43 protein-coding genes and 2 pseudogenes are annotated in these 55320 nt (G+C 61.1%); 38 read left to right on the top strand and 7 right to left on the bottom strand.

Annotated elements, in window-relative coordinates; genetic code table 11:
- On the bottom strand, positions 1 to 961 hold a 961-nt coding region (locus tag B3349_RS20620), incomplete at its 3' end, for a ParB/RepB/Spo0J family partition protein (RefSeq protein ID WP_291591607.1).
- Between the two features lie 231 nt (positions 962 to 1192).
- On the opposite strand from B3349_RS20620, the gene B3349_RS20615 reads away from it, so the two are divergent.
- The 25 genes and pseudogenes from B3349_RS20615 (at position 1193) to B3349_RS20505 (ending at position 30439) form a co-directional block, all read left to right on the top strand.
- Positions 1193 to 2863, top strand: coding sequence for an AAA family ATPase (locus B3349_RS20615; protein WP_291591605.1), 1671 nt, complete (start codon positions 1193 to 1195; stop codon positions 2861 to 2863).
- Positions 2864 to 3159: 296 nt separating this feature from the next.
- Positions 3160 to 3954, top strand: coding sequence for a Rha family transcriptional regulator (locus B3349_RS20610; RefSeq protein ID WP_291591603.1), 795 nt, complete (start codon positions 3160 to 3162; stop codon positions 3952 to 3954).
- 197 nt (positions 3955 to 4151) lie between these two features.
- Positions 4152 to 4394 (top strand): hypothetical protein, encoded by a 243-nt coding sequence (locus tag B3349_RS20605; RefSeq protein ID WP_291591601.1) that lies wholly within the window; start codon positions 4152 to 4154, stop codon positions 4392 to 4394.
- Positions 4395 to 4465: 71 nt separating this feature from the next.
- Positions 4466 to 6034, top strand: coding sequence for a phage portal protein (locus tag B3349_RS20600; RefSeq protein ID WP_291591598.1), 1569 nt, complete (start codon positions 4466 to 4468; stop codon positions 6032 to 6034).
- A gap of 8 nt (positions 6035 to 6042) precedes the next feature.
- Positions 6043 to 7455, top strand: coding sequence for a S49 family peptidase (locus tag B3349_RS20595; RefSeq protein ID WP_291591596.1), 1413 nt, complete (start codon positions 6043 to 6045; stop codon positions 7453 to 7455).
- 29 nt (positions 7456 to 7484) lie between these two features.
- On the top strand, positions 7485 to 7844 hold the full coding sequence (locus B3349_RS20590) for a head decoration protein (protein WP_291591593.1): 360 nt from the start codon (positions 7485 to 7487) through the stop codon (positions 7842 to 7844).
- Between the two features lie 28 nt (positions 7845 to 7872).
- A complete protein-coding gene (locus B3349_RS20585; RefSeq protein ID WP_291591592.1) occupies positions 7873 to 8913 on the top strand; it encodes a major capsid protein in 1041 nt (346 codons plus the stop codon).
- A 14-nt stretch (positions 8914 to 8927) separates the two neighbouring features.
- Entirely contained in the window at positions 8928 to 9287 is a 360-nt protein-coding gene (locus tag B3349_RS20580; protein WP_291591591.1) for a head-tail joining protein, read from the top strand.
- Positions 9280 to 9750 carry a hypothetical protein gene (locus B3349_RS20575; RefSeq protein WP_291591589.1) on the top strand — a complete coding sequence of 157 codons (471 nt, stop codon included), beginning with the start codon at positions 9280 to 9282 and terminating at the stop codon, positions 9748 to 9750. Before B3349_RS20580 ends, B3349_RS20575 begins: the two co-directional genes overlap by 8 nt.
- Before the next feature lie 17 nt (positions 9751 to 9767).
- Positions 9768 to 10439, top strand: coding sequence for an InlB B-repeat-containing protein (locus B3349_RS20570; RefSeq protein WP_291591587.1), 672 nt, complete (start codon positions 9768 to 9770; stop codon positions 10437 to 10439).
- A gap of 96 nt (positions 10440 to 10535) precedes the next feature.
- On the top strand, positions 10536 to 10973 hold the full coding sequence (locus B3349_RS20565) for a hypothetical protein (protein ID WP_291591586.1): 438 nt from the start codon (positions 10536 to 10538) through the stop codon (positions 10971 to 10973).
- A gap of 17 nt (positions 10974 to 10990) precedes the next feature.
- A complete protein-coding gene (locus tag B3349_RS20560) occupies positions 10991 to 11452 on the top strand; it encodes a hypothetical protein (RefSeq protein WP_291591585.1) in 462 nt (153 codons plus the stop codon).
- Positions 11453 to 11470: 18 nt separating this feature from the next.
- On the top strand, positions 11471 to 14455 hold the full coding sequence (locus tag B3349_RS20555) for a phage tail tape measure protein (protein WP_291591583.1): 2985 nt from the start codon (positions 11471 to 11473) through the stop codon (positions 14453 to 14455).
- A 2-nt stretch (positions 14456 to 14457) separates the two neighbouring features.
- Positions 14458 to 14814 (top strand): hypothetical protein, encoded by a 357-nt coding sequence (locus tag B3349_RS20550; protein WP_291591581.1) that lies wholly within the window; start codon positions 14458 to 14460, stop codon positions 14812 to 14814.
- Positions 14811 to 15272 carry a DUF1833 family protein gene (locus tag B3349_RS20545; protein ID WP_272970640.1) on the top strand — a complete coding sequence of 154 codons (462 nt, stop codon included), beginning with the start codon at positions 14811 to 14813 and terminating at the stop codon, positions 15270 to 15272. Before B3349_RS20550 ends, B3349_RS20545 begins: the two co-directional genes overlap by 4 nt.
- Positions 15272 to 15673, top strand: a complete 402-nt coding sequence (locus B3349_RS20540) for a hypothetical protein (RefSeq protein WP_291591576.1) — start codon at positions 15272 to 15274, stop codon at positions 15671 to 15673. Before B3349_RS20545 ends, B3349_RS20540 begins: the two co-directional genes overlap by 1 nt.
- The gene (locus B3349_RS20535) at positions 15670 to 20916 is read left to right on the top strand and encodes a host specificity factor TipJ family phage tail protein (protein ID WP_291591574.1); all 5247 of its coding nucleotides are present in this window, start codon (positions 15670 to 15672) and stop codon (positions 20914 to 20916) included. Before B3349_RS20540 ends, B3349_RS20535 begins: the two co-directional genes overlap by 4 nt.
- Positions 20917 to 20929: 13 nt before the next feature.
- Positions 20930 to 21598 carry a DUF4376 domain-containing protein gene (locus B3349_RS20530; protein WP_291591572.1) on the top strand — a complete coding sequence of 223 codons (669 nt, stop codon included), beginning with the start codon at positions 20930 to 20932 and terminating at the stop codon, positions 21596 to 21598.
- Between the two features lie 19 nt (positions 21599 to 21617).
- A complete protein-coding gene (locus B3349_RS20525) occupies positions 21618 to 21833 on the top strand; it encodes a hypothetical protein (RefSeq protein WP_291591570.1) in 216 nt (71 codons plus the stop codon).
- Between the two features lie 162 nt (positions 21834 to 21995).
- Entirely contained in the window at positions 21996 to 22238 is a 243-nt protein-coding gene (locus B3349_RS20520; protein WP_291591568.1) for a hypothetical protein, read from the top strand.
- Complete coding sequence (locus tag B3349_RS20515) at positions 22235 to 22705, top strand: lysozyme (RefSeq protein ID WP_291591565.1); 471 nt, start codon at positions 22235 to 22237, stop codon at positions 22703 to 22705. Before B3349_RS20520 ends, B3349_RS20515 begins: the two co-directional genes overlap by 4 nt.
- Positions 22702 to 23232 carry a lysis system i-spanin subunit Rz gene (locus B3349_RS20510; RefSeq protein ID WP_291591563.1) on the top strand — a complete coding sequence of 177 codons (531 nt, stop codon included), beginning with the start codon at positions 22702 to 22704 and terminating at the stop codon, positions 23230 to 23232. Before B3349_RS20515 ends, B3349_RS20510 begins: the two co-directional genes overlap by 4 nt.
- Before the next feature lie 190 nt (positions 23233 to 23422).
- Positions 23423 to 23521: pseudogene (locus B3349_RS20680) on the top strand (ESPR-type extended signal peptide-containing protein); the annotation flags it as partial.
- Between the two features lie 42 nt (positions 23522 to 23563).
- Positions 23564 to 24256, top strand: a pseudogene (locus B3349_RS20690) (autotransporter domain-containing protein); the annotation flags it as partial.
- 360 nt (positions 24257 to 24616) lie between these two features.
- Positions 24617 to 30439 carry an autotransporter-associated beta strand repeat-containing protein gene (locus B3349_RS20505; protein WP_291591561.1) on the top strand — a complete coding sequence of 1941 codons (5823 nt, stop codon included), beginning with the start codon at positions 24617 to 24619 and terminating at the stop codon, positions 30437 to 30439.
- A gap of 436 nt (positions 30440 to 30875) precedes the next feature.
- Here the strand turns inward: B3349_RS20505 and gloA are convergent, their stop codons facing one another.
- On the bottom strand, positions 30876 to 31331 hold the full coding sequence (gene gloA, locus B3349_RS20500) for a lactoylglutathione lyase (protein ID WP_272971194.1): 456 nt from the start codon (positions 31329 to 31331) through the stop codon (positions 30876 to 30878).
- Between the two features lie 316 nt (positions 31332 to 31647).
- Between gloA and B3349_RS20495 the strand changes: the two genes are divergently transcribed.
- Positions 31648 to 32103 (top strand): Lrp/AsnC family transcriptional regulator, encoded by a 456-nt coding sequence (locus B3349_RS20495; RefSeq protein WP_066534222.1) that lies wholly within the window; start codon positions 31648 to 31650, stop codon positions 32101 to 32103.
- Between the two features lie 183 nt (positions 32104 to 32286).
- On the top strand, positions 32287 to 32559 hold the full coding sequence (locus B3349_RS20490; RefSeq protein ID WP_291591557.1) for a PsiF family protein: 273 nt from the start codon (positions 32287 to 32289) through the stop codon (positions 32557 to 32559).
- A gap of 58 nt (positions 32560 to 32617) precedes the next feature.
- Here the strand turns inward: B3349_RS20490 and B3349_RS20485 are convergent, their stop codons facing one another.
- A complete protein-coding gene (locus B3349_RS20485) occupies positions 32618 to 34663 on the bottom strand; it encodes a sensor domain-containing diguanylate cyclase (RefSeq protein WP_291591554.1) in 2046 nt (681 codons plus the stop codon).
- Between the two features lie 267 nt (positions 34664 to 34930).
- Positions 34931 to 35572, bottom strand: a complete 642-nt coding sequence (locus B3349_RS20480; protein WP_291591552.1) for a GntR family transcriptional regulator — start codon at positions 35570 to 35572, stop codon at positions 34931 to 34933.
- Between the two features lie 120 nt (positions 35573 to 35692).
- Between B3349_RS20480 and scpA the strand changes: the two genes are divergently transcribed.
- From scpA to B3349_RS20445, 7 genes are all read left to right on the top strand, one after another.
- The gene (gene scpA, locus B3349_RS20475) at positions 35693 to 37879 is read left to right on the top strand and encodes a methylmalonyl-CoA mutase (RefSeq protein WP_291591550.1); all 2187 of its coding nucleotides are present in this window, start codon (positions 35693 to 35695) and stop codon (positions 37877 to 37879) included.
- Positions 37880 to 37918: 39 nt separating this feature from the next.
- Complete coding sequence (gene meaB, locus B3349_RS20470) at positions 37919 to 38929, top strand: methylmalonyl Co-A mutase-associated GTPase MeaB (protein WP_066534211.1); 1011 nt, start codon at positions 37919 to 37921, stop codon at positions 38927 to 38929.
- Positions 38930 to 39005: 76 nt separating this feature from the next.
- On the top strand, positions 39006 to 40541 hold the full coding sequence (locus tag B3349_RS20465) for an acyl-CoA carboxylase subunit beta (protein WP_066534210.1): 1536 nt from the start codon (positions 39006 to 39008) through the stop codon (positions 40539 to 40541).
- Positions 40542 to 40571: 30 nt separating this feature from the next.
- The gene (locus tag B3349_RS20460; protein ID WP_291591546.1) at positions 40572 to 42620 is read left to right on the top strand and encodes an acetyl-CoA carboxylase biotin carboxylase subunit; all 2049 of its coding nucleotides are present in this window, start codon (positions 40572 to 40574) and stop codon (positions 42618 to 42620) included.
- A gap of 207 nt (positions 42621 to 42827) precedes the next feature.
- Complete coding sequence (locus B3349_RS20455) at positions 42828 to 43646, top strand: YdcF family protein (protein WP_291591544.1); 819 nt, start codon at positions 42828 to 42830, stop codon at positions 43644 to 43646.
- A gap of 92 nt (positions 43647 to 43738) precedes the next feature.
- Positions 43739 to 44209 carry a VOC family protein gene (locus B3349_RS20450; RefSeq protein ID WP_291591542.1) on the top strand — a complete coding sequence of 157 codons (471 nt, stop codon included), beginning with the start codon at positions 43739 to 43741 and terminating at the stop codon, positions 44207 to 44209.
- Between the two features lie 32 nt (positions 44210 to 44241).
- Positions 44242 to 44535, top strand: coding sequence for a YciI family protein (locus tag B3349_RS20445; protein WP_291591539.1), 294 nt, complete (start codon positions 44242 to 44244; stop codon positions 44533 to 44535).
- A gap of 116 nt (positions 44536 to 44651) precedes the next feature.
- On the opposite strand, the gene B3349_RS20440 is transcribed toward B3349_RS20445, so the two are convergent.
- Together B3349_RS20440 and B3349_RS20435 are read right to left on the bottom strand one after the other, a co-directional pair.
- Positions 44652 to 45623, bottom strand: coding sequence for a Bug family tripartite tricarboxylate transporter substrate binding protein (locus tag B3349_RS20440; RefSeq protein WP_291591538.1), 972 nt, complete (start codon positions 45621 to 45623; stop codon positions 44652 to 44654).
- A gap of 248 nt (positions 45624 to 45871) precedes the next feature.
- Complete coding sequence (locus tag B3349_RS20435; protein WP_414646953.1) at positions 45872 to 46942, bottom strand: site-specific integrase; 1071 nt, start codon at positions 46940 to 46942, stop codon at positions 45872 to 45874.
- Positions 46943 to 47057: 115 nt separating this feature from the next.
- On the opposite strand from B3349_RS20435, the gene B3349_RS20430 reads away from it, so the two are divergent.
- A complete protein-coding gene (locus B3349_RS20430) occupies positions 47058 to 48053 on the top strand; it encodes a DNA-binding protein (protein ID WP_291591534.1) in 996 nt (331 codons plus the stop codon).
- A 108-nt stretch (positions 48054 to 48161) separates the two neighbouring features.
- Here the strand turns inward: B3349_RS20430 and B3349_RS20425 are convergent, their stop codons facing one another.
- Complete coding sequence (locus B3349_RS20425) at positions 48162 to 48971, bottom strand: SprT-like domain-containing protein (protein ID WP_291591532.1); 810 nt, start codon at positions 48969 to 48971, stop codon at positions 48162 to 48164.
- A 272-nt stretch (positions 48972 to 49243) separates the two neighbouring features.
- Between B3349_RS20425 and B3349_RS20420 the strand changes: the two genes are divergently transcribed.
- The 3 genes from B3349_RS20420 to B3349_RS20410 all read left to right on the top strand — a co-directional run bounded on the left by B3349_RS20420 (position 49244) and on the right by B3349_RS20410 (position 54564).
- Positions 49244 to 50386: a porin gene (locus B3349_RS20420; protein WP_291591530.1), complete on the top strand. Its 1143-nt coding sequence runs from the start codon at positions 49244 to 49246 to the stop codon at positions 50384 to 50386.
- 103 nt (positions 50387 to 50489) lie between these two features.
- A complete protein-coding gene (locus B3349_RS20415) occupies positions 50490 to 52070 on the top strand; it encodes an esterase-like activity of phytase family protein (RefSeq protein WP_291591529.1) in 1581 nt (526 codons plus the stop codon).
- A 133-nt stretch (positions 52071 to 52203) separates the two neighbouring features.
- Positions 52204 to 54564 carry a TonB-dependent siderophore receptor gene (locus tag B3349_RS20410; RefSeq protein ID WP_291591527.1) on the top strand — a complete coding sequence of 787 codons (2361 nt, stop codon included), beginning with the start codon at positions 52204 to 52206 and terminating at the stop codon, positions 54562 to 54564.
- The last annotated feature ends 756 nt before the right edge of the window (positions 54565 to 55320 follow it).

The raw sequence follows: 55320 nt of genomic DNA, 5'->3' as shown, positions 1-55320 counted from the left end.
CAGAGCCAGAGCCAGAGCCAGAGCCAGAGCCAGAGCCAGAGCCAGAGCCAGAGCCAGAGCCAGAGCCAGAGCCAGAGCCAGAGCCAGAGCCAGAGCCAGGCCGGGAGGGGTCAGATGCCGGAGGAATTGGGTTTGCGGGGTCTGTTCCTTCTGCTTGACCGGCGTTATTGCTTAGGCCTACCCGAGCTCTTACAGAATTAATATAATCTCCGGCTTTTTCTGTTGTGCGCACATCATCAACTTTAATATCACCACTAAAATCGCTAAGCACAATTTGAGCCATTCTTTTTACTAAATGCTCAGGCAGGACAAGTGTGAGATTGTCACTATCGCTGTCAATATTAAACCCCAGTTTTTCTAAATTATCAGTTGTAAAAAATCGCTGAAGCGATGTGATGGGGAAATCCTCATCGACGACAATTCCGTTTTTTTCAGCCCATAGCGCATATTGACCGGGACGTTTATAGTCCACCGGATGGCCATTGTTCATTTGGAAGACTGTACGCATGTAGGCATTCCAGTTGAGCTGGCCTACACCTCCCTGTGCACCAGAATGTCGTGCTAAAACCTCGCGTGCAATCGCATCATCACTGGTGGAATATAAGACATCTATTGTCTTCACAATATTGTCTTTGTGCTTTTCTCTCAAAGATTCAATAAAAGGCTTTAAGCTTTCTATCGGACAAAGACTAGGATCGTTTAGTAGTTTTAGAGAAGTAATACGCCGATTTCCATCCATTACTACCCATTTGTCGCCATTGGGTTTCACTAAAATAGGCATAGTAGTTAGGCCATTTTCAGCAATATCTTTCATCAGAGCTTTTAGCTGTTCTTCTTTGCGCAAAATTCGTGCAATGCAGTCCGCTTGATCGCTTCCATCTCGAATTCTCGGATTTCGAATATCTAATAATATGTCCGCAATAGGGATTCCCATTTTTGCGTGAAAATCATTTCTGCTCATAATATAAATCCTCTAAAGAAGTTGATGACGTTTTTTTGTATTGGTGATTTCTTCATAATTTGATGAAAGAAGTTGGCGCTTGCGAGTCTGTTTGTTGTTTTTTTGCCTTCTGTGCCGAGCTTGTGTGTGGTCGCTTCTTATGTTGTAGCGGATTGGGTATGGAACGCCTTGGCTTGCTGCTCTTTGTTACACTATAGTTCGTAAGTTCTAAAAACTCAATGCGAGGGCGAAGTGAGTGCAGTAATTATGAAGCGTAGAAGCGATTATGGTTATGTAGAGAATAAAGACATTCCAATTAAAAAAGTTATTGGATTGAATATATCAAAATTCCGTACATTTAATAATCAATCTCTTTCTCTGGGCAGTCATGTGACTGTTTTTTCCGGCAGAAATGGAAGCATGAAAACATCCTTGATGGGGTTAGTTGCTCATGTTTTCACTAGTTCCTCCAAAGATGCCTTTGGAAAAGATTTAAAAACTTCATTGAAGGAAGTTTTCAAGCTGTCAGATAAATTTGATAAAGATAAATATATTTATGATATTGAGATTGAAACGACTAAAGATGAAAAAATAAGCGAACCAGTTTCAATATATTTCACCGAGGGTAAGACGCAGCGACATCGTGTCGTTCTTTCTGGTAGTGAAAAGGGAGATGGGAATTTTCAATACAATACTTCATTTTTGAATATGAAGCGTCTGTATCCATTGGTTGATACAAACGCCAGCGAGGATTTAAGCTTTAAATTGACTGCACAAGAAGCAGAAGATTTGAAAAAATTTTACGAGCGTATTTTTCCTAGCTCTACTTATTCTAGCTTTTCACCAGTCCATCAAAAAAATCTAAAAACAACTTTTGGGCCGCAAGGTGAGAATTCTCTATATGATTGGAGTTCAATTTCATCTGGAGAAGATAATTTAGGAGCTATATTTAATAGATTATTGGGTTTTCAGCGTTCGTTTGTGAAAGGAAATAGTGAAGGTAATGGAATATTATGCATAGATGAATTTGAAAGCAGCTTGCATCCCGTTGCTCAGCTTAAGCTTTTTGATTATCTTTATGAGTGGTCAAGATTATATAGAGTACAAATTGTAATTTCTACTCATTCTTTGCACTTGCTGCAGCATATTTATCTTAAACATCAGCCAAATTTAGATGCCAGCAGAGTTGTAATTAATTTTGTTAGTAAATCTACAGCGTCAGATGGAAATCACCCTATAATAAAAAATCCTCCATATGACAAAGCCTATAAGGAACTAACTTTTAAGAGTCCCGAGCAAATAGCTGAGCAAAGAAAGATTAAAGTTTTTTGCGAAGATGAAGTTGCAATTAATTTTGCAAAAAGACTTGTTAAGAACAGAGATATTCTTAAACTAGTTGAATTCAGTTCTACAGTAAATAAGGACGATAAAAATAACAAGGGAACTTCATACAGCGCATTAAAAACTTTATGCGGTTTCCCTGTATTGCTTGAAAGTTCAATTGTTATTTTTGATGCAGATGTTGCTGAGACAGTTACAGAAAACATAAAAAATAAAGATTTTTTTATGCGGCTGCCCGATCAAGATAATTTGGCACTAGAGAGAAGAATTATATGCTTCATTATTGGGTTGAATAATGGGCATGACTTTTTTGTTAAATTTGATAGAGAGAGAGATATCTTCTTAAGCTCTATGGCAGATTATGAAATTCCATTGACTATTGAAGATGTGAAAAATGAGAAAAAAGTACCTATATCGAAATGTAAAAACTGGGTAGCTTCAGAAAAAGGTGATTTTAATAAATATGTGACCTACTATGTCTCTCATATTGAAGAAGCTGCAACTGAGTTTAGATCGGAATTCTTGAAGAGAATTAATTCTGTAAATATAGGATTAGGGATGCCTGTTGTTGCTATCAAGTGATAGTGCGAGTGGGATGGGGTATTTGCTGTATGATTGCTATATCACGCCCGTAAGCGTGATCTGGGCTTGGCAGCCCTGAACAACAGGCGCAGCAGCCGCGCCATACAAGATGGTCTGCGGCTTTTTGCTTTCTAGAGCATGTCTGCGTGCACATGGTTACCGTTTACGGTGGGCCGTGTGGGGACACCCGCGAGGGTGTGCCGGTGCCTGTTGCCGGTCTGCCAACCCTGCACGGTCCACCACCTTCTCTTGGCAGGGGAGGTGATGGCTCAAAGTCCATCAACAGGAGCCTCGCCATGGCTGACATCTTTCTCGGTTCTTCTGCATCCGCTGTCTCTGCTCGCCCTGAGCTTTCGATTCACGACGGCGCTGTCACCACCACCAGCCTTCAAGTTGCACAGTTCTTTGGCAAGCGCCATCGTGACGTAATGCGCGCCATCAAAAACTTGGTCGCTGAATTGCCCGAATCAGATGCGCGCAATTTTGCGCACACCTGTGTTGATGTCCGAATCGAAGGCGCTGCCAACATGCAGGGTGCAACACGACAGGACTCTGCCTTCCGCATGACCCGCGAAGGCTTCATGTTGCTGGCCATGGGCTTTACCGGCAAAGAGGCACTGCGGTGGAAGCTGGCCTATATCGCTGCGTTCAACCGCATGGAGGCCGAGCTGCAAAAGCCCGCGCATGACCCACAGCGCATTCAACTGGCCCACCGCCTGGCCGCCCAGGCAGCAGCCCAGGTGACCCAGACCGTGTTTGATGCCGTGATGGCGGCGGACGCCGCAGGCTGGCAGCATGGCCGCTATCTGCTGAGCCTGGGCTACGACCGTGAAGGGCAGGCTACCGTGCCTGTTGCCAAAGCCATTTCGCACGACCAGATGGTGTTTTCACTGCCCAGTCTGTCCGAGTACATAGCCAGTGGCGAATCCATGAGCAGCGACGCCCAACTTGCCACCCTGGCATCCGCCTGCACCCAGCGCCTTGCTGCACACGCCCAGCACCGTGAAAAGCAGATGACTTTGCCAGGGCGCCAAGACAAATCATCCGGAACGACCAGTACCCCAGATACAGCGCAAGCGACCCTCAGTTAGGCATGTGTGAGTGCGAGGTAGCGAGTTGTGTAGTCAGCACTGTGCTGCGCAGAACTCGCTGTGTGCCGTTGGTGGAGAGAATAGATGACGGGCTTGCTATCTGTCAGTGATGGCTGAAGAAGTTCGCAGTAGGGCGGAAGTAATTTAGAGAAGTACTTCCTCTGGATTGTTCCTGGCTACCCACCGACCATCGGTGCATGGGTTTCTACAGCCACCTCACCACCGACCAGCTAACTGCCAAGCGCGACAGCTATATGGCTGCGCTGGATGCGCGTCTTACTGGCCCCACGCAGGCCAGCAGCAGTGCGGACGGCGTGGGGGGCCGCGCTGTGCAGTTCAATGCGGACACCACGCAACTGCGCCGCCAGATTGGTGAGATCAATGCAGAGCTGCAGCGCCGTACAGGCCAGCAGCCGCGCCGACCCATCTACTTGGTGTAGTCATGGGCCGCAAAACGCATCTTCACCGCCAAAGCCGTGCTCGTGCATCTGTTGCGCAGAGCGGGGCAGCCATGTCTGCCTACCAGGGCGCATCGCACACCGATTTGGCGCTGCGTGATTGGCAGCCCTTTGCTGGCAGCGCGGATGCGGATCTGCTTCCCGAACTGTCCACCCTGACCAGCCGCAGCCGCGACCTGGCCCGCAATGACGGGTTGATGGCTGGCGGCATTCAGACCCACCGCGACAACATTGTGGGCGCGGTGCTGCGCTTGTCTGCCATACCGGATTACCGCCTGCTGGGTTGGGCGCCTGAGAAGGCCCGGGAGTGGGGGAACAAGGTGGAGGCGCATTTCCGCAGCTGGGCGGAGACCACCGACTGTGATGCCGCACGCACGCTGGATTTGTTGGGGCTTACGGTGCTGGCCCTGGGCGGGGAAATGGTGAACGGCGATGCAGTGGCAATCCCCAAATGGTTGCCCCGGCCGGATAGCCCGTGGAGCACGCGCATCAGCGTGATTGAGTCTGACCGGCTGGAGACGCCGCCCCACATGATGGGCGCGGCCCGCATCCGCCATGGGGTGGAGTTTGACCGCGAAGGCGCGCCGGTGGCTTACCACTTTCGAGGTGCGCACCCTGGCGATGCGCTGCACTTGAGGGGTGACGAAGCGCAAGACCTGCACCGCTGGGAGCGGGTGCCTGCCTTTACCCCCTGGGGCCGCCGCCGTGTGGTGCACCTGCACGCCAAAGAGCGCACGGGCCAAAGCCGTGGCAAACCCATTGTGAGCGCGGTGATGCGCGAATTCCACATGGCTGGCCGCTACGCGCAGAACGAGTTGCAGGCCAGCCTGGCCAATTCCCTGGTGGCGGCGTTTCTGGAATCCGACCTGGACCAGGAATCTGCGGGTGCGTTGTTTGGGGAAGATCCGCGCGGGCAGTGGGCTCAGTCCGTGAAACAGGCGCAAAGCATTGGCAAGCTGCAGGGCGCTGCGGTGATACCGCTGCCTGTGGGCGCCAAGATGACCAGCTTTACCCCTGGTCGCCCCAATGTGGCGTTTGAGGCTTTCATGCTGGCGGTGGAGCGGCGCATTGCCGCTGGCATGAACCTGCCGTATGAGCTGTTTGCCAAGGATTTCAGCCGGGTGAACTACAGCAGCGCCCGCGCTGCGTTGCTGGAGGCCTGGCGCTACTTTCATGGCCGCCGCCGGTGGCTGACCACCACATGGCTCAAGCCTATTTATGAGCTGTGGCTGGAAGAGGCCGTGAACGCGGGCGTGATTGAAGCGCCTGACTTTTACGCCAACCGCTACGCCTACACCCGCTGCCGCTTTGTGTTTGGCGGCAAAGGCTGGGTGGACCCGGTCAAGGAAATCACAGCCGCCAAGCTGCGGCTGGAGATTGGTGTATCCACCCTGGAGCAAGAGTGTGCCGAGCAGGGCCTGGACTGGGAAGAGGTGATGCACCAGCAGCGCCTGGAGGCCCAGTGCCGCCGTGACCATGGCCTGCCTGAACCCGGCGCTACCACCTGGATGGTGAACACCGCGAACCAGGATGGTGAGGGCGTTGATGGCGACGGTGCCGAAGACCGCCGCAATGGTGACGGCGCTGGAGCCGACCGCGACCGCAAAGGGGCAGGGCAATGAGCCAGTGGATGCAACCCTATCCCCATCTGGCGGGCCGGCTGTTCAACACGCCGCTGCTGGTGCACCCGCAGAAGCTGGATGCCATTCTTGCCGGCCTGGGCCAGCGCCTGCTGGGGGCCGATAGCCTGCAGATAGAGGCTGCTGCGCTTGGCCCTGCTGCGGCGCTACCCGCTGAGATGTTCACCACCCGAAAGGGTGAGCGCACAGAGCGCGGCTACCGCGTGAGCGAGGGTGTGGCCGTGATCAGTGCCATGGGCGGACTGGTGCACCGCACCCGCCTGGATGCCGACAGCAGCCTGCTGATTGGCTACAACGACCTGGCTGCTGATGTGGAGGATGCGCTGGGCAAGAGCGATGTGCACGCCATTGCCCTGGTGATGGACAGCCCAGGGGGCGAGGTGTCTGGCGCGTTTGAGCTGGCGGAGCGCATTTTTGCAGCGCGTGGTGCCAAGCCCATGGTGGCCGTCGCTGACGGCATGGCCGCCAGCGCCGCCTACCTGGCAGCCAGTGCAGCTGATGAGGTGGTGCTGACCAACACCAGCTATGTGGGTTCCATAGGCGTGGTGATGCGCCATGTGGACTTTAGCCGTGCGCTGGCCAATGAGGGTATCAGCGTGAGCCACATCTATGCCGGTGAGCACAAGGTGGACGGCAACCCCTACCAGCCTTTGCCTGATGCCGTGCGTGCCCACCTGCAGGCCGACATTGAAGGCCTGTACCAAATGTTTGTTTCTGCCGTGGCCCAGCACCGGGGTATGGCCGAACAGGCTGTGCGCGACACGCGTGCAGCCGTGTACCGGGGCGGGGCCGCTGTGGCTGCGCACCTGGCTGATCGCATTGGCACTGCCGATGCCGTGGTGGCTGAGCTGGCCAGCCGTCGCGCCCGCAGTTACCCGGCAGGGCCGGGCCTGTCTTTTCAATCTTCAGGAGCTTCTATGACACAAGCCACCCATTCCACGGCGGCAGCCCCGGCTGCGCCTGCCAATACTGTTGCACCTGGTGCGGCAGCCACTGCTGGTGCCGGTGCAGATACAGCGGCCGCCGCTACTGCTGCCGCCATACCCGCTGCCCCCGGCGCGCAAGCCGCCATTGACCAGGCGCGTGCAGATGGCGCCGCAGGTGAGCGTGCCCGTGTGGCCGCCATCCTGGGCCTCGCCAATGCGGCAGCCAACCCGGCCATCACCCAGCAATGCATCAGCACCGGGCTGAGTGCAGAGCAGGCCAAGGGCTTTCTGGACGTGGCACCTGCTGCCGCCAAGGTGCAGGCCGCGGCCCCTGCCAACCAGTTTGCGCAGGCCATGGCTGCCATGGGCAACCCCAATGTTTCTGGTGTGGAAGCCGCCGCACCTGACAGCGAGGCCGCGGCAACTGCCCAGGCTGAAGCGGGCTGGGGCTTTGCCTTTGGCTACGGCAAACGCTGATTCACCCCATCCCAATCAGGAGAGTACCCATGGAACAACTTGCTCCCGGCACTGCCAGCTATTTGGTCAGCGAGGCCAATGGCACCCGTTCGCGCGAAGTGGTCACTGTGGCCAAAGGCCACCAACTGCAGCCCGGTGCGGTGCTGGGCGCCGTTGAGGCGACTGGTCAGTTTGTGCCGGTGGACCCTGCCGCCACCGATGGCAGCGAAACCGCGGTTGCCGTGCTGTTTGCCGAGGTGGACAGCACCGATGCCGAGCGCGCTGCCGTGGTGACTGCGCGAGATGCAGAGGTGGCTGCCCACGCCTTGGGCTGGCCCGCAGGCATGACCGAACCCCAGAAATCCACCGCCCTGGCCAAGCTGGCCGCCCGCGGAATCGTTGCGCGCTAAGGCGTGCGGAAAGAACAGAGGTAACCACATGGCAGACCTGAATATCTTCAACCACGGCGCTTTCCACATGACGGCGCTGAGCGCTGCCATCCAGCAGGCGCCGTATGTGCCCCAGCTGCTGGGTCAGCTGGGCATCTTTACGCCGGACCGCGTGCGTGTGACGACTGTGGCGGTGGAAGAAAAGGGCGGCGTGCTGTCCCTGATCAAGACCAGCGAGCGCGGTGCGCCCCTGGAGGAGGCCAAGGGCGAAGAGCGCCGTATGCGCCACTTCAACACGTCGCGCATTGCGCGTGGCAAGACGCTGTATGCGGCCGAGGTGCAGAACATTCGCGCCTTTGGCACCACCAGCGAGCTGCAGGCCGTGCAGAACGAGGTGGCTTCCATCATGGACGGCCGCGTGGGCTTGCGCGCTGCGGTGGAGTTGACCCACGAAAACATGCGCCTGGGCGCTGTGCAAGGCAAGGTGCTGGATTCTGACGGCAAGACCATCTACGACTGGTTTGAAGAGTTTGACATCAGCCGTCCCAGCACCATCAATTTCGACTTTGCCAGCGCCACGGCGGAAGAAGGCAAGGTGCGCACCAAGTGCAATGACGTGATCCGCACCATGATGCGCGCCAGCGCGGGTGCCTGGCTGCCGGGGCAGACCTATGCGGTGGGCCTGTGCGGTGATGACTTCTTTGATGACCTGACGGGCAATGCCGAAACGCGCAGCACCTACCTGAACCAGCAGGAAGCAAGTGATTTGCGCAATGACGTGGGCCAGGCCTTTGGCACCTTCCGCTACGGGAACATTCTGTTCATCAACTACCGGGGCACTGACGACAAGAGCACCGTGGCCATCAAGACCGATGAGTGCCAGTTTTTCCCGGTGGGGGCGCCTGATGCATTCCGCGCGGGCTTCTCGCCGGCGGAGTTTCTGCCCTTTGTGAACACCCCTGGCCAGGAGGTGTACGCCATGGTGGTGCCCGATTTGCAGCGCCAGGCCTGGGTGCGGCCCGAGGTGTACAGCTACCCGCTGTTCATGTGCACCCGTCCCGGCATGCTGCTGCGCGCCAAGCGTAAGTAAGGGTGGGGCACTTTATGCAGGCAATTCCATCCGCAGCCGATGCAGCACATGCAGCGCTTGCGCCTTTTGCGCAGGTGGACGCGCTGCTCAACATCGGCGTGCAGTCGGTGCTGGCCAACGCCGTCGCTACATGGCAGGGCGGGGAGCCCTTTGGAGTGATCTTCGCCTGCGGGCAACACAACTCGTTTGGCGAGGTGGCCGTGGGTGAAGTTGTCTGCAGCCTGCCCCTGGCGTGCGCCCCAGGCCTTGCACGGGGCGATGAGCTGGTGATTGACGGCGTGCCCTACGAGGTAGCGGCACCCGTGCAGCCAGACGCATCGGGCTGGGTTGCCCTGCAGCTGCGCAAGCTGGAAGTGGGGGCAAGCCATGGCTGAGCACATGCAGCAGCAGATCGTGCAGGCGCTGCAGACCACGCTGAAGCTGGCCGGCACTGCAGCACAGGACCGCGTGCGGGTGGATGGCCTGGATCTGCTGCCCGTGGGCGACTGCCCCGCGCTGGAGCTGACTGTGGGCGATGAGTCTGTGGCGCCCATCACCAACGGCAAGGCCGGCGCCGCAACCCAGCAGCGCGAGCTGCAGATTGAGGTTGCTTGCCTGGTGGCGGGTAGCCGCGACTACCGGCCCCGCGCCGCGGAGCTGTTGGCACAGGTGGAAGAGGCGCTGGGCAGCCGCCAGCCCACCGTGCTGGACGGCTTGCTGGCCCGGCGCCCGCGCTTGCTGGGCACGCGCCCGCAGCTTGACGGGCAGGGGGCGCAGGCCGTGTATGCCATCCGCAGCATGTGGATGTTCCGTTACTTCACCGCCGAAGGCGCCCCGCGCGGCCCGGTAAGTGTTTGATTTTTGAGGATATTGCCATGAGCACTTCTGACGTTCGCACCTCTGCCGGCAGCAAGCTGCTGGTGTGTGCTGCTTTGCCGGCCAACTACACCATTGCCGCCTTCCAGGCGCTGGCCTGGGTGGAGGTGGCTGAAATCACCGACTTGGGTGAGTTTGGCCGCGAGTACAGCCAGGTCACGCATTCGCCGCTGTCCAGCCGCCGTGTTGTCAAGCGCAAGGGCAGCTTCAACGAAGGGTCCATGACCGTGCCCATGGCACGCGATGCGACGGATGACGGCCAGGCGCTGATGACGGCGGCCAGTTTGACCGATGACAGCTACAGCTTCTGCATTGAGCTGCAGGACCACAGCCGCTTTTACTTCTCTGCCCAGTGCATGTCCTACAAGACCAATGTGGGCGGAGTGGACTCCATCACCGGCCGCACGGCACAGCTGGAAGTGGACAACGCCATTCTGGAGGCTGCGGCTACCAGCTTTGCGCTGAGCTATTCCGCACCGGCTGCCGAGGGCGACATCGTGGGCCAGCCGCAGCAGACCGTGCTTCGTGGCAGTACCGGCAAGCCGGTGTTTGCCCAGGCCGAGGCGGGGTTTGAGTTTGTGCAGTGGAGCGATGGCGTGACCGAAAACCCCCGATCCGACGCCAATGTGCAGGCTGCCGTTACGGCTGCCGCTGAATTCAAGGTGGCCTGACGCCTGCGAACCGATATCCCCGCTGTTGCACGCTGAAGCTGCAATGGCGGGGCCGTTGTCCAAGCCCTTCTCTTACTTCATCCATACCTATTTGTCATGCTGACTATCAACGACCTTCGTGTTTCGGACACCGCCGAATTGCATCTCAAGGATGCAGCAGGGGCGCCTATGTTCTATCTGCCTGCTGGCGGCGATCCGGAGAAAGACAAGAAGCCGGTGCTTGTGGAGCTTTATGGACCCGGATCTGACCAGTACCGCCAGGCACAGCACGCAGCCCAACGTCGCGTGATGCACCTTGCCAAGAGCGGGCGCAAGTCTTTGGCGGATCGGACGGTGGACGAGCTCAAGGCCGATGCCGCGAAGTTGCTGGTCACCCTGACTGTGCGCTTTGACGGCTTGGATCTGCAGGGGCGGCCGATGCCGGAAGTGCTGCAGGCGCTGTACGCAGATCCGAGCGTTGGCTACATCACCGAGCAGATCGACTCTTTCTGCGCGGCCTGGGCAAATTTTTCTCCCAGTGCGCTGCAGAGCTGACTCTCTACGTGCGCACTGTGGCGTGGCTGAACGCTACGCCAAAGGCCAAGCCCGATAACACCGTCCGTAACAAGAGCTCCAAGAAAGATGATGCAGCACCACCAACCCGCCGCGAAAAGCTCATGGCCGAAGGCCGTGAGCATGCGCTGCCCGATCCAGGGCCTGCGGGGTATTTGCTGCGCGTGCTCTTCGATGTGGGGCCGCTGCAGCCTGGTGGTATGGGGGCTGTCCCGCTGGATTATGTGCAGCTGCAAGCGTGGCAGCAATGCCACGGCATGCCGCTTTCATCCTGGGAGTCAGAGCAGCTGCGGGTGCTTTCCTGTGAGTACTTCCGAGAGCAGCACCGCGCAGAGGATCCGAGCGCTGCAGCACCCGGCAGCGTGGATGAAACGCCGGAGCAGCAACAGGACCGCCGCCAACGCGTCAGCCAAGGCCTGGGTGAGCAGCTGCGCGCCTTTGCAGCCGGAAGGAAGCCTTGATATCAGCGAGGCTAGGGCATGAGCGGGCCGGTCAATTACCTGAAGTTTCTGCTGACTGCTGACGGGAAGCAGTTGCGCGAGGAAGTCGAGAAGTCACGCAAGACCGTCACTGATTTTGTGGATGGCTTCTCCAGCGGCCTGGGGGGCTTGCGTGGTGTGCTGGCGGGTGTGGGTGCGCTGCTGGCAACCAAGCAGATCCTTGAATATGCAGATGCTTGGGGGCAGATCAGCAGCCGGGTGGTGATTGCCACGGGCAGCACCCAGGCCGGTACCGCCGCATTGGAGCGGTTGATGGGCATGAGCTCGCGGGTGTACAAGCCAATCGCTGACACGGCAGAGCTGTTCATTCGCACTTCCAACAGCCTTGAGCAGCTTGGTTTCAGCACTGATGAGGCTTTGACCATGGTCGAAGCGCTGAGCTATGGCCTGGTGGTTTCTTCCGCCAATGGAGAAAAGACGAAATCCGTCATTGATGCCTGGTCGAAATCGATCATGCAGGGAAAGATGGGTTTGGGTGAGTTCCAGACGGTCATCAGCGGCGCGCCTCGGCTGTTGAAGGCGATGGCCGATTCGATGGGGATGAGCGAGCGGGAGCTGCTGAAGTTTGTGGCCAGCGGCCAGATGACGGCAGACAAGTTGCTGCTGATCTCCAAAGAGGTGGAGAAGCTTGGCGCCGAGGCCGACAAGATGCCAACCACCATGGCTGATGCGGGAACGCGCCTTGGGAATGAGCTGACGGGCTGGGCGGGCAAGTTCAACGAAGTCACCGGTGCCAGTGACATGGTGACAGGTGGGATCAACTCTGTCAGTGCAGCAGTCAAGGCATCTGGCCAGGTGATGGCAGAGAACAAGGGTGTCATCGTGGCAACCCTGGGGGCGTTGACTGGGGCGGGCGTGGCGGCAGGCGCGCTGGCTGTTGGATCCGCCATCATGGGAGCTGGCGGGCCGATTGCCGCGATTGCTGCGGTGCGTGCTGCATTCATTGCCCTGACCGCTGTTATGGCTGCGAATCCTGTCGGCTTGGTGCTGCTGGGCATTGGCGCTGCGACGGGGTTGGCGATTGCCTCGAATTCAATGTCTCCACAGGGCGAAATGCTCAGTAAGGAGATAGCCGCGCAAGAGAAGCGGCTTGCGGATGCGGAGGCATTGCTGGAGCGTGCTGGTGGCCCCAACGGCGGCATGACTGCGAAGCTGGAAGCGCGCATCGCTGGCCTTAAGACTTACGTTGCGGAGCTGAAAACGCAGCGTGATGTGGAGCTGGGGGTGGAGACAAAGGCCACCGATGGCATGGCAAAGCTGACCCGGGAAGAGGTGCAGGCGGCCGAAGCAGCAGATGAGTTGGCGGACATCCGTCGTGGCCTTTCCGGCGTGAGCAAAGACTATCTCCCCACTCTGGAAAAGCTGAACAAGCATTACCGTGAAGGGCGCCTGTCCGAGAAAGAGTACGTTGATATCGTCAACGACCTTGCCAAAGCCAATTACAAAGCGGATGACTCTTCCAAGGCCAAGGCTTCTGCTGCGAAGGCTGAGAAGTCGGCATTTGACACGCTGATTTCGTCCATCCGCACCAAGCGTGACCAGATGCGGCAAGAGCTGCAGGACGATGAAAAGCTGACCGAGTCGCAGAAGCTACGCATCAAGCTGGATCAGGATCTGGCGCAAGGCAAGCTCAAGCTGTCTGCGACCAGCCAGGCTGCTGTGCGTGCTGATCTTGAGCAGCTGGCTATCGAAGAGAGGCGCATGGAGGCCCGCAAGGGCAACAAGCTCACCGATGAGCTGCTGTCTGCCAATGCGCCACTGGCTACCGACTTCGCTGAAAAGTGGAAGCTGCTTTCTGCGGCCTACGACGGGACAGAGGCAAGCATGGAGCGCTTGATCAAGGCGCAGGCCGTGCTGCTGGCCCAGCAGCCTTTTGCCCAGCAGGCCGCGGCGCTGGTGCAGGCCAGGGCGGAGGCGGAGCAGTATCTGGCCGTGATGCAGCGTGCCCAGGCCCGTGAGGTGGCTTCCGTCGGCATGGGAGGGCGCCGCAGCGAGTATGTGGCTGGCCTGAACCAGATTGAAGATGCATACGCAGGGCGCCGCTATGACCTGGGCCGTGACCAGCAGCAGGCGCGTGTGCGCAATGGTGGTTCTATGTCGGCCGAGCTGGAGGAGTACTACCGCCAGCAGTTCGCGCTGATCGATGAATTTGAGCGTAAGGCCAAAGCCAGCTACGAGAGCACTTTCCAAGCCATTGGCGAAGCGCAGGCTAACTGGGTCAACGGCGCGCAGCGTGCATTTGATGACTATGCGGCTTCTGCTGCCAATGTGGCGGAGCAGACTGCAAGCCTTTTCTCGCGCGCATTCAGTGGCATGGAGGATGCGCTGGTGAGCTTTGTCATGACCGGGAAGATGGATTTCAAGAGCCTGGCCGAATCCATCATTGCTGACCTGATCCGCATCCAGATCCGCGCCAGCATGGTCCAGTTGCTGGGCGGCGCAAGCGGTGGCGGTGGTCTGTTTGGCGCACTGGTGAGCGGCGTTTCCTCGTTCTTCGGGGGCGGCGCATCTGCATCCGCACCTGCGAGTGCCGTCGCCGCGGATGTGCCTGGCTGGATGGATGGAGGTGCAAGCCTGAGCTTTGGCGGTGGCCGTGAGCGCGGCGGCAGCGTGGCGGCCGGGACTATGTACGAAGTCAACGAAGCCGGGGACCCTGAGCTGCTGAATATCGGCCAGCGGCAGTACCTGATGATGGGCCACCAGTCGGGCAGTGTGGTGCCCTTGTCGGGCTACAGCGGCGGCGCTGTGGCAAATGCCGGTGTCAGCCAGGCTGCTGCACCCATGCAGATCGATGTGCAGGTGATCAACCAAGGCCAGCCGGCCCAGGCGCAGGCGACCGTGGAGCGCCAGCCTGACGGGCGTGCCTTGGTGAAGGTGATCCTGAAAGAGGTGGCCGGCGATATGGCGGCTGGTGGTGTTACCGCGCGGGCTGTCAAGCAGCGCTTTGCTCTGCAGGAGGCCTGACCATGGCGCAGCTACCTGATTACGTGACCATGCTGCTGGATGAGGCCGGCGAAGAATTTGATCCGGGCGTGGTCAAAAGCGAGATGGAACGCGGCTTGCCAAAGATGCGGATTGGCACCAGCCGCGTGGTGGTGAGCGTCAGTGCAGCGCTGCTGTTTGACAGCGCGGAAGACGCGGGCAGGTTTGAGACTTGGTATTTCAACGATATCCGGCGCATTGGCTTTTTTGACTGGGTGGACCCGCGCACTGGCACTGTGCGCACCGGCCGCTTCAAGGATGGCGCCATCGGCAAGCTGGTGCCCACGATTGCCGGGTACGCCCAGAGCAAGCGCTCCGTCACCCTGGAGTACCTGCGATGACCGACTTCCGCACGCGCAACCAGCGCATCACCGATGACGTTGGGTTCATCCAGCTGCTGGAGGTGAGCAACCCCAGCTTTTCCGAGCCGATGCTGATCTGCAACGACGTGCAGGACTTTGTGAGCCAGGGCAAGTCCTACATCGGCCTGCCTTTTGGCTTCGATCTGCCTGACGACGTGAGCGGCAGCGCGCCGCGCATGCAGCTGGCAATGGACAACGTGGGCCGCGGCGTCAGCGATGAGCTGGAGCGCCGCCAGCCCGGCACCACCACCATGGCCAAGCTGATCGTGGTGGGCCGCGATACGCCTGACCGGCATGAGCATGTGTTCTGGCTGCCCATGTCCAGCGTCAGCATCAGCGGCGCAAGTGCCCAGGCCAGTTGCAGTGTGGACGAGGTCACCCGCCAGTCGGCCTGCAAGCAGATGGCTACGCCTTTCACCTTGCCGGGGATTTTCTGATGCTCGAACGCATTGAAGCCCTGGTGGGCATTGCTTATGACCCGCGCCGTATGGATTGCGCCGACCTGGCCATGCAGGTGCAGCAGCAGGTGTTTGGCCGTGCGGTGCTGTTGCCAGGCCGCCGGCCACGCCCGCTGGACAGCGCTGCCCAGGCCCGGGAGATCGCCGCCATGGCTGCCCAGCTGGCCGACCCGGTGCAGCGCCCGCAAGACGGCGATGCCGTATTGATGCGCGAAGTGGGCGGTACGCATGCAGGCCATATTGGCACTTACTTTTTTCTGAACTACACGCCGTACGTGTTGCACGTGGCCGCCTGGATGCAGGGGGGCAGCACGTTGCACCGGCTGCAAGAGCTGTCGGGTCTGGGCCTGACGGTCGAGGGGTACTACCGATGGAAATGACCCGCGCTGAAGCCGCTGCTGTGGCGGCCGTGGATGGCATGCCGGCCGAGCTGCTGGACGCCATGGGCCGCCTGGTGGTGACACCGCATGCACTGACGCAGGAGGGGCAGCGCAATGTGCCGGCGGATCTGCAGCCCGGCGAGAGCCTGGCCGTGTTCCTGGGCCGGCACGTGCCCGGCATCGAATCGGGCGCCTGGGTGGTGAGCATTGGTGGGGCCATGGTGCCGCGCGCCATGTGGGCCCACGTCTACCCCAAGCACGGCATGCACATTGCCTGCCGTGCCGTGGTGGCCAAGCAGGCCGTGGCGTTGGTGGCCATTGCGGCGCTAACGTACTTCTCTGGTGGTCTTGCCGCTGGGCTGTACGGCGCCATGGGTGGCACCTACGTGGCTGCCTCTGCCGGGTTTGCGCTGGCAGCGATCCAGGCCGGCATTGTCATTGCCGGCTCCATGCTGATCAACAAGGTGCTGGGCCCCAAGGTGCCCAAAGTCGGCGATGTGGCCGCTGCGCGCCAGGTCTACAGCCTGAGCGGCCAGCGCAACAGTGCGCGGCTCTATGAACCTTTGCCGGTGCTGTGGGGTGAGATGCGTGTCTCTCCCGACCTGGCCAGCCAGTCCTACACCTGGCCTGAAGGGGAAGACCAGTACATGTCCGTGGTCTTGCTGGGTGGCATCAATGTGCACACGGCAGCGGATCTGGCCATCGGTGATACGCCCATCACCTCGTACACCGATGTGAGCGTGTTCCACAACGGTTTTAGCGGCATGCCCAGCGTGGCCGTGCCCTTGTACAGCAACGTGGACACCATCGCCGGTGGCGAGCTTCCTGACACCACTGCGTGGGTGACGCGCACCAGCTCCGCCGGTGCCGTGGGCCTGCATGTGGATCTGGAGTACCAGCTCTTTACCCAGGGCAACAAGGGCTTGAAGCGGGCCTACCTGAACCTGGAGGCGCAGTACCGTGCTGTTGGCACTACGGCGTGGCAGAACCTCTTTGCCCCCAAGCAGCTGAGCAACAACACGACAGAGAACCGGCGCGCCACCTTCGGTAAAACCGTTCCTTCGGGCCAGTATGAGGTGCGCATGCGCCGCTTGGACGGCCCGAACCCGGACAAGACCACGCGCCAGGTGGCCTGGACATCGCTGCGCACCATCCAGGCCGACACCACCGACTACAGCCAGTGGGGCCGCATAGGTATCAAGATCAAGGCCACGGGCCAGCTGTCTGGCAGCCTGGACACCCTGCGTGCCACCTACCGCGCCCGCCCGCTGCCGGTGTGGGATGGGCTGGCATGGGCGACTGCGACCACCCGTGAGGAGGGGCTGAGCAACCCGGGCGCCATCATTTTGCAGACCTTGCGCGGCGTGTACGCCAAGGACCGCGATGGCAAGGATGTGCTGCAGTGGGGCTATGGCATGTCGGACGAGCAGATCGACATCGAAGGCCTCAAAGCCTTCATGCTGCACTGCAAGGCCAAGGGCTACACCTATGACCGCTGGGTGACGCAGCAGATGTCCCTGCAGCAGTTCTGCGACGAAGTGGCTCTGGCCGGCATGGGCCAGTTCACCTGGACCGATGGCAGCCGACCCACGGTGGCCTTTGTGAGCAGCGGCCAGCCCATCAGCGCCGTGGTCAACATGGCCAACATGAAGAAAGCCGGCTTCAGCGTGGACTACGTGCTGGGCAATGCGGCTGATGGCATCGAGTACCAGTATCTGGACCGCAACACCTGGGAGACCAAGACACTGCGCGTGACGGCGCCGGGCGTGACCACCATGCTCAACCCGGCCCGGGTGACGGGCGAAGGCGTAACCAGTGAGGCGCATGCCGCCGTGCTGGCGCGTTACCACTTGGCGCAAAGCCTGTATCAGTTCAAGACGGTGCATTTTCAGGCGGACATAGAGCACCTGGACTACCGCCGGCTGAGCTTGCTGTCGGTTTCGCATGACCTGACGCAGTGGGGCTTTGGCGGCCGTGTGATGGCGGCGCAGATCGTGGACGGCAAGATCCGACTGCAGCTGGATGAGGCCGTGCCGCCGCTGGCCACGCCGCACATGGGCTTGCGGATCCCTGGTGAGCGTGACTACCGTGTGTGGCCCATGGTGCCGATGGCCGAGGCCTCGGACGTGGTGGAGCTGGTGGGCGAGTGGCCCGCCGGTGTGGCGTTCCCTGGGGATGGCCTGGACAACCCCGCGCACGACACCCTCTGGTGTGCGGACTTCAAGCCCACGCCGGGCTACCGCGTGCGCGTGACCGGTATTGAGCCTGAGAGCGACCTGTCCGGCGCTGCCGTCTCTTGCGTGCCTGAAGGGCCTGAGTTCTGGGACTACGTGCTCAACGGCACCTATGTGCCCGCGCCCAACCAGAGCAGCATCCCGCAACTGGGCCGGCCGACCGCGCGCGACTTGCGCGTGCAGGAGCAGGTCAATGTGCAAGGCGACACCGAGTGGTATGAGCTGCACGTCCAGTGGGAGGTGGATGGCGACTACGACCACGCCCAGGTCTGGGCGGGGCGTGACGGCAGCGAACTGCGCCTGGTCGACGGCAATGCCACGGGCACCCGCACCACGTTCCGCATCGATGGGGCGGGGGAGTGGCTGATCGAGGTGCGGCCCTTCAGTCCTGGCGGGCGTGTCGGTCAGTCGGCTGCGCTGCTGTACATCACGACGGCGACGCAGGTGCCGCCCCGCAACCCCGGGGAATTCGCTGTGATGCAGGTGGATGGGGGCCTGCGCCGGTTCATGTGGTCCTATTCGGGCGACAAGCCCGCGGCGCTGGCCGGGGTGCAGATCCGCTACCTACCCGGTGATGTGCCTTTGACTGAGGTCAGCTGGGAGGGCATGCAGCCGCTGGGGGTTGCGGACGATATCTACACCGCCCAGTTCGAGACCACCAAGCCGGAAGCCGGGCAGTGGACGTTTGGGCTGCGTGCGATCGACACGGCGGGGGTTCTGGCTCCGGGAGTGGTGCGCACCGTGGTGCAGCTGGACGGGGTGTTTGATGACATCATTCAGCCGGACCTGACGCCGCCACCCACGCCCACCGGGTTCGAGGCCTCTGCCGCGCTGACCAGTGCCACGCTGCAGACGGATCTCCCTGCCTATGAGCAAGGCCATGGCCATGCCAGCAGCAATTTCTATGTGGCTGAGGTCACGGCGGAGGTGCCGAACCCTGGGTTTGCCGCTGCAGGCCTGGCGGCGGCCGGGCCGGAGCACATCACCACGGCGGCCGTTGAGCTGGGCAAGACCTACCGTTTCTGGGCCAAGTGGAAGACGGTCGACGGCGTGGAATCGCAGCAGCCTGCCGGGCCGGTCACCTTGACCGTGGGCAGGGTCGGCAACAGTGACCTGGGCGCGCTGGTGGTGGAGGCGGGCAACCTGGCCAACAACGCGGTGACGGCAGACAAGCTGGCGGCCCAGGCTGTGGACGCGACCAAGTTTGCCAGCGGCATTGAGCCGGTGGGCATCGTTGCAAGCGGGGCCCTGCCCACGGTCAAGGGCACCAGCACCATCGTGTATGGCGGCAAGCTATACCGGTGGGATGGCAGCAAATACACAGCGGCCACGGCTGCGGCGGATGTGGCAGGGCAGATCGGGGCCACCCAGATTGCGGATGGTGCGATCAGCACCCCCAAGCTGGCAGCCAATGCGGTGACGGCCGCGGCCATTGCGGCCGGCGCCATCACGGCAGCCAAGCTGGCAGTTGATTCTGTGACGGCGGCGGCTATCGCTGCAGGGGCAGTGAATGCCGAGCAGATTGCGGCGGGGGCGATCACCGCCAGCAAGATGGTGATCTCAGACGCCAGCACCCTGGTGCCCGACCCCGAGTACATGGAGTTGGGTATGTGGACCTCGGCGGGTGCTTCAGTCCAGCTTCTTTCCAACGAGCCCAACCAAAACGCTGGTACGGCAAGTAAGAAAGTGCTCGGGGTATACCGCGTGGGTACTACTGCAGGCGTCCTTGCCGGGGTGCAATCAACGTCGTTCCCTGTCAAGCACTCTGCGGTTTACACGCTTCGTACTGCAGTCTGGTCGAACGCCGCAGGTTCGTGGCGTGTGTCGATCCTCTGGTACAACCCGGCGGGAAATGTGGTTTCGCAGGCAAATTTCAATGACTCTGCTGTGGGCGCGGGTTGGCGGCAGGTGTTCCTTCAAGCCACAGCGCCCGCTACCACCACGAGTGCCCGGGTCGTTTGCTATATCGACGAGGGTAGCGCAGCTACCTATCTCCGCGTCGGAAAGCTAAGGGTTGCAGAAGCGACTTCGGCCGAACTGATCGTCGACGGCGCCATCACCGCCGCCAAGATCGCTGCCAATGCCATCGCAGTGGGCACGGCCGCAATCCAGGACGGCGCCATTGTCAACGCCATGATCGGCAATCTGTCCGCAGACAAGATCACGGCGGGCACCTTGGCGGCTGCCCGCATTGCGGCGGGCTCCATCACGGCCTCGCACCTGGCCACCAACTCGGTGACCACGGACAAGATTGCCGCAGGCTCCGTGACGGCCAATGAACTGTCGGTAGCGGCAGTGACGGCGGCCAAGATCGCAGCCAAGACGATCACGGCGGCGCAACTCGCTGTCGGCGCTGTGACGGCGACCGAGATCAGCGTGGCCTCGCTGAGCGCTATTGCGGCGAACCTGGGGACAGTGACAGCGGGGCGCATCCAGAACGCGGCGAACACCTCGTTTTGGAACCTGGGGGCCACCGGCGCGACGCGCATGTTCCAGCTGGGCAGCGACCTGTCATACGACGAGGCCAACGGCCTGCGCCTGAACAAGCTCAACGTGATCGAGATGGCTCAGCTGGCTCCCGGCAGCGTGAGCCAGAGCCAGACGTTCACAGGTGGGACGGTCACGATCTGGAGAAACACCGCATGGAGCACCGTCATGACGTTCACCTTGGCAGCGGGCAAGTCTGCGGTGCTGTCTGGAACCGGAAGTTATGTGTTCGTCAGTCTGCCCGATATCAGGCCTCCGAAAGAGTATCTGTATAGCGCAGAACTGCAGGTGGTTGTCGGTGGTGTGGTGGCAATGCTCGTAGTGCTGCCGGGGACGGCGCTTCAGTCGTCGTTAGATGCCACACCCATGCCATTCGCTATCCCCGGATGCGTGGCCAATGGGTCCATGACGGCTTCCTCTCAAGTGCTGATACAGGTCCGCAGCGTGAGCAATAGCCCTGCGGATGTCGTTTGGCGTCAGATCAGGTCACTGACCTTGAACGCCCTCATCGTTAATCGTTAACCAAAAGGTAGCCATGGCTATTCTCAAAACCATACCCACGCCCAACGGAGTGTCGGCCGCACACCGCATCGTCAAGTCCGAGCTGGTCGACCTGGCCATCAAGGTGCAGGTGCACATGTATCCCAGTGCCGAGAAGGCGCAGGACGCGTACCTGCTGTGGCAGGAGTACCCCGTACTGCCGCTGAGCGCGCTGGATGTGCAAGACCCGGTGGGCTCGCTGGAGCGCGCCCTGGCGGCGCAAGAAGAGGGCCTGTTTGCCGGTGGCGTGTATGTCGCAGATCCTGCGGCCGACGATATCGACACTGCCAAGGCCCGCAAGTGGGCACAGATCAAGGCTGAGCGCGATGCCCTGGAAAGTGGCGGCTTTGATATGCCCGGGCTGGGGCGCTTTGACAGCAATGCGGAAAGCCGTGCACGCATCGTGGGCGCGGCCATGGCCGCAAAGATCGCCCAGGATGCTGCACAGCCCTACAGCATCCGCTGGACCCTGGCCGACAACGCCACGGTGGACCTGGGCGCTGAAGACGTGATTGCGGTGGGCTTTGCCTTGCTGGCTCACACCGACGGCATCCACCAGCGCAGCCGGCAAATTTACGCCCAGATCCAGACGGCACAGACGGCGGAGGAGGTGGCGGGCATCAGCTGGACGCAAGAGCCCGCAGAGATCGAAGCCGCCGCTTGAACACGAACAGGAGCCATAGATGGAAAACGACAACGCGATCAACCCGCGCCTGGCCGAAGTGCTGAACGCCAACGTGGGCAACAAGATAACGCCCGAGCTGTCGGCGGGCCTGCAGGCCACGCTGCAGCAGCTGATGAACGCCATTGCGCTGGAGGCCTACGAGGCTGGGGCAGCAGCCCCACGCGACGGCGGCCGCGCTGCAGGAGAGGTGACGGATGTGGAGCCCAAGGGCTGACGGCAGCCGGCGCGAGGCAACCAAGAGTTTAGGTTTTTGAGGACTCCTTCCAGGAATTTGGCTGGGGGGTAAGGGGGGTGTATGCAGGATGAGTGGGGAAACGAGCTGCCGGTGCGCACGATGCAGCAGGTGAATGGCCGGTTCGATGCGGGCAGCGCACGCATGGCTGAGATTGAGCGTGGTCAGGGGTCTATCGCGCGGGAACTGGAGCAGACGCGCAAAGAGTTGCACGAGCTCAAGCAGCAGCTGGCGGATCTGCTGGAGTTCTTCGGCGCCATGAAGGGGGCGTTCAAGGTGCTGAACTGGCTGGGCAAGCTGGCCCGCCCCACGGCCGCAATCGTGGCCCTGGGCGTGGCCCTGGCTGCGGCCTGGAACGCGGCACGCGGGGGGATCTACCCGAAATGAACTACAAGCAAAAGCTGATCGCCGCCATCGGTGCAGCAGCCGCGGCGGCTGTGGTGCCGTTCGTGGCCACGCATGAGGGGACTGTGCACCGCACGTACCGTGACCCCATAGGCATCGTGACGGCGTGCACCGGCCACACCGGGCCAGAGCTGCGCATGGGGCAGACCTTCACGAGGGAGCAGTGCGAAGCCATGCTGTATCAGGACCTGGCCCAGCATGCAGACGCGCTGGGCTGCATCCGCCAGGCCCTGACCGATGGCCAGCGGGCGGCGTTTCTGTCGTTCGCCTTCAACGTGGGGGAGGGGGCATTCTGCGGCTCTACCCTGGTGCGCAAGGCCAATGCCGGGGATATGGATGGGGCGTGCGCCGAGCTGAGCCGCTGGACCTACGCCGGCGGCAAGCAGCTGCCGGGTCTGGTGCGCCGCCGGGCGGCTGAGCGCCAGCTCTGCGAAGGGGGGCTGGCATGACGGGCCGCGGCAAAGCCATCATGGCGGCCCTGGTGCTGGCCGGGGCCTTTATCGTGGGGTGGACCGCCCAGGGTTGGCGGTCGGATGCTGCGCTGTCTCAGCTCCGGCAGGACCATGCGGGCGTGCTGGCCGCTATCGCGATCAAAACCCGTGCCGCAGCGGATGCGGTGAGGGCCTATGAGCGCCAGGCCGGATTGGCCCTGGCTGCTGCGGACAAGAAAAGTACCGAGGATCTGAACCATGCGAAAGCTGAAACACAGCGCCTGCGCGATTGCGTGCGCGCTGGCACTTGCGGGGTGCGCATCATCACCCGCTACGCCGATCAACCCAGTGGTACTGGCCCCGCAGATGCCGCCGCCGGCGGCGTGGGCGATGACACCATCACGCTCGATGCAGGCGTATCAGAGCGTGTTCTCGATCTCCGAGACGCCATCGCAGAGGACTCAGCAAAACTCAGATATCTCCAGCGGTACGCTGAGCAGTGCCAGCAGCCCGTAACGGTGACTGCAGGCGCGGATCCAGGTTAGCTTTGACTGTCAAGGGCTGAGTTGGTGTTGGATTGCAGCTAGTTGTCAGAAATACCAATGTTTTGGTATTCGCGATGAAACAAACATGCGGTAAATTGCAAACATTTGTAATTTGCTATCGCATTTTTTATTTCATAGCAGTGATGACGGTGCTCACCACTATGGATAACAACAAGCGCACTGAGGGAGCATGAGCATGAATCGAATTTATCGGAGCATTTGGAACGCCACACTGGGTACCTGGGTGGCTGCGCCCGAAACCGCACGCTGTTCCGGGGCAAACTGCGCTAGCGAGAGCAGTGCTTGTGGACAACCCGAACAACATCACCAAATGCGATTCCATTTGGTGGTAGCAGCTATCGTCACGTTATTTGGTACAGCCGCAGTGTCGACCAGTGCGCATGCTATTTGCTCCACTGCAGGCTCGAATGTCACTTGCTCGGGGGCAGCTAACCCACTAGCGCCAAGCTATTCCAATGGAGCTAACAACCTTCAAGTCACCGTCAATCCTGGCGCCACTCTGGGCACTCTTTTGGGCATTGGCGGAACTGCGTTGACGCTGACAGGCAGCAACATCACGCTTACCAACAACGGCACAATCGCTCCTGACGTGCTAGGTAGCGGCGGCCTCTCGATACAGTCCACAGGGGTAAGGATGGGTAATGCGGCCGCCAGTACCCAGACCGTTACAAATAACGGCAGCATGTTGGGCACAAGAGGCATGTCGCTCAATACTTTGACAGGTATGGCGTTGGCAGTACAAAACGGTACTGGCGGAACGACCAACATCACCAATACCGGCACGATGGGGACTTCAAGCCTCGCAGGAGGAGGGACTTTGCCCGCAGCCGATGCTGGTGTAATAGCTGCGTATGGCGGCGCACAAGTCTACGTCAACAATTCTGGCACCATCACTGGAAGGGTTGCGCTTGGCAGTTCATTGAATGGCAATGTCTTTGAAAATTCAGGGCAGATAACCGGTAGCGTCTCGCTGGGTGAAAATAGCACCAATCAATTCATCGCTACAACTGGTTCCTCAGTCAGTGGAACGGGGGGCTCTGGTCAGGCAGTCGATGTCAATATTGGCGGAAGCGTCATAAATTTCGCTGCCACGGGCACTGTCGATGGTGGCGTAGGCGGCACCAATACGCTGGTCTTGCAAAACGGCTTTGGCAACACACCTTTTGGCAGCGGCAGCGTATCGTCTACCACTTACAAAAATTTCAGCAAATTAGTGGTGAATGGTGGTACTTGGTCCATTCAGGGGCCGATCATCAGCGGTTCAACCAGCACCGAGTTGAACGGTGGTATCGCTCAAATCAGCGACGCCCTGGCATTCGGGACAGGATCAGTATCAGCCAATGGCGGAACACTGACCTCACAAGTGCCCAGCCTGTCCGTGGGTAATGATTTCTCGCTTGGCAGCAATGGCTTGAAGGTTTCGGGGGACAGCAATGTACTGACCCTCGCCGGTCAGATCACGGGTAGCGGTGCGCTGACCAAGACCGGCACCGGCACCCTGTTCCTGAATAATGCTAGCAACAACTTCACCGGTGGTGTAACCCTGAACGGCGGCACCCTGTCGCTGGTCAGTGCCGGAGCGCTGTCCAGCGGGGCCGTGTCGGTGACCGGAGCCTCCACCCTGGAGTTCACGACCCCGATTACGGTGGTCAGCAACGACATCACATTGGGCGCAGAATTGAATGTGCAGGGTGGTGCTAACGCGGTGAACCTGGCTGGCAATATCACCGGCACTGGCACATTGAACAAGCAGGGTACGGGCGTCCTGGTTCTCAGCGGAGCTAACAATTTCTCCGGTGGTCTGGGGCTGGGCGGCGGCAATGTGGTTTTCGACAATGCCGCAGCTGTTGGTAGCGGCACGGTGAGCGTGTCGGGGAACTCCACGCTCACCAACACCGCAGCGGTCACCCTTGGCAACAACATTGCCTTGAATAGCAATACCCTGGCATTAGCGAGTGCCAATGCGACCACCTTGAGCGGCACCATCTCAGGCTTTGGTGGGCAACTGATTAAGCAAGGCACTGGCGACCTGACCCTGGGTGGAGCCAATACCTTCGGCGGCGGTGTGCAACTGCAGGCCGGCAAGCTGATCATCGGCAGCGACGCTGCACTGGGTAGTGGTCAGTTGCAGGCTGCGGACGGCACCACGCTGGATACCAATGCGGCGCGCATCGTCACCAACAATGTGGCGCTCGGCGGCAACGTCACCGTGGCCGGCAGCAACGATCTGACCCTCACTGGCAATGTCAGTGGCAACAGCGGCAGTCTGACCAAGAACGGTGCTGGCACGCTGACCCTGGGCGGCAACAGCACCTACGGGGGCGGCGTTGCGCTCAACGCCGGTACGCTGCTGGTCAGCAACTATGGCGCCTTGGGTACTGGAGCCCTGACGACCGCCGCTGGTACCACCCTGGGCGCGACGACCGTGCCGGGCTCGGGCGTCACGCTCACCAATCTGGTCAACCTCAACGGCGACCTAACCCTCAACGGCCCCAACAACCTGAGTCTGAGTGGCGTGGTCAGCGGCACCGGCAACCTGATCAAGAATGGCAACAGCATCGTCCAGTTGGCAGCTGCCAACACCTTCCAGGGTGACACCATTCTCAACGCCGGCACCCTGTATGTCAGCAATGCCGGTGGGCTTAGCCAGGGCAGTCTGATCGCAAACGGGGGCACGCTGGATGCGGCTTCTGCCGTGACCATTGCCAACGCTATCACCCTCAATGGCGCGATGGCGGTGGGCGGGTTGTCCAACATGACGCTGCAAGGCGTCATCGAGGGTACCGGCAGCCTGGTCAAGGGCGGTGCAGCCAACCTGACCCTGACCGGAGCGAACACTTATACCGGTGGCACCAGCCTCAATGGCGGTACCCTGACCCTGGGCAACGCAGGTGCGATCGGTACCGGTGATCTGAGCGTCGGCGGTGGCGCCACGCTGGCCACAACTGCATCGATGAACTTGGGCAATGCGCTGCACTTAAATGCAGGATTGACCTTGGCAGGCAACGATGACTTGACCCTTGGTGGGGTGATCGACGGCGCAGGCGGCCTGACCAAGACCGGCACAGGTGAGCTGACCCTCAGTGGTGCCAACAGCTACGCTGGCGGCACCCAGCTCAATGGTGGCACGCTGGTGGTGGGTTCTAGTACCGCCCTGGGTAGCGGAGCACTGAGCGCCGCCGCAAACACTTCACTTCAAAGCAACACCGCTGTCAGTTTGTCGAACTCCATCAGCCTTGCTGGTAACCTCAATGTGCAGGGTAGTAGCGACCTGACCTTAAACGGAGTCATCGGCGGTAACAGTGGCAGCCTGACCAAACAAGGCACGGGAACTCTGACACTGGGTGGCAACAATACCTTCACTGGCGACACCTTGGTCAACGGCGGCAGCCTGAAGATGGCTTCGACCGGTCACCTGGCCAGCGGCCAGGTGACGGTGGCCAGCGGTGCCACTTTGGGCGGCAGCGGCACCTTGGCAGGCCATGTCGATATTCAAGCCGGTGCCACTTTGGCTCCAGGTGCAAGCAATGGAACAGGGGCCCTGACAGTTGGTTCGCTGAACATGGCCCAGGGCAGCCATCTGGCGATGGCACTGGGCGCGCCGGGCGCTGATTTCCAGACCCCGGGGCAAGGCACCAGCGTGAGCGTGACAGGCAATCTGGAGCTCAATGGTGTGACGCTGAGCTTGGCTGATGCTGGCGGCTTCGGCCCAGGGCTGTATCGTTTGTTTGACTATGGCGGGACGCTCACTATGAGCAATGGCGGCTTTGCCGCCAAACCGACAAGCTCCACCATTCAGTTTCTGACTGCCGACAAAAAGATCAATCTGATCAACACACAGGGCTTGACGCTGAATGTGTGGAACGCCAATGGGCAGGCATCCAGCACAGCCATGGGCGGTGGTTCTGGCACCTGGAGCAACACGGCGGCAGTATGGACCGATGCCACAGGCAGCCTCACCGCACCCATGCTGCCCCAGCCAGGCTTTGCAATTTTTGGAGGCACCTCCGGTACGGTCACGTTGGACGGTACCGCCGGGGCCGTCCAAGCCACCGGTCTGCAATTTGCCAGTGATGGCTATCGTTTGAATGGTGATGCCCTGACCTTGGTGGCGGATGCCGGCCATGCAGCTCCGATAGAGATACGCGTGGGCGACGGCAGCGGCGCAAGCAGCGCCTGGACGGCGACATTGGACAACGTGCTTGCTGGCAGTGATGGGCTGAAGAAAACCGGTGCGGGTACTTTGGTGCTGAACGGCAGCAACACCTACAGTGGTGGCACCACCGTAGCAGCAGGCACGTTGTCGGTCAGTAGCGATAGCAACCTTGGTCACAGCTCCGGCGCGCTGACTCTGGATGGCGGCACCGTTCAAGTCACCGGCACGGCTTTTTCCAGCAATGGCAGTCGCAACTGGGGGCTTGGCAGTACGGGTGGCGGTATTGACATTGCCGATGCCGCAAACAGCTTTACCTTGAGCAGCGCATTGACTGGCAACGGCAGCTTGCTCAAAACCGGCGCGGGTACGTTGACCTTGACGGGAGCCAACAACTACAGCGGCACCACCACCATCGATGCTGGCAAGCTGGTCGCTTCCGTGGCCAATCTGGGCAGTGGAGCCATCATCAATAATGCCGACCTGGAGTTGAGCCAGGTCAGTGACGCCACCCTGACACAGTCCCTCAGCGGTAGCGGCACCTTCACCAAGACCGGTGCGGGCAAGCTGACATTGGCAGGTGCCAACACCTCTACGGGTACGACCGTGATCAGCGCTGGCACTCTGGTGGCTTCCGCCGCCAACCTGGCCAGCGGTGCCATCACCAACAACGCTGCACTGGAGCTGAACCAGGCCAGCGATGCTGCCATGGCCCAGGCCATCAGCGGTAGCGGCAGCCTGACCAAGACCGGTGCGGGCAAGCTGACGTTGGCAGGTGCCAACACCTCTACGGGTACGACCGTGATCAGCGCTGGCACTCTGGTGGCTTCCTCCGCCAATCTGGCCAGCGGGGCCATCACCAACAACGCTGCGCTGGAGCTGAACCAGGCCAGCGATGCCACACTGGCCCAATCCATCAGCGGCAGCGGCACCTTCACCAAGACCGGTGCGGGCAAACTGACGCTGGCAGGTACCAATACGGCGACTGGAGAGACGGTCGTCAGCGCGGGCACTCTGGTGGCTTCCGCCGCTAACCTGGCCAGCGGGGCCATCAGCAACAACGCTGCGCTGGAGCTGAACCAGACCAGTGATGCCACCCTGACCCAGTCCATCAGCGGCAGCGGAACCTTCACCAAGACCGGTGCGGGCAAGCTGACGTTGGCAGGTGCCAACAGCTCCACGGGTACGACCGTGATCAGTGCAGGCACTCTGATGGCTTCCGCCACCAACCTGGCTAGCGGTGCCATCACCAACAACGCGGCACTGGAGCTGAACCAGGCCAGCGATGCTGCCATGGCCCAGGCCATCAGCGGCAGCGGCAGCCTGACTAAGACGGGGGCTGGCACCTTGACGCTGACGGGGGACAGCAGCAACTACAACGGCAGCACGCTGATTGCCAATGGCTTGCTGCTGCTGGGCGGTAACGGCAAGCTGGGCGGTAGCTTGACAGTGGCCAGTGGCGCCACGCTGGCAAGTACAGGCAGCGTTGGTAGTGCAGGTCGCACTGTCACCGTGCAAAGTGGCGCCACTATTGCTGCGGGGGATGCGTCAGCAGCTTACGGCACACTGCGTGTAGCCGGCGATCTGGTTCTGGAACAAGGCGCCACATACCAAGTGAAGGCAGACCCCAATTCCTCTGCCAGCAGCCTGATCAAGGTGGCCGGTTCGGCCACGCTGGCAGGCAGCGTGCTGCATGTGGGGAACGAATCCAATGCGGCTTCCGACTTCCAGGTGGGCAAGACCTACACCATCCTTCAGGCCAGCCAGATCAACGGTACCTTCAGTGCTGCTGCATCGAATTTTGCCTACTTGAATGTGGGGCTGGACTACCTGAAGACCAGTGGCACTACCACTGACGTGACGTTGACCCTGGAGCGTAACGACACCGCATTTGCCAGCCAGGCACAGACGCCCAACCAGGCGTCTGCGGCTACAGCCATCGAGAGTCTGCCGCGCACCCACCAGCTGTACAAGTATGTGCAGACCCTGCCTACGGGCGCCCCAGCGGCGGTGTTTGCCAGCCTGTCCGGCGATGTGCAGGCCAGCGTGGGCGGCAGCCTGGTGGGCCTGGGCGCTTTTGCCCCCAGCGTCAGCGGCCAGCATCTGCGCAACAACATAACGGCCGGCTTCCGCGCTGGCGCCCCGGTGGCGCAAAGCGATGGTCCGCTGCCCGCATCCGCCTGGCCGTCGTCCAAGGCCCTGCCGGCTTGGGCCGAGGTGGTGGGCCACTGGCAACGTTATGACGGCGACGGCAATGCCGCCCAGCTGAAGCAGCGCACCACCGGCCTGTTCCTGGGCATGGACGAAGAAGTGGGCACCAGCGGCTGGCGCCTGGGCGGATCGCTGGGCTACACCCAAGCCGACGGCAAGGTGGCAGACCGCTCCTCCGAATCGGACGTGAACAGCTACAGCGCAGCCGTGTACGGCGGCAAGAGCTTTGGCACCGGTACCGGGCCTCGCATCAATGTGCTGGGCGGCCTGGCCTACACCTGGCACGACATCGAGACCACGCGCAAGGTGCAGAGCCTGGGCCAGACCCTGAAGGCCGACTACAGCGCCCAGACGGCGCAGCTGTTTGCTGAAGTGGGTTACGCCATCGGCCAGTACGACAAGGTGGGGTTCGAGCCCTTTGTGGGTGTGAGCCTGGGCCAGCAGCGCACCGGTAGCTTCCACGAGCGCGGCGGCTTTGCCGCGCTGCAGGGCCGCAGCAGCACCGACGACCTGGCCAGCACCACCTTGGGCCTGCGGGTGCACAGCGACTTCCAGCTGGCAGGCAAGGAGGGGCGCATGCGTGCTACCGTGGGCTGGCGCCATGCGTTTGGCGATCTGGCGCAGTCCAAGACCATGGCGTTCGAAGGGGGCCAGAACTTCACCGTGGCCGGCACACCGCTGGCGCGCAACACCGCCGTGCTGGGCCTGGAGGCCGATGTGGCCCTGTCGCGCAGTGCCGCCCTGGTGCTGGGCTACCAGGGCGAGATGGGCAGCGGCCAGCGCGACCACTCTGCCAGTGTGAAGCTGCGCTGGGCTTTCTAAAGCGCCGAGCGCATTGCGTGCAAACCCCTGCCAGTGCAAACCGGCAGGGGTTTTTATTGGCTAGAGGGATGCAGCGACAGTCCAGGCTCACGGCAACCCGTCCTCATTGATCATCGACCGCAGGGTCGACTGATCTTCGCACTGGCCGGCAGTGAGCAGGTGGGGGTGCCAGCTGCGCATGAACGAGAAGAACGTGTAGAAGTCGGTTTCAGAGCTTGGAAAGCCGGAAGGGTGGTCTTTCTCTGTCGTCCAGATCAGCCACTGGCTAAGCACCGCCGACCTGGCTGCCTCGCGCCTAGAGAGAGCTGTTTCGCTTCGCATATCGGTACTGTATATGAATACAGTACCGATGCGTCAAGACACGGACATACAGTCGCTGGCCTTCAAAAGTAAAGAGCCCCGGAACCACAGTGGGTGTCGGGGCTCTCTTGTTTGATCAAGCGTTGCGCAAAGGATCAAATTTCTCACCACTGGCGGAGCTTTGGCGGTCGTGTTCGGAAGCCCTTGAATTCATTTGAATTAATTCGATCTTGTAACCGTCAGGATCCGTCACGAAGGCGATCACGGTGCTGCCTCCTTTGACGGGGCCGGCTTCGCGCGTCACGTTGCCACCGGCCGCCTTGATCTTTTCGCAGGCGGCATAGGCGTCGGGTACACCCAGCGCAATGTGACCATAGGCGTTGCCATGGTCGTAGCTTTCGGTGCCCCAGTTATAGGTCAGCTCGATCTCGGCCTGACCCGGGTTGCCGCCTTCAAAGCCCAGAAAGGCCAGTGAATACTTGTACTCGGGGTTTTCCGAGGTACGGATCAGTTGCATGCCGATCACGTTGGTGTAGAAATCAATCGAGCGCTGGAGGTTACCCACGCGCAGCATCGTGTGGAGGAATCGCATAGTCATGCTGCACATTGTGCCTGCAGTCGTCTCATCCATGCTGCGCCAGGGCACCGTCCAAACAAGCAGGCCGCGGCACCGGGGATAAGGTGTCGCGGCCTGATTCAGGTGCTTCGGCGGGGAAGTACTTCACATCTCCATATGCCGACGGTTTATCAGCGCTGTCATGTGACTGGTGTTGCGGCCATCGTCAGCGCCGCTCCCATGGCTGTCAGTGTGCGCCGGGTGCTACAGAAAATGTTGCTTCAAATTTTCAAATTGCCAATCGCTACAGAATTTTGTTTTGCTTATTGAGAATATGCGGTAAAATTTTCTGATGGATGCTTTGGATCGAAAAATTCTGGCGGTATTGCAAACCAATGCACGCGCCAGTCTGCAGGAGGTGGGGCAGGCCGTCGGGCTGAGCGCTTCGCCATGCTGGAGCCGTATCAAGCGGATGGAGGAGGCCGGGGTGATCGAGGGCTACACCGTGCGCCTGAACCCCCAGGCGCTGGGTTTGGCCGACACGGTGCTGGTGATGGTCACGCTGGACAGCCATTCCGACAACACGCTGGAGAAGTTTGGCGAGGTGCTGGCGACCATCCCCGAAGTGGTGGAAGCACACTTGGTGTCCGGTGAGTACGACTATCTGCTGCGTGTCGTGGTCAAGGACACCCGCGATTACGAGCGTCTGTTGCGCGAAAAGCTCTACAAGATCAAAGGTATACGCCACAGCCAGTCCAGCTTTGTGCTGCGTACGCTCAAACGCTCCGATCTGCCGTTGGGCGTGTGAAGAGCAGGGCGTGGGTGGCGTCCGCGCAGACCTCAAGCCAATTGGCTGCCAGCGCCATCCTTGCTTGCCAAGCGTGCTCACAAAAATTTGCAGAAACCGTTCTGCTTGTCATTGCTGGAGTGGGGGGGCTGTGCTGAAATGGCTGCGCGCCGGTCATCGGCGTGATTGCACACAACACACACCATGAAAAACTGCATCGTTCTGTCCGCACTGGTTCTGGCTGCTTCGCTGGCATCTGCTGCCGACAAGGCTCCCACGGCCCAGCAAAACCTGATGGGCACCTGCAATACCGAAGCCACTGGCAAGAAGGGTGATGAACGCAAGGAGTTCATGAAGTCCTGCCTGTCCGACGGCAAGAAGCGCCAGCAGGAACGCATGAAGTCCTGCAATGCCGACGCCACCGGCAAGAAGGGCGACGAACGCAAGGCCTTCATGAGTGAATGCCTGAAAAAGTAAGCGGCGCAGTCGGCTCCCCCACGTCCCCCCACTGCATCCACGGTTGTTCAGGGGGCGGCTATTCTGTCGCCGGAGCGGGAGTGATGCCACTGCCCGCGGGCCTGACCGGGTGTTGTGCGAGGCGGGCAGCAGCCAGCAGAGTGGCCGCCGTGTGCCCCTGACGCGGGTAGAGCGCCCAGCCGCAGCTGGCGGACACCTGGATCACGATGGACGACAGTTCCACCGGCAGCTGCAGTGCACCGATCAGGCGGTTGCACATGATGTGCAGCCCCTCCTCATCCTTCAGCCCTGCCAGCACCACGACCAGCTCATCACTGCGCCCCCGCGCCAGCGTGTCTTCGCCACGCAGGTAGCCGCGGATGCGGTAGGCCACCTTTTCCAGCAGCTCGTCCCCCACACTGCGCCCATGAATTTCATTGATGCGGTGGAAATGGTCGAAATCGATGCTGATTACTGCCAGCTGGGTGCTGTTGCGTTTGGCCGAAGGGATGGCGTGGGCGATGTGCTCGATCAGCAGCAATTCATTGGGTAGACCAGTCACGCTGTCATACAGGGCTTTGTGCTCCAGCGCCAGCTGGGCGCGGGGGTGGAGGCTGACATCGCTGATCACCGCCACATAGTGTGTCAGTCGCTTGTGCTCATTGAGCACCGCGGTCAAGGACAGGCGCTGCGTCCAGTCACTGCCATCGGCGCGGGGCAGAACGACTTCACCTTGCCAGTTGCCATTGGCTGTGACCGCCTGCCAGATGGCCGGCATATTGATGGCCGGCTTGGCACCCTGGTACAGCGCATCGAACGGCGTGTGTACACATTCTGCGCGCGACAAGCCGGTCAGGTGGACAAAGGCAGGGTTGGTTTCCACCACCAAGTGGTTGGCATCAATGACGGCAATGCCTTCGCAGGTGTGGTCAAACACGCTGGCGGCAATGCGCAGCTGCGCTTCGGTGCGTTTGCGCTCGGTCAGGTCATAGGCAAAGCCCACAAAGACTGGCCCGTCCGGGGTATCGGCCTGGCCGATGGACAGGCGCAGCGGGATATGGCGCCCATCCTTGTGCATGCCCAGCACTTCGCGGCCGGTGCCGATGATGCGCCGCTCTCCGTTCTGGTGATAGCGTTCCAGGTAGCCATCGTGCTGCTCCGCCAGGGCGGAGGGCATCAGCAGCTTCAGATTGCGGCCGATGATGTCGTTGGCTTTCCAGCCGAAGATCCGCTCGGCAGCGGGATTGAAGCTTTGCACCAGACCTTGGCCATCGATGGTGATGACAGCATCCACTGCGGTGCTGGCCATGGTCTGCAGACGTGACTCGCTGCGCTGCACCTGCAGCCACAGACCGCGGTAACGCAGTGCCGCGCTGGCCAGCGCCATCAAGCCGAACATCACTGTGCAGATACCGATGACCAGCAAGGCCAGGCCATGGCTGAAGCTGGTATCGTCCAGGCCCGGCTGCACGGTGTTCCCCACAAAGCGGGCTGCCGACATGGAAATGTAGTGCATGCCCGTGATGGCCCCGCCAAGCACCACAGAGGGCAGCACCAACCGCTGCCAGATGGGGCTCTGGCTGCGGTGCACCATGCGGGCCCACAGCACCAGAGCGCTTACGGCCAGCAGCATGGCGACGGCCAGCGAAGTGGCAAACAGCCAGGGGTCGTAGCGCAGATCGGCAGACATGTGCATGGCCGACATGCCGCTGTAGTGCATCAGCGCGATGCCCATGCCCACCACCATGCCGGCCGCCAGCAGCCGGGGCAGGCTGGACTGTGGGGTCAGCAGATGGCGCAGCGCCAGCCAGGACGCTAACAGCCCGGGGAGCATGGATGCCAGGGTCCCGCGCAGGTGGTAATGCACATCCACCGGCAGTTCCAGGGCCAGCATGCCGATGAAATGCATGGACCAGATGCCCAGACCCAGCGTGCCGCAGCCGCAGAGCAACGCCACCTGGCGCTGGAAACGGCCCGGCGCGCGCATGCCGGCTTGCACCAGATACAGCGCCAGCACCGACGCGGCAATCGCCACAGCAATTGACAGAATCACCAGCAAAGGGTCATGCCGCACATGCAGCAAATGCTCTGGCTGGCCTTGCAGCAAAAAGAAATTCGAAAGCAACGCGACTCCTTCGTGCGGTGGCATGTGGGGGGACATGCGACGCGGCGTCCAAGTCCTGCAGCGCCGCACACAGCATGGCTCACACAGTAGTCACAGGCTGGCGGTGCGTGCGCTGCTGCACAGGATCGGGCGTCGCTCAGCAGCAACGGTGCCAGCTTAGGGGTGGGCAAGAGGGCCGCCAATCCCGTCGGGCCGAATGGAGGCTCGGGATGACAATTGGTGGCATTTACCGCGGGACGACGCAGCCCGCACGCAAAAAGGAGTGTGTCAGGCGGCGGCGCGCAGGCCGTTGCGGAAATGCAGCTGCATCGCCAAGCGTGCGCCTTCGCTGTCGCGCTGTTGCAAGGCCTGGAGGATGTTGCGGTGCTCCTGCAGGCTGTCATGGATGCGGCCGGTCTTGAACAGCGACTGGTGGCGGTTGAGTTTCATCACCTTGCGCAGATCATCCACCACCTGGTTGCGCCAGCGGTTGTTGGCCACGGTGAGCAAGGCCATGTGAAAACGCTCGTTGACGGCAAAGAAGTGCTCCGCATCGTCGACGGCGGCCTCCAGCTCATCGTGCAGGGACTGCAGCTCTGCCAGCTGGGCAGGGGTGGCCAGGGTTGCGACCACGCCTGCCGCATCGCTCTCCAGCAAGGAAAGCAGGTGGTACACGTCCTTGAGATCGGTGTCTGAGACCTCGGTCACATAGGCGCCGCGGCGAGGCTTCATGGTCACCAGTCCCTCGGCAGCCAGCACTTTCAGCGCTTCGCGCAGTGGCGTGCGGCTGATGCCGAATTCCTCGGCGATCTTGAGCTCATCGATCCAGCTGCCGGGTTCCAGCGCACGTTGAAAAATGCGCTGCCGCAATTGTTCGGCAACTTCAACATACAGAGCACGGGGGGTAAACAGGGCAGGGGGATGGGACATGGACCGCTAATTGTAAAGGCTCGTCAGTTTCGGTTCGGGTTGTGCATTCATAATTATGAATAATGTACACTCTCGCGCATTGAGCGATTCACTGCAACCTTTTTTGGATCATCGTTTCCCATGAGCCACGATTCCCAAGCCGCGCAGGGCGCAGCCCAGCCTGAAGATTTCACCCAATCCAGCCTGAAAGACTGGGCCAAGGCCGCAGCCAAGGCTGCCCCTGGCGGTGATGTGGAAGCCTTGAATTGGGTTACGCCGGATGGCATCACGGTCAAGCCCCTGTATACGGCCGAGGACACGGCGGCATTGCCCTATACCAATACGCTGCCAGGTTTCGAGCCCTACATCCGCGGCCCCCAGGCCACCATGTATGCCGGCCGGCCCTGGACGATCCGCCAGTACGCAGGCTTTTCTACCGCCGAAGAGTCCAACGCCTTCTACCGCAAGGCACTGGCCGCAGGCGGTCAAGGCGTGTCGGTGGCGTTCGATCTGGCCACGCACCGCGGTTACGACTCCGACCATCCCCGCGTGACCGGTGACGTGGGCAAGGCCGGGGTGGCGATTGATTCGGTCGAAGACATGAAGGTGCTGTTCGACCAGATCCCCCTGGACAAGGTGTCCGTCTCCATGACCATGAACGGTGCCGTGCTGCCGGTGCTGGCCGGCTACGTGGTGGCGGCGGAAGAGCAGGGCGTGAGCCAGGACCAGCTGGCCGGAACGATTCAGAACGACATTCTGAAAGAGTTCATGGTGCGCAACACCTATATCTACCCGCCCAAGCCGTCGATGAAGATCATCGGCGACATCATCGAGTACACGAGCCAGAACATGCCCAAGTTCAACTCGATCTCGATTTCGGGCTATCACATGCAGGAAGCCGGCGCCAACCAGGCGCTGGAGATGGCTTTCACGCTGGCCGACGGCAAGGAATATGTGAAAACGGCCATTGCCAAGGGCATGGACGTGGATGCGTTTGCCGGTCGCCTGTCCTTCTTCTGGGCCGTGGGCATGAACTTCTACCTAGAAGTAGCCAAGATGCGTGCCGCGCGCCTGCTGTGGTGCCGCATCATGAAGGGCTTCGATGCCAAGAACCCCAAGAGCCTGATGCTGCGCACGCACAGCCAGACCTCGGGCTGGTCGCTGACCGAGCAGGACCCATACAACAACGTGGTGCGCACCACGATCGAAGCCATGGCCGCCGTGTTTGGCGGCACCCAGTCCCTGCACACCAATGCACTCGACGAGGCGATTGCCCTGCCCACGGAGTTTTCTGCCCGCATTGCCCGCAACACCCAGCTGATCATCCAGGAAGAGACCCACATCACCAATGTGATCGACCCCTGGGCCGGTTCTTACATGATGGAAAAGCTGACACAGGAAATGGCCGACAAGGCCTGGGCCATCATCGAGGAAGTGGATGCCATGGGCGGCATGACGGCTGCCGTGGATTCCGGCTGGGCCAAGCTCAAGATCGAAGCTGCAGCGGCCGAAAAGCAGGCCCGCATCGACTCTGGCAAGGAAGTCATTGTGGGCGTCAACAAGTACAAGCTGGCCAAGGAAGATCCGGTCGACATTCTGGAAGTGGACAACGTCAAGGTGCGTGACAGCCAGATTGCCAGCCTGAAGGACATCAAGGCCAAGCGTGACCAGCAGGCGGTGGATGCGGCCCTGGCCGCGCTCACGGCGGCGGCAGAAACCGGTCACGGCAATCTGCTGGACCTGTCCATCAAGGCCGTGCGCCTGCGCGCCACGGTGGGTGAAATTTCCGACGCGCTGGAAAAGTCTTTTGGCCGCCACCGCGCTGACACACAAAAGGTGACCGGTGTGTACGCTGCCGCTTACGATTCGGCCGAAGGCTGGGACAAGCTCAAGGAAGAGATCAATACCGCGTCCGGCGCTCTGGGCCGCCGTCCCCGCGTGATGATCGCCAAGCTGGGCCAGGACGGCCATGACCGTGGCGCCAAGGTGGTGGCCACCGCCTTTGCCGACCTGGGATTTGACGTGGACATGGGCCCGCTGTTCCAGACGCCGGAAGAGTGTGCCCGCCAGGCCATCGAGAACGATGTGCACGCCGTGGGTGTTTCCACGCTGGCCGCCGGCCACAAGACCCTGGTGCCCGCCATCATTGCCGAATTGAAAAAGCAGGGTGCGGACGACATCATCGTCTTCGTCGGCGGTGTGATCCCGGCCCAGGACTATGACTACCTGTTCAACGCCGGCGTCAAGGGGGTCTACGGCCCCGGCACGCCGATCCCTGCCAGCGCCAAGCATGTGCTGGAGCAGATCAAGCAGGCCCACAACCTGTAATCTGTCGCTGATACCGAGACAGAGCAAAGGCGATCTGCTGTGACCCCTGAGCAAATGCAAGACGGCATTCTGCGCGGCAATCCTGCCGTGCGGCGCCGCGCAATGGCCAAGGCCATCACCTTGCTGGAATCCTCGCGCCCCGACCACCGCGAGCAGGCCGATGGCTTGCTCACGGCCTTGCTGCCGCATACCGGCAAGGCGTTCCGCCTGGGCATCAGCGGTGTGCCCGGCGTGGGCAAGTCCACCTTCATCGAAGCCCTGGGTCTGTACCTGATCGGGCAGGGGCTGAAGGTGGCGGTGCTGGCCATCGACCCGTCGTCCACCGTGTCCGGCGGCTCCATCCTGGGGGACAAGACCCGCATGGAGCAGCTGTCGATGCGGCTGGAAGCCTATATCCGTCCCAGTCCGTCCAGCGGCACCTTGGGCGGCGTGGCGGAGAAGACGCGCGAGGCCATGCTGGTCTGCGAAGCCGCTGGCTACGACGTGGTGATCGTCGAGACCGTGGGCGTGGGCCAGAGCGAGATTGCCGTACACGGCATGACCGATATGTTCTGCGTGCTGCAGCTGCCCAATGCGGGCGACGATCTGCAGGCGATCAAGAAAGGTGTGATGGAGCTGGCAGACCTGGTGGTCATCAACAAGGCCGACATCGACCCCAACGCCGCCACGCGGGCGCAGGCCCAGATCACGTCCAGCCTGCGGTTGCTGGGCATGCACGGCAACCCCGACCACGCCAGCACCGGCGCACTGTGGCAGCCCCGGGTGCTGCAGATCAGTGCCTTGCTGGGGCAGGGGGTGGAAGGCTTCTGGGCCGCGGTTTCCAGCTTCCAAGACCTGCAGACCCGCAACGGCCGCCTGGCTCAGCGCCGTGAAAAGCAGTCCCTGGCCTGGATGTGGGAGCGCATCGACTTTGGCCTCAAGCAGGCTTTTCGCCAACACCCGCAGGTGCAGGCACTGCTGCCCGCCCTGCAGGCCGATGTGGCCGCAGGGCGCATTGCGGCGAGCACGGCAGCACGACATCTGCTGTCTGCGCAATCCAGTAGTGCGTAGACAGCCCAACCGAATCACAGCAGACGCCGCGCAGGCCGAGCGATACACACAACCCAAATCACGTTAGAGGACAAGCATGCAAGAAGACATCCTGAAGCAGCTGGAAGCCAAGCGAGAACTCGCTCGGCTGGGTGGGGGACAAAAGCGCATCGACGCGCAGCACAAAAAGGGCAAGCTGACGGCGCGCGAACGCATTGAGCTGCTGCTCGACGACGGCACCTTCGAAGAATGGGACATGTTCGTGGAGCACCGCTGCACGGATTTCGGCATGGAAAACACCAAGATCCCCGGCGACGGCGTGGTCACCGGCTACGGCATGATCAACGGCCGTCTGGTCTTTGTGTTCAGCCAGGATTTCACGGTCTTCGGCGGCGCACTCTCCGAAACCCATGCCGAGAAGATCTGCAAGGTAATGGACCAAGCCATGAAGGTTGGCGCTCCCGTGATCGGCCTGAACGACTCGGGCGGTGCACGCATCCAGGAAGGCGTGGCCTCTCTGGGCGGCTATGCCGACGTGTTCCAGAAGAATGTGCTGGCATCTGGCGTGGTGCCCCAGATCTCAATGATCATGGGCCCCAGCGCCGGTGGCGCGGTGTACTCGCCGGCCATGACCGACTTCATCTTCATGGTCAAGGACAGCTCCTATATGTTCGTGACCGGCCCTGAAGTAGTGAAGACCGTGACCCACGAAGAAGTCACGGCCGAAGAACTGGGCGGTGCCATCACCCACACCACCAAGAGCGGTGTGGCCGATATGGCCTTTGACAACGACGTCGAAGCACTGATGATGCTGCGGCGCCTCTACAACTACCTGCCGCTGAACAACCGCGAAAAAGCGCCTGTGCGCATCAGCACCGATCCCGTGAACCGTGCCGAAATGTCGCTGGATACGCTGGTGCCGGAGAATCCCAACAAGCCCTACGACATGAAGGAGCTGATTCTCAAGACCGTGGACGATGGCGACTTCTTCGAGCTGCAGCCCGAATATGCCAAGAACATCCTGATCGGTTTTGCCCGCATGGCCGGCCAGACCGTGGGCATTGTGGCCAACCAGCCCCTGGTGCTGGCCGGTTGCCTGGACATCAAGTCCTCCATCAAGGCCGCGCGCTTTGTGCGCTTCTGCGATGCCTTCAACATCCCGGTGGTCACGTTCGTCGACGTGCCCGGCTTCATGCCCGGCACCTCGCAGGAATACGGCGGCATCATCAAGCACGGCGCCAAGTTGCTGTACGCCTATGCGGAAGCCACCGTGCCCAAGATCACCGTCATCACGCGCAAGGCCTATGGCGGCGCGTACGACGTGATGGCCTCTAAGCACCTGCGCGGCGATGTGAACCTGGCCTGGCCGCACGCCGAGATTGCCGTGATGGGCGCCAAGGGTGCCGTGGAAATCATCTTCCGCGAAGACAAGAACGACCCCGAAAAACTCGCTGCACGCGAAGCCGAATACAAGGCCCGTTTTGCCAACCCGTTCGTGGCCGGCGCACGTGGGTTCATCGACGATGTGGTTCAGCCGCACGAGACGCGAAAGCGCATCTGCCGTTCGCTGGAAATGCTCAAGAACAAGCAGCTGGAAAATCCGTGGCGCAAGCACGGAAACATTCCGCTCTAAGAAGAACAAGAACCAGGAGAACTACACACCATGTTTACCAAGATCCTGATTGCCAACCGCGGCGAAATCGCTTGCCGCGTGATCGCCACCGCCCGCAAGATGGGCATCCAGACCGTGGCGGTCTATTCCGACGCCGACAAGGATGCCCGCCATGTGAAGCTGGCCGACGAGGCCGTGCACATTGGTGCCGCGCCCAGCCGGGAGTCCTATCTGCTGGGCGACCGCATCATCGCCGCCTGCAAGTCCACCGGCGCCCAGGCCGTGCACCCCGGCTACGGCTTCCTGTCGGAAAACGAAGCCTTTGCCAAGCGCTGCGAAGACGAGGGCATTGCCTTCATCGGCCCCAAGGCGCATTCGATCGCGGCCATGGGGGACAAGATCGCCTCCAAGAAGCTGGCTGGCGAGGCCCAGGTCAATACCATTCCGGGCTACAACGACGCCATCGAGAATGCGGAAAAAGCCGTCGGCATTGCCCAGAGCATCGGCTACCCGGTGATGATCAAGGCTTCCGCCGGCGGCGGTGGCAAGGGCCTGCGCGTGGCCTACAACGACAAGGAGGCACTGGAAGGCTTTACCGCCTGCCAGAACGAAGCCCGCAACAGCTTTGGCGATGACCGCATCTTCATCGAGAAGTTTGTGCAGGAGCCGCGCCACATCGAAATCCAGATCCTGGGCGACAGCCACGGCAATGTGGTGTACTTGAACGAGCGCGAATGCTCCATCCAGCGCCGCCACCAGAAGGTGATTGAAGAGGCGCCCAGCCCCTTCATCAGCGATGCCACCCGCAAGGCCATGGGCGAGCAGGCCGTAGCCCTGGCCAAGGCCGTAAAGTACCAAAGCGCCGGCACCGTGGAGTTTGTGGTCGGCAAGGACCAGGATTTCTACTTCCTGGAAATGAACACCCGCCTGCAGGTGGAACACCCCGTGACCGAATGCATCACCGGCCTGGATCTGGTGGAGCAGATGATCCGTGTGGCCGCCGGTGAAAAGTTGGCGTTCACCCAGGAGGATGTGAAGCGCGACGGCTGGGCCATCGAGTGCCGCATCAACGCCGAAGATCCGTTCCGCAACTTCCTGCCTTCGACCGGCCGTCTGGTGCGCTTTCAGCCTCCCGAGCAGACCATGTGGCAGGCCAACACCCAGAGCCTGCAGGGCGTGCGCGTGGACACCGGCGTGTTCGAAGGCGGCGAGATCCCGATGTTCTACGACTCGATGATCGCCAAGCTCATCGTGCACGGCAAGGACCGCAATGACGCCATTGCCAAGATGCGTGAAGCCCTGAACGGCTTTGCCATCCGCGGCATCAGCTCGAACATTCCGTTCCAGGCTGCGTTGCTGGCACACCCGGATTTCGTCTCGGGCAAGTTCAACACCGGCTTCATCGCCCAGCACTATGCCCACGGCTTCCATGCCGAAGACGTGCCGCACGCCGATCCGGATTTCCTGGTCGCTCTGGCCATGTTCCGCAACCGCCGCTACCGCGCTCGGGCATCGACCATCACCGGCCAGATGCAGGGCCACCAGGTGCATGTGGGCCACCAGTACACGGCGGTGATACTGGGTGCAGAAGGCAAGCACCAGTACGTGAGCGGAGAGGTGACTGACTTTGACGCCGAAGCCCGTGTATGCAACGTGGTGGTCAACGGCAAGACGTACGAGATGCGCAGCAACGCCGACATCCGTGACCTGGTGGTGCGGGGCAGTTGTAACGGCAAGCCCTTCACCTGCCAGATCGAGCGCGGCACGGTCAAGAACCCGTTGGCTCTGCGTGTGATCCACAACGGCACGCAAGCCGACGTGCTGGTGCTGTCGCCCAAGGGCGCCACACTGCACCAGCTCATGCCCTACAAGGCTCCGCCAGATCTGTCCAAGTTCCTGCTCTCGCCCATGCCCGGACTGCTGGTCGACGTGGCAGTGCAACCCGGTCAGAAGGTGCAAGCCGGTGAAAAGCTGGCGGTCATCGAAGCCATGAAGATGGAGAACATCCTGTTTGCCGTACAGGACGGCGTGGTGAGCAAGATCAGCGCCGCCAAGGGCGATTCGCTGGCCGTGGACGACATCATTCTGGAATTCGAATGATGGCGGCAGACGTGGCGGTGCCGACATGGCGTTGCGCCGCCACGTTCTGGTCTGTGTGATGGGCCCGCGTGGTTGGTACCGCGCGGGCTTTTCATCAGGCACACTCGGAAGGTAACAACTGGTTGCAGTTAAGCTCTGCAATATCCGTCAAAACCACCTTCCGCGCACCCGGTACTTGCGCAAGCAGCTATGTATTTGAAAGCCCCTTTGGCCACCTTATCGTCGTCCACCTCCAGCCGCAGCCCTGGTCAACGCCTGCAACGCACGCTGCTGTCCCTGGTCAGTGCCGTGCTGCTGGCCGATGCCGTGGTGCTGATGATGTGGAACCACTTCAATGTGGGCGTGGTGGTGCCGGGGGCGCTCGGAGCCGTGGGTGCCTTGCTGGCTTGGCTGTGGCCGGAAGTACAGCGCTGGCGCCATAGCAAGCGCAGCCATGCAGCTCTGTGGAAATGGGGCTGGATCCTGCTGGCACTGTGGGTGCTGAGCGTGCTGGTTTTCTGGAGCCGCTTGCTGGGCATCGGCGTGGCCCCCGCGCAAGTGCCGACAGTGGAGGCTATCGTGGTGCTGGGCAGTGGCACGCAGGATGGCCGGCCGCGCCCGGTCCTGCAGGAACGTCTGGACACGGCTGCCCAGTTGGCGCGCCTGCAACCCATGGCCTTGATCGCCGTGTGCGGTGGCATCGACTGGGGTGAAACCGAAAGCGAAGCCGCCGTGATGGCCCGCTATCTGATGGAGCGCCACAGAATTTCCCCTGAGCGTCTGGTGATGGAAGGCGAAAGCACCAGCACCGAATTGAATCTGCAACTCAGCCGCCCGCTGCTGCAAGAGCGCGGCGTGGACGCCACTGCGCCCATGGCCATGGTCAGCAGCGACTTTCATTTGATGCGCGCCATGGGCATGGCCCGCCAGCAAGGTCTGACCGGCATGGTGCCCGTGGCTGCGGCCACCCCTCTGGCCACACGCTACAACGCCTGGCTGCGGGAATACTTCGCCATGCTCAGCAGCTGGGCGCTGGGCGAGGTGTGAAGGCGAGGGCGGGGCGTATTGTGATTTCTTGAATCAAATGGCGGCCTGTACGGAACAGGAAAGTACAGGCCGCTACCCATAAGGAGTATTTCATGACTGCAAACATCCGCCCTTTCAAAGTGCTGGGCATCCAGCAGGTCGCAATCGGCGGCACCGACAAGGGCCGCATGAAGAAGCTGTGGGTGGACATGCTGGGTCTGGAGCAGACCGGCACCTTCCAAAGTGAGCGCGAGAACGTGGACGAAGACATTCTCGCCATGGGCAAGGGTGCCATGAAGGTGGAAGTGGACATCATGCAGCCCATGGACATCGAGAAAAAGCCTGCCGTGCACGCCACGCCGCTGAACCACATCGGTCTGTGGATCGACGACCTGCCCAAGGCCGTGGAATGGCTGACCGCCAACGGCGTGCGCTTTGCCCCCGGCGGCATCCGCAAGGGAGCTGCGGGCTATGACATCACCTTTCTGCACCCCAAGAGCAACGACGAATTCCCCATTGCCGGAGAGGGCGTGCTGATCGAACTGGTACAGGCGCCTGCGGACGTGATCGCTGCGCTGAGCTGATAGGCCGAACCAGCTATACGCAAGACACCGCCATGCGCTGGATTGCCATTTTTACCGACACGCCAGCCATGCTGGCGGTGCGTGCGCAATGGGGCAACGCACATTTGGCGTATCTGGACCAGCACCGCGATGAAATCGTGCTGGCTGGAGGTTGCCGCCACAGTCCCGAGGGCGATTACGTTGGCGGCCTGTGGATTCTGGATGTACCCGACCGTGCCCGGGTCGTGCAACTGGTCGAGCAAGACCCGTACTTTATCTACGGTGCCCGCCAGTACGAACTGCGCACCTGGGGCAAGGCGTTTGCCGACAGGGTGGAGCAGCTCTAACCGGGTTCTGCGGCCGCAACACAAGAGGCCGTAGCGACATGTGACGTCATCAGGGCGAGCGTGGCTCAGCCTTGCCGCATCACATGGCGCAGGTCGCATTGCAGCAACCATGCGCTTCAGTTCTTGACCTTTTCCAGCCCCAGCCGCTCGATGATGACCTTCTCGCGCTGGCTCACATCGCGGGCAAATTGGGTGTACTGTTCGCTGCTCATGTAATTGGGCAGCATGTCGTACTTGGCCAGGGCATCGATGGAAGACTTGTCCTCCAGCGCCTTTTTGAAGGCATCGTGCAGCTTCTTGATCACCTCGGGTGGTGTGCCCTTGGGGGCCACCAGGCCGTAGGGTGAGGTCTGGACGATATCGATGCCCAGTTCCTTGAGCGTGGGAACATTGGGAAAGCGCTCCATGCGCTTTTCGCCCCAGACATTCAGCAGCTTGGCTCTGCCTGATTCCACATAGGGCACGAAGGCGCTGCTGTCGGCCGCGGCCATCACATGGCCGCCCAGCAGGGCCTGGGCCAGATCGGCGCTGCCTTTGAAGGGCACATGGGTCAGCTGGATACCTGCTGCTTCGGCAATGCGCTCCATGGTCAGGTGCGGACTGGTCAGGTTGCCGCCTGCAGAGCCATAGGTGATCTTGCCGGGGTTGGCCTTGGCATATGCCACAAAGTCCTGCCAGCTGTTGAACGGGCTGTTGGCGGGCACTGTCAGGCCAAAGGTGTAGCCCGTCAGATTGATGATGTAGCGCAGATCCTTGAGGGGATCCCAGCTCATCTTCTGTGTATAGCCCATGCGGAAAATGCCCAATGGCGACTGGCCGATGGTGTAGCCATCAGGCGGCGACATCTGCACCGTGGTTGCGGGCAGGGTTCCGCCGGCACCGGGTTTGTTTTCCACCACGATGGGCTGGCCCAAGGTCTTGCCAGCATGCTCGGCGATCACGCGCATGGTGATGTCGGTGGGCCCGCCGGCCGGGAAGCCGACCTGCAGCTTGATGGGGCGGGATGGGAAATTGTCCGCAGCATGCGCTGCAGACAGACCCGCACAGGTGGCCAACACACAGACCGACTTCCAAACCCAGCGTGGCATACAGACTCCTTGGGTGCCGTGGCACCTGATTCAGTAGAGAAGGGGGATCGCTTTGGGTTTGTTTGTGCAGCAAAGGCTTTGGCATCACCAGGGTGCGAACCCTAGGGCGGAAGCGGGTTTGCTGCTGCGGATTGGGCATCCACGCAGGGGGCGTGACTGATCTTGGGGCATGCCGCATGTGAAATACCGCGGACCCTTTGGCCTGGCCGCTGCATTCCGCTGCGCCACATCAAGGCTGTGTGGTCCGGCTATTCCTCATCCATCATCCGCGCTGCCTGGTTGTGCAGTGCCGATTCTGCACGGAAGTAGCCCAGCACCGTGGCCACGCTGTGGTGGCCGGTCAAGGCCATGGTTTCGGGCAGCGGTACATTGCGGCGTCCAGCCTCGGTCACAAAACCGGAGCGCAGTGAATGCGCGGAGAAATCACCTTCCACCCCCGCGAGTGCGCAGCGCTCCTTGACGATGGTGCGCACCGCAGCGGGCGACAGCGGCTCGCCCACATGGCCGCCCTTGCGTATGCGGCGGAAGATGGCGCCGTCCACGATGCCACTGGCCGTCAGCCATTCCTGCAGCGCTGCGCCGGCCGCACCCAGCACCGGCTTGTGGTTGTCGGGTGCGTCCATGCCTGACTGGTTGGTTTTGGAGTGGGCGAGGGTGTAGAGGTATTCCTGCGGCGCCACCCGGCGCAGGTGGAGCATTTCTGCCTGTGCCACCTCGGAGCGGCGGCGCCCGCCGCTGGCCCAGGCAAACAGCAGCAACGCCCGGTCACGCTTGCCACGCAGGCTGTCGTCACAGGTCGCCAGCAAAGCGCTCAGCACCTCCTTGGTGATGGCCGCTTTCTTCTGTGGCATGGCGCCACGTTTGGCGTAGGCCTTGCGCGTGCGCGCCATCAGCTCGCGCACATGCGCGTCCTGGCATGGATTGGGCCAGTCCTGGCTCTGGTGGTACTTGGACAGCACCGCCACACGGTGCACCAGTGTGTTGTGGGAGAGGGCGCCCGTGCGGCCCTTGTGCCCTGCCTGCACCAGCGCATGGTCCACGGTTTCCGGCAGCTCGCAGCGCAGGCCGGTGGGCGTCTGGCGCTCGGCATGGTCCACGATGAACTGCAGCACGTGCGCCACATCCGTTGGCCAGACCATGTCTTCGCCATAGCGCAGCCGGTGCCAGGCCTGCCAGTAGCGCAGGGCGCTTTGGTAGCTGGCACGGGTATTGGCGGACTCACCTTCGGTCAACAGGTCTTTGATGGCGCTGACGGTGGCATGGCCCAGTTGCACGGGTGCTTCCACCCCTTTTGTAGCGCCTGAAACGGGATATTGCATATGTATGATGTAGTGTTTGTTATATTTAATACGTTACATGTATGTTGTTATATAATAATATTTATCAAATCACGATAACAATCACTTATCGATGGTAATTGAAAAGGATGAGTGCATGAACACCAGCAAAAGTACGCGAGGAATCCAGGAAGCCGATGTATGGGGTGCCGCAGATGCCTTGATCGCCCAGGGGTTGCGTCCCACGATCGAGCGTGTGCGCCAGCACATTGGCCGGGGGTCGCCCAATACCGTCAGCCCCATGCTGGAAGCCTGGTTTGCCACGCTGGGCGCCCGCCTGGGGGTGGCGGAGTCTGCCCAGGAGCCGGCAGACGACGTGCCGGAACCGGTGCGCCAGGCGGCGCAGCTGATGTGGGTGAGCGCACTGGAGCAATCCAAACAGGCGGCAGAACAGCTGCTGCATGAACGCGAATTGGCCATTGCGGCGGCCGAGAAGACGGTCGCGGCCAATGAACAGCACCTGGTTCAGCGCGAAGAAGCCATGCACCAGCAGAAAAAAGCCATGGACGACGCCATGAAACTGGCGCGCAGCCAGGCACAGGAGCTATCGCGCCGCCAGGACGAAATGCAGCAACTGCTGCAGGAGCGTGAGTCGCAGATCCAGGCACTGCGCAACGAAGTGGCCGAGAAGAACCGCCTGCGTGAAGAAGACCACAAGCAACACGCCGAAGCACTGCAGGCCGCATCTGCCGAACGCCAGCGTCTGGCCGAACAGTTCGCCGGCAACGAACGTCGCATGCTGGCCGATCTGGACCGTGCGCGACAGGACCTGGCTACAGGCAAGAAGCAGCAGGCGGAGGGCGAACGCCGGCAGCAGGCCCGCTACGAAGAACTGCACGAGCGCTTTCTGCGCTCGGAAGAAGATCTGGTGCAAACGCGCGGGGCGCAGCTGTCGGCCGAACAGGCCTTGCGCTCGGCCCTGGAGCGCATTGACGATCTGAAAGCCTTGGCCGCCATACGCAGCCAGGTGGCGCAGCAATCGCAAGCGTCTCTCCATCCTTTGGCCGATGCGGCAGCCACACGGCCACGTTTGGCACGGGCCCCGGCACGCAAAAGCCTTCCTGCGCGGGCCCTGCGGAAAAACCGGAAATGAACCGCCCAGGGCGTGCTGGACACCCCTGAGCTTCCAACCTGAGGGCTCAGAGGAAACGCATCACGGAGAAAACAGCGCCTGAAAATTTTCTTCGGCGTCTGGCTTCTGCTAGTTCAGAGCAACAAAGTGACTTCCACAGTCGCCGCACACAATGTTCAGGTTGGGCCGGCCCCAGACGCTGAGCTTCGGGCACCCGCCGCATATGTATTTGATGCGGTTCGACTTGTTGGGGACGGCCTCGGGGGAGGAGGGCAGCTCGCCAGCAGCAACTTCTGCGATGGGTTTGCGGCTGGGTCCACCAGGGCGAACCGCACCCGCCAGGGCAGGGTTGTCTTTGATGGGGGCTGAAGCGCCGGTGACACCGACCAACTGCGCGGACACGGTGTTTTGCCCCAGCTGCACATGCTCCTCGGAGGGAAAGCGGTCGTACCAGCTCAACGAAAAATCACTGGTCAGAAGCGATTCACAGGCAGCCAGAAAGCGGCCACCGGCAACAGGGTAGTCGGCCATCATGTCCCCGGTGCGCTTGCCGCCAGGCTGGCCGGTGGAAGAGGGCATCAAGCCTATGGACTCCATCTTCTGTGCCCACTGCTCGTTGTGGTAACGCCCGCGACCTGGCTGGCCGAAGTGCTGCTGCCAGAGATGGGCCATCTCGTGCACCAAGGTCTGCATGGTTTCCACCAGCGGGACAACCGCAAAGTAGGAGGGATTGATGGCAATCTCGTCGGTCGTTGCTCCTTCGAGTGACGCAAATCGCGCGGCCGAGAAATACCCCACAGTGCGCTTCTCCCGCTGGAGCGTCAGGAGGCAGTGGGGCAATCTGCCATCAAAGAGCGCTTCATTGAAATGGTCATAGGCCTGCTGCAACTCGGAGTAGGTTTGGTGTGTCGGAGCAGTACCCGGCATGGAGTTGGACATGAGAGGTTTGTATTGTGCAATACAAATCCACACAGACATCTGACTGAACGGGTGGAGGAGGGGGCCATCCCGCATGCGCTTGCAGATGCCAGGCCATCGTGGTGCGGCACGCAGGTCGGGCCCAAACGCAGCAAGACATGCGCGCCTGCAGTGACTTTCATGCCACACGAAACGACCGTCACAAACAGTACTTATCTGTTGCTTAGAGTTTCCGCAGCGGTTGCAGAACGCCACCGCCATTCCCTTTGATCAGTTCAGTTCGTATCTCGGCAATGAAAACTCAAAAAGCGCGCTCGCGCACTCTGGCACTCGTGGTTGGCACATTCGTCGCCTCTTCTTCCAGCCTGGCCTTGGCACAATCCTCCATCACCATTTTTGGTGTGGTGGACGTCGGCATCACCAGCGCCAAGTCTGGCAACAACAGGCTCAATGCATTGAACTCCAGCCAGGGCAAGACCAGCCTGATTGGCTTCCGCGGTACGGAAGACCTGGGCGGCGGCAACCGTGCGGAGTTCTGGCTCGAAGGCGGCCTCAACCCCGACACCGGCGCGGGCGGCAGCAGCGGCTCTCTGGCTTTCGAGCGTCGCTCCACCATCGGGCTGTCCAACAAGTCGTGGGGTGAAATCCGTCTGGGTCGCGATTACACCCCCAGCTACAACATCTTCACTGCCTTCGGCGGCCCCGACACCACCACCGGCGTGCAGGCCAACCTGTTCCAGACGATCCGCCAGACAGCCTATAACGCTGCCAGCCAAAGCGGTACGGTCGATCGCACGCGCATCAGCAACTCCGTGAGCTACCTGCTGCCCCGCGACCTGGGCGGCTTCTACGGCCAGTTGTCGGCATCCTTCGGTGACGAAAATACTTCCAACTCCGGCGCAAGCAAAGCCCGCAAGTACGTCGGTGGTAGCCTGGGCTATCGCTCCGGCCCGCTGAATATGGGCATCGGCTACGGCAAGATGTCCGGAACCCGCGCGGTCACCACACCCAGCGCCATCGCTGCAACCAGCGATCTGGACGACTTGGCTCTGGGCGCTTCGTACAACTTCGGCAGCTTCGTGCTCAGCGGCGGATACAACCGCCTGAAGTGGGAGCCCATCGGCACCGGAACATCCGGCAAGGTTGACGGTTACTACCTGAGCGGCGCCCTGCCTCTGGGCCCGGGCAATCTCCGCCTCAAGTACGCCAGCGCCAAATTCAGTGGAAATGCCACGGCGCTCACCCGCAGCGGCGGCAAGGCTGACAAGTATTCGATCGGATACGTCTACGACCTGTCCAAGCGCACCTCGCTGTACGGCGGTGTGGCGCATGTCAGCAACAAGAACGGCGCCAGCGTGGGCCTGATCGGCGGCCCCGCAGGTGTTGCCAACGCCAGCTCGAGCGGCGTGGACCTCGGCATCAGCCACTCGTTCTGAACGCACACAGCGTCTTTCAATAGCGAATCTTCAGGTTGGAACAGGCCCTTGCCCCGCAGGGCCTGTTTTTTTGGCCTCCATCTTTTCTCAAGCCATACCCCCCATGCGCCACCTCACTTCTTCCTCCTGCCTGATGGCCGTGACCGCCGCCGTGGCTGCCTTGCTGAGCGCCTGCGCCGACACCAGCCCACACCATGTCGCTGGCGCCGAAACGGTCACGCAGACCACCGGCGTCGGCAGCATCAGCGCCATCGTCACGCGCCAGGACGTCCAGTTCGACGACCGGTTCTATTTCCCCTATGAAGGCCGTCACCCCGCCACCAAGGCCGATTTCCCCAAGGGCTTTCTGCCGGCCTATGGTTCCGGCCTGGCATTGAAGGGCAGGCGCGCTGACGGCACGCTGGAGTTCTACGCCATCACCGACCGCGGCCCGAACGCGACCACCGGCCCGGTCACGCAGATCACCGACGGCTCCAACGCCACGGGCTTTGCCAGTTCCACGGTGTTTCCTTCGCCCAATTTCACGCCGTCCATCGGCGTGATCACCCTCGGCAAGGATGGTGCCAAACTCGTCTCGACCCTGCCCATCAAGTTCAGCGCCACACAGAACGCCAATGGCCGCGTGCAGCCACGTGGCATCACAGGCAACACGGGCGAGCAGGTTCTGGACGACTCCTTCACCTATCCCGGCAATGCCACAGGCTACAGTGAATTCGGTCTGGATACCGAATCCGTCGTGGTGGATGCTGCACGCAATGTGCTGTGGGTGTCCGACGAATACGGCCCCTTCATCGTGAAAATCGACCCGGTTACCGGCATCATCCAGAAAAAATACAAACCCGGCACCGGCGCTGCCGATCTGCCAGTCATCCTCGCCAAGCGCCGCGTCAACCGGGGCATGGAAGGGCTTAGTATCGATGCGGCCAGCGGCAAGCTGCACGGTTTCCTGCAAAGTCCGCTGGACGACGGCAAGGCCGACTACACCACTGCAGCCGTTCCCGGCGCGACCGGCAAGTCGGAAAACGTGCGCGACTACGCCCGCTTTGTGCGCTGGGTGGAGTTTGACCCCACCACCGAGAAAACCCGTCTGTTCGCGTTGCCCGTGGACAGCAGCTGGTACAGCCAGGGCAAGACCGGCAACGCCAAGCTCGGTGATGTGGTTTCGCTGGGCAAGGGGAAGTTCATCGCCATAGAGCAGGGCTCAGGCAAAGACAAGAAGGTCTTTAACGATCTGGTGCTGATCGAGTTTCCAGCCAACGCGACCGATATCACTGCACTGGGCTCCGACCTGGAAAAGAGCAGCCTGACCGGCAAGCCCGTCCAGGGCGCGGACTATTCCAAGGTCGTGACGCTCAAGAAGACCCGGCTCTTCAATTTGAACGCCACCGGCTGGGTGGCCGAGAAGGCCGAGGGCCTGGCGCTGGTCGATGACCACACCTTGGCGCTGACCAACGACACCGACTTCGGTGTTTCGCTGGCCGTGCTGGACGCAAGCGGCAAGGAGATCGAAGGCTCCGACGTCACCAAATGCATGGTGGACGCCGACGGCAAGATCGTGAACGACGGCAAGTGCGCCAAAGGCGCGGCAAGCCTGCGCTTTACCACCAACGACGTCAACGATCGCGCACAGCGACTGTGGACCTTCAAGTTCAGCAAGAAGTTGAGCGAATACGGCGCGCTCTGAACGGCAGCCGTTGTATAAGCAACGGAATGCGCCCCGTGGCAACGCGGGGCGCATTGTTGTTTGCAGCAAATCCGTTTGAAGCGATCCATGAGGGGCGATCGTGTGTCCGGGGTTCATGGCTGCGCACCGGCAGATGCGCGAAACCGCTGTCGTGACCCCGGCCGCTACAGAGGGCTTGCGCGAATACCGCATTCCCGCCGGCCCGCTGGATGAGACGCTGAACCGCTTTGGCCGCGATTCCGGCCTGCTGCTGTCCTTCACCCAGGGGCAGGTGCAAGGCCTGCGCAGCCCGGGGTTGCAGGGCCGCTTCACCGTTGCAGCCGGTTTGACCGCATTGCTCCGTGGTTCTGGCTTGGAGGCAAGAGTGCAGTCCCACGGCGGATATGTCCTCAGTCGTGTGCCGCAGGTGACCGAAGCTGGGTTGGCAGAGGTGCGTGTCACTGCCAATGCCGACCGTGAAAGCCCCTGGGCGCCGGTGGCCGGCTGGGTAGCCACCCGCGCGTCCACGGCCACCAAGACCGATACATCGCTGCTGGAGACCCCGCAGGCCGTCTCGGTGATCACGAGTGAGCAGATGCGCGATCAGGCTGTGCAGAGCACAGCCGAGGCGCTGCGCTACACAGCTGGGGTTCGCACCGACTACAGCGGGGCGCAGAACGCGGGCAACGCCTTGATGCTGCGCGGCTTTACCACTTCGGGCCAGGGCGGGGCGTACCTGGATGGCATGCGTGTGCGCACCGTGGGCTATTGGGCGGAGGAGCCTTTTGGCCTAGAACGCCTGGAGTTCTTCAAAGGGCCCACGTCGGTGATGTTTGGCCAGTCGGCCGTGCCCGGGGGCGCGGTCGCCATGGTGTCCAAACGCCCCACGCAAGACCAGCAGGGTGAGCTGGAACTGTCCACGGGCACTGGCAACCGCAAACAGGTGGCCATCGATGTGGGCGGCCCCTTGGCCGAGGAAGGCAACCTGCTGTATCGCTTTGTGGCCCTGGCGCGCGATGCCGACATGTACGTGGACAACTTCAAGGATGACCGCCTTTACATTGCACCCAGCCTGACCTGGAAACCCGATGGCAGCACGCGTGTGACACTGCTGTCGTCCTATCAGAAGAACTGGGCCAACTTCACCAGTCTCATCCCGTATGCGGCCGTGGATGGCAGCAGTCCCTTCGGGCGGGTACCGATGGCACGGGACATCGGTGCTCCTGGGTTTGATGGCGATACCAATGTATTGGCTTCGCTGGGTTACGAGGTCGAGCATGCATTCAACGACCACTGGACCGCGCAGCAGAACTTTCGCCATTCATACGGCCACAGCGATATGCGGTTTGTTTACCGTACGAGCGGGCTGCTCAGCGGCACGACCATCAACCGCTCCTACGACCTGCGGGACATGACGGCGCGCAACACCACGGTGGACAACCAGCTCAAAGGCCGCTTTTCCACGCAGGCGGTAACTCACAACCTGCTGCTGGGCTTGGACTATGCGCGCTACGAAGGCGACTCCCGCACCCAGACCGGTGCCGCACCCAGCCTGAACCTGTTTCAGCCGGACTACAGCAATGCCGTGAACACATCGGCCTTCACCTATCGCTCCAGCCAATTGGAGACGACCACGCAGATGGGCGTGTATGCCCAGGACCAGCTGCGCTGGAACCGCTGGGTGGGTACGCTGGGCGTGCGACATGACCGGGTCTCGACCCGCATCGATGACCGGTTGGCCAATGCTGTACTGACAGACCGTGACTGGACTGCAACCACTTCACGCGCTGGGCTCAATTACGTCTTCGACAACGGGTGGGCGCCGTATGTCAGCTATGCGCAGTCCTTCAACCCGGTGTCGGGAACAACCTCGCCTGCGCGCGGCAGTCGGCCGTTCGATCCCGAGCGCGGCGTGCAGCGAGAGGTCGGCATCAAGTTCCAGCCGACTGGCGCGCGCAGCTTTTTTACGCTGGCTGCCTTTGACTTGCGTCGACAAAACGTCAGCACCCTGGATCCGAACAACACCAGCTACAGCGTGCAGACGGGTGAAGTGCGTGCGAAAGGGGTAGAGCTGGAAGGCGTGGGCCAGATCACGCGCAACCTGAAGATGGTGGGCGCATACAGTGTGCTGGACATCGAGACAACCAGGGACAATACCGCCTCCAACATCGGCAAGAGTCCGGCACGGGTGCCGGCGCATCTGGCATCGTTGTGGCTGGACTATGCCTTCACCGATGGACTTGTCGACGGCTTGAGCATCGGCCTGGGCGCACGCTATACCGGTTCCTCTTGGGGCGATGCGGCCAACACCTTCAAAGTGCCCGCCTACACCTTGATGGACCTGGCTCTTCGTTATGACCTGGCTCGTGCCAATCCGGCATGGAAAGGCTGGAGCGCGAGCGTGAATGTGCGCAACCTCAGCAACCGCTATTACGTGGCCGCCTGCGCGTTTGCGCTGGGCTGTAACCTGGGGGAGGGGCGTACGGCCATTGCGCGTCTGAGCTACAAGTGGTGATGGCCAACTACCGCTAGCAATCTCTCACTTGCACTTCATGGGGCGCGGGCAAAGCCGTTGCAACGGCGTGGCGCTTGGAGATGCGCCTTCGTGATTGGCAGGCAGCGTGGGTGTGGGACACCCTGCAAATCCGGTGCATGGAGGGACCAGTCCCGCAATTGGGGCTGCTCAATCTTGGCGGCGCGCATGAGCGCGCCGATCCTGAGAATGCCGATTGTGTTCGGAGTTCGGGGATGTGTATGGGGCTGGAGAGGTGCAAAGCGGCTCACTCACATGGGCTTGAACATGCAACTGATGAACTTGAACTTGACCAGCTGAGTTGAGCCGTTTTGCATTGGCTGATTGCATGGACCGTGCGTCAACAGTTTTTGAGGATTCCATGAAAATAATACGATGTGTATTATGTTAAATAACATCACAGCCAACACATCGTATGTGGCAGATGCGGCCCTCGTACACGCAACTAAATTTGATGCTATTTTTCAAGTAAATTTGATGCTAGTTGGCTTAGCGAAGCACCTGCTCAATTTTTGTGAACGATGATACTTCTTACTGCTTTCAAATCTGCTACGCAAGTAAAAGCCTTGTGGCTAATGCAGGATTGCTGGGCTGGCGTACCTAACTCTTCGTGCGAATGCGAGCCCAACCGCGATATGGAGACCGTCTGATCCACTCATGCGCTGGCCATGCGCGACAAACTAATCGTTTTTTGCACGGCGACAGGCCGAGCAACGGTGAATCGACCAGCTTTTTCTA

Source organism: Comamonas sp. UBA7528, from assembly GCF_002479375.1.
Classification (GTDB): Bacteria; Pseudomonadota; Gammaproteobacteria; order Burkholderiales; family Burkholderiaceae_C; genus Comamonas.
The sequence above is the reverse complement of the archived record's forward strand: the minus strand, read 5'-3'. Positions and strand labels throughout refer to the sequence as shown.

Excerpts from the sequence above, each read along its gene's own strand:
- B3349_RS20420 (WP_291591530.1), top strand. The coding sequence starts at position 49,244 with ATGAAAACTCAAAAAGCGCGCTCGCGCACTCTGGCACTCGTGGTTGGC.
- B3349_RS20525 (WP_291591570.1), top strand. The coding sequence starts at position 21,618 with ATGGAAAACGACAACGCGATCAACCCGCGCCTGGCCGAAGTGCTGAAC.
- B3349_RS20440 (WP_291591538.1), bottom strand. The coding sequence starts at position 45,623 with ATGCCACGCTGGGTTTGGAAGTCGGTCTGTGTGTTGGCCACCTGTGCG.
- B3349_RS20460 (WP_291591546.1), top strand. The coding sequence starts at position 40,572 with ATGTTTACCAAGATCCTGATTGCCAACCGCGGCGAAATCGCTTGCCGC.
- B3349_RS20565 (WP_291591586.1), top strand. The coding sequence starts at position 10,536 with ATGCTGACTATCAACGACCTTCGTGTTTCGGACACCGCCGAATTGCAT.
- B3349_RS20430 (WP_291591534.1), top strand. The coding sequence starts at position 47,058 with ATGAACACCAGCAAAAGTACGCGAGGAATCCAGGAAGCCGATGTATGG.
- B3349_RS20590 (WP_291591593.1), top strand. The coding sequence starts at position 7,485 with ATGGAACAACTTGCTCCCGGCACTGCCAGCTATTTGGTCAGCGAGGCC.
- B3349_RS20480 (WP_291591552.1), bottom strand. The coding sequence starts at position 35,572 with ATGTCCCATCCCCCTGCCCTGTTTACCCCCCGTGCTCTGTATGTTGAA.
- B3349_RS20600 (WP_291591598.1), top strand. The coding sequence starts at position 4,466 with ATGTCTGCCTACCAGGGCGCATCGCACACCGATTTGGCGCTGCGTGAT.
- B3349_RS20540 (WP_291591576.1), top strand. The coding sequence starts at position 15,272 with ATGCTCGAACGCATTGAAGCCCTGGTGGGCATTGCTTATGACCCGCGC.
- B3349_RS20530 (WP_291591572.1), top strand. The coding sequence starts at position 20,930 with ATGGCTATTCTCAAAACCATACCCACGCCCAACGGAGTGTCGGCCGCA.
- B3349_RS20570 (WP_291591587.1), top strand. The coding sequence starts at position 9,768 with ATGAGCACTTCTGACGTTCGCACCTCTGCCGGCAGCAAGCTGCTGGTG.
- B3349_RS20410 (WP_291591527.1), top strand. The coding sequence starts at position 52,204 with ATGCGCGAAACCGCTGTCGTGACCCCGGCCGCTACAGAGGGCTTGCGC.
- B3349_RS20545 (WP_272970640.1), top strand. The coding sequence starts at position 14,811 with ATGACCGACTTCCGCACGCGCAACCAGCGCATCACCGATGACGTTGGG.
- B3349_RS20580 (WP_291591591.1), top strand. The coding sequence starts at position 8,928 with ATGCAGGCAATTCCATCCGCAGCCGATGCAGCACATGCAGCGCTTGCG.
- B3349_RS20435 (WP_414646953.1), bottom strand. The coding sequence starts at position 46,942 with ATGCAATATCCCGTTTCAGGCGCTACAAAAGGGGTGGAAGCACCCGTG.
- B3349_RS20595 (WP_291591596.1), top strand. The coding sequence starts at position 6,043 with ATGCAACCCTATCCCCATCTGGCGGGCCGGCTGTTCAACACGCCGCTG.
- B3349_RS20520 (WP_291591568.1), top strand. The coding sequence starts at position 21,996 with ATGGCTGAGATTGAGCGTGGTCAGGGGTCTATCGCGCGGGAACTGGAG.
- B3349_RS20550 (WP_291591581.1), top strand. The coding sequence starts at position 14,458 with ATGGCGCAGCTACCTGATTACGTGACCATGCTGCTGGATGAGGCCGGC.
- B3349_RS20490 (WP_291591557.1), top strand. The coding sequence starts at position 32,287 with ATGAAAAACTGCATCGTTCTGTCCGCACTGGTTCTGGCTGCTTCGCTG.
- scpA (WP_291591550.1), top strand. The coding sequence starts at position 35,693 with ATGAGCCACGATTCCCAAGCCGCGCAGGGCGCAGCCCAGCCTGAAGAT.
- gloA (WP_272971194.1), bottom strand. The coding sequence starts at position 31,331 with ATGCGATTCCTCCACACGATGCTGCGCGTGGGTAACCTCCAGCGCTCG.
- B3349_RS20575 (WP_291591589.1), top strand. The coding sequence starts at position 9,280 with ATGGCTGAGCACATGCAGCAGCAGATCGTGCAGGCGCTGCAGACCACG.
- B3349_RS20510 (WP_291591563.1), top strand. The coding sequence starts at position 22,702 with ATGACGGGCCGCGGCAAAGCCATCATGGCGGCCCTGGTGCTGGCCGGG.
- B3349_RS20555 (WP_291591583.1), top strand. The coding sequence starts at position 11,471 with ATGAGCGGGCCGGTCAATTACCTGAAGTTTCTGCTGACTGCTGACGGG.
- B3349_RS20425 (WP_291591532.1), bottom strand. The coding sequence starts at position 48,971 with ATGTCCAACTCCATGCCGGGTACTGCTCCGACACACCAAACCTACTCC.
- B3349_RS20415 (WP_291591529.1), top strand. The coding sequence starts at position 50,490 with ATGCGCCACCTCACTTCTTCCTCCTGCCTGATGGCCGTGACCGCCGCC.
- B3349_RS20450 (WP_291591542.1), top strand. The coding sequence starts at position 43,739 with ATGACTGCAAACATCCGCCCTTTCAAAGTGCTGGGCATCCAGCAGGTC.
- B3349_RS20515 (WP_291591565.1), top strand. The coding sequence starts at position 22,235 with ATGAACTACAAGCAAAAGCTGATCGCCGCCATCGGTGCAGCAGCCGCG.
- B3349_RS20445 (WP_291591539.1), top strand. The coding sequence starts at position 44,242 with ATGCGCTGGATTGCCATTTTTACCGACACGCCAGCCATGCTGGCGGTG.
- B3349_RS20585 (WP_291591592.1), top strand. The coding sequence starts at position 7,873 with ATGGCAGACCTGAATATCTTCAACCACGGCGCTTTCCACATGACGGCG.
- B3349_RS20605 (WP_291591601.1), top strand. The coding sequence starts at position 4,152 with ATGGGTTTCTACAGCCACCTCACCACCGACCAGCTAACTGCCAAGCGC.
- B3349_RS20610 (WP_291591603.1), top strand. The coding sequence starts at position 3,160 with ATGGCTGACATCTTTCTCGGTTCTTCTGCATCCGCTGTCTCTGCTCGC.
- B3349_RS20535 (WP_291591574.1), top strand. The coding sequence starts at position 15,670 with ATGACCCGCGCTGAAGCCGCTGCTGTGGCGGCCGTGGATGGCATGCCG.
- B3349_RS20465 (WP_066534210.1), top strand. The coding sequence starts at position 39,006 with ATGCAAGAAGACATCCTGAAGCAGCTGGAAGCCAAGCGAGAACTCGCT.
- B3349_RS20495 (WP_066534222.1), top strand. The coding sequence starts at position 31,648 with ATGGATGCTTTGGATCGAAAAATTCTGGCGGTATTGCAAACCAATGCA.